This is a genomic window from Amycolatopsis sp. SB7-3 (assembly GCF_041021335.1).
GTDB lineage: Bacteria > Actinomycetota > Actinomycetes > Mycobacteriales > Pseudonocardiaceae > Amycolatopsis > Amycolatopsis japonica.
The window spans coordinates 1-55161 of sequence record NZ_JBFPJQ010000002.1 but is presented as its reverse complement, the minus strand read 5'-3'; the positions used below and the strand labels follow the sequence as shown (position 1 = coordinate 55161).

General features: G+C 69.7%; 59 protein-coding genes and 1 riboswitch (1 of these 60 only partly in view). Of the genes, 19 read left to right on the top strand and 40 right to left on the bottom strand.

What is annotated here, in order from left to right:
* Window positions 1–1418, bottom strand: partial view of an aminomethyl-transferring glycine dehydrogenase gene (gene gcvP, locus AB8M46_RS18445; protein ID WP_394360934.1) — the 5' portion only. It extends 1462 nt beyond the left edge of the window; the window shows 1418 of its 2880 coding nt (coding positions 1–1418); it begins with the start codon at window positions 1416–1418; its stop codon lies beyond the left edge, outside the window.
* Window positions 1419–1589: 171 nt separating this feature from the next.
* Window positions 1590–1691, bottom strand: a riboswitch (glycine riboswitch).
* Between the two features lie 46 nt (window positions 1692–1737).
* Entirely contained in the window at window positions 1738–2319 is a 582-nt protein-coding gene (locus AB8M46_RS18440; protein ID WP_005150040.1) for a MerR family transcriptional regulator, read from the bottom strand.
* Window positions 2320–2586: 267 nt separating this feature from the next.
* Here AB8M46_RS18440 and AB8M46_RS18435 point away from each other — a divergent pair, with 267 nt between their 5' ends.
* Window positions 2587–3231 (top strand): TetR/AcrR family transcriptional regulator, encoded by a 645-nt coding sequence (locus tag AB8M46_RS18435; RefSeq protein ID WP_016334079.1) that lies wholly within the window; start codon window positions 2587–2589, stop codon window positions 3229–3231.
* Window positions 3232–3309: 78 nt separating this feature from the next.
* Here the strand turns inward: AB8M46_RS18435 and AB8M46_RS18430 are convergent, their stop codons facing one another.
* The 7 genes from AB8M46_RS18430 to AB8M46_RS18400 all read right to left on the bottom strand — a co-directional run bounded on the left by AB8M46_RS18430 (window position 3310) and on the right by AB8M46_RS18400 (window position 7237).
* The gene (locus tag AB8M46_RS18430; RefSeq protein WP_005150031.1) at window positions 3310–3783 is read right to left on the bottom strand and encodes a bifunctional nuclease family protein; all 474 of its coding nucleotides are present in this window, start codon (window positions 3781–3783) and stop codon (window positions 3310–3312) included.
* 220 nt (window positions 3784–4003) lie between these two features.
* Complete coding sequence (locus tag AB8M46_RS18425; protein ID WP_038514056.1) at window positions 4004–4765, bottom strand: MerR family transcriptional regulator; 762 nt, start codon at window positions 4763–4765, stop codon at window positions 4004–4006.
* On the bottom strand, window positions 4762–5229 hold the full coding sequence (gene garA / locus AB8M46_RS18420; RefSeq protein ID WP_016334077.1) for a glycogen accumulation regulator GarA: 468 nt from the start codon (window positions 5227–5229) through the stop codon (window positions 4762–4764). Before garA ends, AB8M46_RS18425 begins: the two co-directional genes overlap by 4 nt.
* Before the next feature lie 125 nt (window positions 5230–5354).
* Window positions 5355–5738: a glycine cleavage system protein GcvH gene (gene gcvH / locus AB8M46_RS18415; protein WP_005150021.1), complete on the bottom strand. Its 384-nt coding sequence runs from the start codon at window positions 5736–5738 to the stop codon at window positions 5355–5357.
* A 63-nt stretch (window positions 5739–5801) separates the two neighbouring features.
* Window positions 5802–6437 carry a CDP-alcohol phosphatidyltransferase family protein gene (locus tag AB8M46_RS18410; protein WP_052120514.1) on the bottom strand — a complete coding sequence of 212 codons (636 nt, stop codon included), beginning with the start codon at window positions 6435–6437 and terminating at the stop codon, window positions 5802–5804.
* Between the two features lie 37 nt (window positions 6438–6474).
* Window positions 6475–6708 (bottom strand): hypothetical protein, encoded by a 234-nt coding sequence (locus tag AB8M46_RS18405; RefSeq protein WP_016334075.1) that lies wholly within the window; start codon window positions 6706–6708, stop codon window positions 6475–6477.
* 238 nt (window positions 6709–6946) lie between these two features.
* Window positions 6947–7237 (bottom strand): hypothetical protein, encoded by a 291-nt coding sequence (locus AB8M46_RS18400; RefSeq protein WP_394360933.1) that lies wholly within the window; start codon window positions 7235–7237, stop codon window positions 6947–6949.
* Window positions 7238–7277: 40 nt separating this feature from the next.
* Here AB8M46_RS18400 and AB8M46_RS18395 point away from each other — a divergent pair, with 40 nt between their 5' ends.
* Window positions 7278–7526, top strand: a complete 249-nt coding sequence (locus tag AB8M46_RS18395) for a hypothetical protein (protein WP_037339884.1) — start codon at window positions 7278–7280, stop codon at window positions 7524–7526.
* A 23-nt stretch (window positions 7527–7549) separates the two neighbouring features.
* Entirely contained in the window at window positions 7550–7933 is a 384-nt protein-coding gene (locus AB8M46_RS18390) for a hypothetical protein (RefSeq protein WP_037337309.1), read from the top strand.
* A gap of 15 nt (window positions 7934–7948) precedes the next feature.
* Here AB8M46_RS18390 and AB8M46_RS18385 read toward each other — a convergent pair whose 3' ends face one another.
* Window positions 7949–8344, bottom strand: coding sequence for a hypothetical protein (locus AB8M46_RS18385; RefSeq protein WP_394361721.1), 396 nt, complete (start codon window positions 8342–8344; stop codon window positions 7949–7951).
* A gap of 149 nt (window positions 8345–8493) precedes the next feature.
* Here AB8M46_RS18385 and AB8M46_RS18380 point away from each other — a divergent pair, with 149 nt between their 5' ends.
* From AB8M46_RS18380 to AB8M46_RS18365, 4 genes are read left to right on the top strand one after another with little or no spacing between them, the layout of a single operon-like run.
* Window positions 8494–9462: an adenylate cyclase gene (locus AB8M46_RS18380; RefSeq protein WP_394360932.1), complete on the top strand. Its 969-nt coding sequence runs from the start codon at window positions 8494–8496 to the stop codon at window positions 9460–9462.
* Window positions 9463–9464: 2 nt separating this feature from the next.
* The gene (locus tag AB8M46_RS18375) at window positions 9465–10439 is read left to right on the top strand and encodes a hypothetical protein (RefSeq protein WP_394360931.1); all 975 of its coding nucleotides are present in this window, start codon (window positions 9465–9467) and stop codon (window positions 10437–10439) included.
* Window positions 10436–11629: an adenylosuccinate synthetase gene (locus tag AB8M46_RS18370; protein WP_394360930.1), complete on the top strand. Its 1194-nt coding sequence runs from the start codon at window positions 10436–10438 to the stop codon at window positions 11627–11629. The genes AB8M46_RS18375 and AB8M46_RS18370 overlap by 4 nt, the downstream gene beginning before the upstream one ends.
* Window positions 11626–12258, top strand: a complete 633-nt coding sequence (locus AB8M46_RS18365; RefSeq protein WP_394360929.1) for an NUDIX domain-containing protein — start codon at window positions 11626–11628, stop codon at window positions 12256–12258. Before AB8M46_RS18370 ends, AB8M46_RS18365 begins: the two co-directional genes overlap by 4 nt.
* 1 nt (window position 12259) lies before the next feature.
* Here AB8M46_RS18365 and AB8M46_RS18360 read toward each other — a convergent pair whose 3' ends face one another.
* From AB8M46_RS18360 to AB8M46_RS18350, 3 genes are all read right to left on the bottom strand, one after another.
* Window positions 12260–13018 (bottom strand): D-Ala-D-Ala carboxypeptidase family metallohydrolase, encoded by a 759-nt coding sequence (locus AB8M46_RS18360; protein ID WP_037337290.1) that lies wholly within the window; start codon window positions 13016–13018, stop codon window positions 12260–12262.
* Between the two features lie 260 nt (window positions 13019–13278).
* Complete coding sequence (locus AB8M46_RS18355; RefSeq protein ID WP_394360928.1) at window positions 13279–14982, bottom strand: AMP-binding protein; 1704 nt, start codon at window positions 14980–14982, stop codon at window positions 13279–13281.
* A 40-nt stretch (window positions 14983–15022) separates the two neighbouring features.
* A complete protein-coding gene (locus AB8M46_RS18350; protein WP_037337283.1) occupies window positions 15023–15865 on the bottom strand; it encodes a crotonase/enoyl-CoA hydratase family protein in 843 nt (280 codons plus the stop codon).
* 128 nt (window positions 15866–15993) lie between these two features.
* On the opposite strand from AB8M46_RS18350, the gene AB8M46_RS18345 reads away from it, so the two are divergent.
* Window positions 15994–16881, top strand: coding sequence for an alpha/beta fold hydrolase (locus AB8M46_RS18345; protein WP_037337280.1), 888 nt, complete (start codon window positions 15994–15996; stop codon window positions 16879–16881).
* Entirely contained in the window at window positions 16871–17431 is a 561-nt protein-coding gene (locus tag AB8M46_RS18340; RefSeq protein WP_394360927.1) for a GNAT family N-acetyltransferase, read from the top strand. The genes AB8M46_RS18345 and AB8M46_RS18340 overlap by 11 nt, the downstream gene beginning before the upstream one ends.
* On the opposite strand, the gene cobA is transcribed toward AB8M46_RS18340, so the two are convergent.
* From cobA to rpmB, 6 genes are all read right to left on the bottom strand, one after another.
* Window positions 17419–18636, bottom strand: coding sequence for a uroporphyrinogen-III C-methyltransferase (cobA, locus tag AB8M46_RS18335; protein WP_378423372.1), 1218 nt, complete (start codon window positions 18634–18636; stop codon window positions 17419–17421). The two genes, AB8M46_RS18340 and cobA, sit on opposite strands and share 13 nt — an antisense overlap.
* 54 nt (window positions 18637–18690) lie before the next feature.
* Window positions 18691–19098: an ankyrin repeat domain-containing protein gene (locus AB8M46_RS18330; RefSeq protein WP_125734221.1), complete on the bottom strand. Its 408-nt coding sequence runs from the start codon at window positions 19096–19098 to the stop codon at window positions 18691–18693.
* 64 nt (window positions 19099–19162) lie between these two features.
* Window positions 19163–19411, bottom strand: a complete 249-nt coding sequence (rpsR, locus tag AB8M46_RS18325) for a 30S ribosomal protein S18 (protein WP_125734222.1) — start codon at window positions 19409–19411, stop codon at window positions 19163–19165.
* Window positions 19408–19713: a 30S ribosomal protein S14 gene (gene rpsN / locus AB8M46_RS18320; protein ID WP_016334058.1), complete on the bottom strand. Its 306-nt coding sequence runs from the start codon at window positions 19711–19713 to the stop codon at window positions 19408–19410. The genes rpsR and rpsN overlap by 4 nt, the downstream gene beginning before the upstream one ends.
* Window positions 19713–19880 carry a 50S ribosomal protein L33 gene (gene rpmG / locus AB8M46_RS18315; RefSeq protein ID WP_016334057.1) on the bottom strand — a complete coding sequence of 56 codons (168 nt, stop codon included), beginning with the start codon at window positions 19878–19880 and terminating at the stop codon, window positions 19713–19715. The genes rpsN and rpmG overlap by 1 nt, the downstream gene beginning before the upstream one ends.
* Complete coding sequence (gene rpmB, locus AB8M46_RS18310; RefSeq protein WP_005149951.1) at window positions 19880–20116, bottom strand: 50S ribosomal protein L28; 237 nt, start codon at window positions 20114–20116, stop codon at window positions 19880–19882. Before rpmB ends, rpmG begins: the two co-directional genes overlap by 1 nt.
* 84 nt (window positions 20117–20200) lie before the next feature.
* On the opposite strand from rpmB, the gene mrf reads away from it, so the two are divergent.
* The 4 genes from mrf to AB8M46_RS18290 are packed head-to-tail and all read left to right on the top strand — an operon-like array spanning window position 20201 to window position 22936.
* Window positions 20201–21454 (top strand): ribosome hibernation factor-recruiting GTPase MRF, encoded by a 1254-nt coding sequence (gene mrf / locus AB8M46_RS18305; RefSeq protein WP_394360926.1) that lies wholly within the window; start codon window positions 20201–20203, stop codon window positions 21452–21454.
* On the top strand, window positions 21451–21708 hold the full coding sequence (locus AB8M46_RS18300) for a type B 50S ribosomal protein L31 (protein ID WP_394360925.1): 258 nt from the start codon (window positions 21451–21453) through the stop codon (window positions 21706–21708). The genes mrf and AB8M46_RS18300 overlap by 4 nt, the downstream gene beginning before the upstream one ends.
* Window positions 21708–21866: a 50S ribosomal protein L32 gene (gene rpmF, locus AB8M46_RS18295; RefSeq protein ID WP_038514106.1), complete on the top strand. Its 159-nt coding sequence runs from the start codon at window positions 21708–21710 to the stop codon at window positions 21864–21866. Before AB8M46_RS18300 ends, rpmF begins: the two co-directional genes overlap by 1 nt.
* Window positions 21863–22936, top strand: coding sequence for a GTP-binding protein (locus AB8M46_RS18290; RefSeq protein ID WP_394360924.1), 1074 nt, complete (start codon window positions 21863–21865; stop codon window positions 22934–22936). The genes rpmF and AB8M46_RS18290 overlap by 4 nt, the downstream gene beginning before the upstream one ends.
* A gap of 30 nt (window positions 22937–22966) precedes the next feature.
* Here AB8M46_RS18290 and AB8M46_RS18285 read toward each other — a convergent pair whose 3' ends face one another.
* From AB8M46_RS18285 to AB8M46_RS18235, 11 genes are all read right to left on the bottom strand, one after another.
* On the bottom strand, window positions 22967–24379 hold the full coding sequence (locus AB8M46_RS18285; protein ID WP_394360923.1) for a class I adenylate-forming enzyme family protein: 1413 nt from the start codon (window positions 24377–24379) through the stop codon (window positions 22967–22969).
* A gap of 21 nt (window positions 24380–24400) precedes the next feature.
* A complete protein-coding gene (locus tag AB8M46_RS18280) occupies window positions 24401–25093 on the bottom strand; it encodes a DUF899 domain-containing protein (protein ID WP_394360922.1) in 693 nt (230 codons plus the stop codon).
* Window positions 25090–25539 carry an SRPBCC domain-containing protein gene (locus AB8M46_RS18275; protein ID WP_394360921.1) on the bottom strand — a complete coding sequence of 150 codons (450 nt, stop codon included), beginning with the start codon at window positions 25537–25539 and terminating at the stop codon, window positions 25090–25092. The genes AB8M46_RS18280 and AB8M46_RS18275 overlap by 4 nt, the downstream gene beginning before the upstream one ends.
* Entirely contained in the window at window positions 25536–25871 is a 336-nt protein-coding gene (locus tag AB8M46_RS18270) for an ArsR/SmtB family transcription factor (RefSeq protein ID WP_394360920.1), read from the bottom strand. The genes AB8M46_RS18275 and AB8M46_RS18270 overlap by 4 nt, the downstream gene beginning before the upstream one ends.
* Window positions 25861–26292 carry an SRPBCC domain-containing protein gene (locus tag AB8M46_RS18265; RefSeq protein WP_378423360.1) on the bottom strand — a complete coding sequence of 144 codons (432 nt, stop codon included), beginning with the start codon at window positions 26290–26292 and terminating at the stop codon, window positions 25861–25863. Before AB8M46_RS18265 ends, AB8M46_RS18270 begins: the two co-directional genes overlap by 11 nt.
* Window positions 26293–26366: 74 nt before the next feature.
* Window positions 26367–27767 carry a pyridoxal phosphate-dependent decarboxylase family protein gene (locus AB8M46_RS18260; RefSeq protein WP_394360919.1) on the bottom strand — a complete coding sequence of 467 codons (1401 nt, stop codon included), beginning with the start codon at window positions 27765–27767 and terminating at the stop codon, window positions 26367–26369.
* Complete coding sequence (locus AB8M46_RS18255; protein WP_125734229.1) at window positions 27764–29068, bottom strand: MFS transporter; 1305 nt, start codon at window positions 29066–29068, stop codon at window positions 27764–27766. The genes AB8M46_RS18260 and AB8M46_RS18255 overlap by 4 nt, the downstream gene beginning before the upstream one ends.
* Window positions 29069–29102: 34 nt before the next feature.
* Complete coding sequence (locus tag AB8M46_RS18250; protein WP_378423356.1) at window positions 29103–30062, bottom strand: sphingomyelin phosphodiesterase; 960 nt, start codon at window positions 30060–30062, stop codon at window positions 29103–29105.
* Window positions 30063–30079: 17 nt separating this feature from the next.
* Window positions 30080–32095, bottom strand: a complete 2016-nt coding sequence (locus AB8M46_RS18245) for a neutral/alkaline ceramidase (RefSeq protein WP_394360918.1) — start codon at window positions 32093–32095, stop codon at window positions 30080–30082.
* A 138-nt stretch (window positions 32096–32233) separates the two neighbouring features.
* Complete coding sequence (locus tag AB8M46_RS18240; RefSeq protein ID WP_378423352.1) at window positions 32234–33259, bottom strand: LLM class F420-dependent oxidoreductase; 1026 nt, start codon at window positions 33257–33259, stop codon at window positions 32234–32236.
* Between the two features lie 12 nt (window positions 33260–33271).
* On the bottom strand, window positions 33272–34192 hold the full coding sequence (locus AB8M46_RS18235; protein ID WP_073842763.1) for an oxygenase MpaB family protein: 921 nt from the start codon (window positions 34190–34192) through the stop codon (window positions 33272–33274).
* 90 nt (window positions 34193–34282) lie between these two features.
* Between AB8M46_RS18235 and AB8M46_RS18230 the strand changes: the two genes are divergently transcribed.
* Window positions 34283–34876 carry a TetR/AcrR family transcriptional regulator gene (locus AB8M46_RS18230; protein WP_016334041.1) on the top strand — a complete coding sequence of 198 codons (594 nt, stop codon included), beginning with the start codon at window positions 34283–34285 and terminating at the stop codon, window positions 34874–34876.
* Here AB8M46_RS18230 and dmpG read toward each other — a convergent pair.
* Window positions 34867–35901 carry a 4-hydroxy-2-oxovalerate aldolase gene (gene dmpG / locus AB8M46_RS18225; RefSeq protein WP_037337223.1) on the bottom strand — a complete coding sequence of 345 codons (1035 nt, stop codon included), beginning with the start codon at window positions 35899–35901 and terminating at the stop codon, window positions 34867–34869. The genes AB8M46_RS18230 and dmpG overlap by 10 nt on opposite strands.
* Window positions 35898–36800, bottom strand: a complete 903-nt coding sequence (locus AB8M46_RS18220; protein ID WP_038514145.1) for an acetaldehyde dehydrogenase (acetylating) — start codon at window positions 36798–36800, stop codon at window positions 35898–35900. The genes dmpG and AB8M46_RS18220 overlap by 4 nt, the downstream gene beginning before the upstream one ends.
* Before the next feature lie 41 nt (window positions 36801–36841).
* Here AB8M46_RS18220 and AB8M46_RS18215 point away from each other — a divergent pair, with 41 nt between their 5' ends.
* A complete protein-coding gene (locus AB8M46_RS18215; protein ID WP_394360917.1) occupies window positions 36842–37609 on the top strand; it encodes an IclR family transcriptional regulator in 768 nt (255 codons plus the stop codon).
* A 5-nt stretch (window positions 37610–37614) separates the two neighbouring features.
* Here AB8M46_RS18215 and AB8M46_RS18210 read toward each other — a convergent pair whose 3' ends face one another.
* The 3 genes from AB8M46_RS18210 to AB8M46_RS18200 form a co-directional block, all read right to left on the bottom strand.
* A complete protein-coding gene (locus AB8M46_RS18210; protein ID WP_394360916.1) occupies window positions 37615–38718 on the bottom strand; it encodes an LLM class flavin-dependent oxidoreductase in 1104 nt (367 codons plus the stop codon).
* A gap of 90 nt (window positions 38719–38808) precedes the next feature.
* Window positions 38809–39519 (bottom strand): MBL fold metallo-hydrolase, encoded by a 711-nt coding sequence (locus AB8M46_RS18205; protein WP_394360915.1) that lies wholly within the window; start codon window positions 39517–39519, stop codon window positions 38809–38811.
* Between the two features lie 18 nt (window positions 39520–39537).
* Window positions 39538–40062, bottom strand: a complete 525-nt coding sequence (locus AB8M46_RS18200; RefSeq protein ID WP_394360914.1) for a DinB family protein — start codon at window positions 40060–40062, stop codon at window positions 39538–39540.
* 152 nt (window positions 40063–40214) lie between these two features.
* Here AB8M46_RS18200 and AB8M46_RS18195 point away from each other — a divergent pair, with 152 nt between their 5' ends.
* Complete coding sequence (locus AB8M46_RS18195) at window positions 40215–41066, top strand: DMT family transporter (RefSeq protein WP_037337210.1); 852 nt, start codon at window positions 40215–40217, stop codon at window positions 41064–41066.
* Here AB8M46_RS18195 and AB8M46_RS18190 read toward each other — a convergent pair.
* Complete coding sequence (locus AB8M46_RS18190; RefSeq protein ID WP_350598977.1) at window positions 41047–42084, bottom strand: iron chelate uptake ABC transporter family permease subunit; 1038 nt, start codon at window positions 42082–42084, stop codon at window positions 41047–41049. The two genes, AB8M46_RS18195 and AB8M46_RS18190, sit on opposite strands and share 20 nt — an antisense overlap.
* A 23-nt stretch (window positions 42085–42107) precedes the next feature.
* A complete protein-coding gene (locus tag AB8M46_RS18185; RefSeq protein ID WP_394360913.1) occupies window positions 42108–43151 on the bottom strand; it encodes a FecCD family ABC transporter permease in 1044 nt (347 codons plus the stop codon).
* Between the two features lie 102 nt (window positions 43152–43253).
* On the opposite strand from AB8M46_RS18185, the gene AB8M46_RS18180 reads away from it, so the two are divergent.
* The 3 genes from AB8M46_RS18180 to AB8M46_RS18170 all read left to right on the top strand — a co-directional run bounded on the left by AB8M46_RS18180 (window position 43254) and on the right by AB8M46_RS18170 (window position 47886).
* The gene (locus tag AB8M46_RS18180) at window positions 43254–44939 is read left to right on the top strand and encodes an ABC transporter ATP-binding protein (protein ID WP_394360912.1); all 1686 of its coding nucleotides are present in this window, start codon (window positions 43254–43256) and stop codon (window positions 44937–44939) included.
* Window positions 44936–46687 carry an ABC transporter ATP-binding protein gene (locus AB8M46_RS18175; RefSeq protein WP_394360911.1) on the top strand — a complete coding sequence of 584 codons (1752 nt, stop codon included), beginning with the start codon at window positions 44936–44938 and terminating at the stop codon, window positions 46685–46687. The genes AB8M46_RS18180 and AB8M46_RS18175 overlap by 4 nt, the downstream gene beginning before the upstream one ends.
* A gap of 113 nt (window positions 46688–46800) precedes the next feature.
* Window positions 46801–47886 (top strand): iron-siderophore ABC transporter substrate-binding protein, encoded by a 1086-nt coding sequence (locus AB8M46_RS18170; protein WP_037339881.1) that lies wholly within the window; start codon window positions 46801–46803, stop codon window positions 47884–47886.
* Window positions 47887–48307: 421 nt separating this feature from the next.
* Here AB8M46_RS18170 and AB8M46_RS18165 read toward each other — a convergent pair whose 3' ends face one another.
* The 3 genes from AB8M46_RS18165 to AB8M46_RS18155 form a co-directional block, all read right to left on the bottom strand.
* Window positions 48308–49333 (bottom strand): DUF4073 domain-containing protein, encoded by a 1026-nt coding sequence (locus AB8M46_RS18165; RefSeq protein ID WP_350596530.1) that lies wholly within the window; start codon window positions 49331–49333, stop codon window positions 48308–48310.
* A 122-nt stretch (window positions 49334–49455) separates the two neighbouring features.
* Entirely contained in the window at window positions 49456–49665 is a 210-nt protein-coding gene (locus AB8M46_RS18160) for an MbtH family protein (RefSeq protein WP_394360910.1), read from the bottom strand.
* On the bottom strand, window positions 49662–55161 hold a 5500-nt coding region (locus tag AB8M46_RS18155; RefSeq protein WP_394360908.1), incomplete at its 5' end, for an amino acid adenylation domain-containing protein. The genes AB8M46_RS18155 and AB8M46_RS18160, both read right to left, overlap by 4 nt.

Genomic DNA, 55161 nt, shown 5'->3' with positions numbered 1-55161 from the left:
TCGCTGGTGCGGCGCAGATCCGGCGGGAAGCCGTCCGCGGTGTCCGCGTCGAGCGAGTCCACATCGGACACCGCGACGCCGAACGCCTTCCACACCAGGGAAAGATGCTCACGGGTGGTCGTCTCGTCGCAGGCGACGGCGACGTGGTCGGAGTCCACGAGCCTCAGGTTGACCCCGAGTTCCCGCGCCGTGCCGACGATCCCCGCCGCGCGGCCCGGGACGGAAACCGTGACGGTGTCGAAGAATTCGCAGTGCACGACGTCGACACCGCTTTCGGCGAGGCCCGCCGCGAGCACCGTGGCCATCCGGTGCGCGCGGTTCGCGATGGCGCGCAGCCCTTCGGGACCGTGGTACACCGCGTACATCGACGCGATGACCGCTAAGAGCACCTGGGCGGTACAGATGTTGCTCGTCGCCTTTTCGCGGCGGATGTGCTGCTCACGGGTCTGCAGCGCGAGCCGGTACGCGGAGGCGCCGTCGGCGTCCTTCGACACCCCGACCAGCCGTCCGGGCAGCTGCCGTTCGAGCCCCTGCCGGACGGCGAGGTACGCCGCGTGCGGTCCGCCGAAGCCCATCGGGACCCCGAACCGCTGCGTCGACCCGATGGCGACGTCGGCGCCGAGTTCACCGGGCGACCGCAGCAGGGTCAGCGCGAGCGGATCCGCGGCCATCACCACGGCGGCGCCGAGCGCCTTGACCTCGGCGATCGTGTGGTCCCATTCGCGGACGACCCCCGAGGCGCCCGGATACGACAGCAGGACCCCGAAGAAGTCGCCGCCGAGCCCGAGCCCGGTGATGCCCTGGGACAGGTCCGCGGTCACCAGGTCGATGCCGAGCGGTTCGGCACGGGTGCGCAGCACCTCGATCGTCTGGGGAAGGGTGTCCTCGTCGACCACGAACCGGCTCGATTTCGCCTTGCCCGCCCGGCGGACCAGTGTCATCGCCTCGGCCGCGGCGGTCGCCTCGTCCAGCATGGACGCGTTCGCGATCGGCAGCCCGGTCAGGTCGGCGACCATGGTCTGGAAGTTGAGCAGCGCTTCGAGGCGGCCTTGCGAGATCTCCGGCTGATACGGCGTGTACGCGGTGTACCAGGCCGGGCTCTCCAGCACGTTGCGGCGGATCACCGGCGGGGTCACGGTGTCGTGGTAGCCGAGGCCGATCATCTGGACCATCGGCCGGTTGCGCGCGGCCAGTGCGCGGAGCTCGGCGAGCGCGCCGGTCTCGGTGGCGGGTGGCGGCAGATCCGGCGGCGTCGCGGACTCCCGCAGCGACGCGGGGACGGCCCGCTCGGCGAGCTCTTCGAGGGAGGCGACGCCGACGACGTCCAGGATGCGCGCGAGCTCTTCGGCGCCGGGACCGATGTGCCGGTCCGCGAAGGGGGTTCCGGATTCGAGAGCGGCCAGTGAAACAGGCTCCATCGGGGACCTCCCAAGACGCGGGGGTGGGGCCGGGACGGATTGTCCTGGCCCTCCCCACTCTGTCCGTACCCCCGAGGGGGCGCCTGAGAGTTTCGCCCGAGTGTTGAGCCGGGCTTGCACCGTCGGCGGGGCCGCCAGGCTGTGACCTGGCGAACCACTTTCCAGAGGCGTCTCTTCCGCGCGGTCCAGGGTGCCTGAGAGGTTCCGGGGAGGACTTGCTCCTTCGGCGCCGAGCTCAACGGTTATCGACTCGGTCTCTCCCGCGCGGATTCGTCGACCGCGGAAGTGAGCCTACCCTGCCGCTCGCGCGGCCTCATGATCAGCCGGTGCGACGGGCGTTGCGGCGCTGCGTGAGCTCGTCCGGCGTGACCGTTTCGATCACGCCGCCGTCGGCCCGTTCGGCCGGGAACTCGTGGATGGTGCCGCTGATCTCCTGCATCGCGCCGCTGACCGCGATGCCGAAGACGCCCTGCCCGCCCTGGAGTAAATCGACGATCTCTTCGGGCGAGGTGCACTCGTAGACGGTGGTGCCGTCCGAGAACAGGGTGACCTTGGCGAGGTCACGGACGCCGCGCAGGCGCAGATGGTCGACGGCGACGCGGATGTTCTGCAGGGAGACACCGGTGTCCAGCAGCCGCTTGACCACCTTCAGGACGAGGATGTCCTTGAACGAGTAGAGCCGCTGCGAACCGGAACCGTGCGCCGTGCGGATGCTCGGCGCGACCAGCTTCGTTCGGGCCCAGTAGTCGAGCTGCCGGTAGGTGATCCCGGCGATCTGGCAGGCGGCCGGGCCGCGGTAGCCGACGAGTTCGTCCGGGAGGGAAGAGTCGGGGAACAGCTCGCCCTGCTCGCCGTCAGCGACCGGAACGAGCGGCTCTTGAGGGCTACCAGCCTCGACCACGCCATGCCTCCCCTCGCCCGACCTGGCGGCCGGCGAACAAAGCCGCGCGGACCCACGGGAGTCCGCACCGGAGTTCCTCGTCAAGACGAATGCCCCAGACATCCGAATCACACCTTGGCGATTCACCTTCATTGACGGTAAGCGCGTCCGGCAAACCGGTCAACGCGACGCGCGGTCGGCCTCAAGCTCTTCTTGAGGCTTGTCGAGGACAGTCCCCCGTTCGGCCGCACGCTTGCCGGATTTACTCAGCCGTGTTAATTTTTACTCATGCAAGTAAATCCCTCCACCCAAAGTGCCCTGCAAGAGGTTCAGGCGGAGCTGGGGCTCTCGGTCACCGAGGCGGCCCGGCGGGCCCAGATCGTCGGGGCCGCGATCGCGACGATCGCCGACTTCGGCTACCACAAGACGTCGTTCGCGAAGATCAAGGAGCGGGCCGGGCTGTCCAGCACCCGGATCATCTCCTACCACTTCACCAACAAGGCCGGCCTGATGCAGGCCGTGGTCACCACCGCGACCGGGATGAAGGACAAGTTCCTCGAGGAGCGCATCGAGGGCACGACCGACCGTGCCGGGCTGCTGCGCGGCTACATCGAGGCGGAGATCGCCTTCCTCGGCTCGTACCCGGAACTGGTACGGGTCATGGTCGAGATGGCTTCGAGCGGCTCGGACGCCGAGGGCTGGTTCATGTCGGCGCCGCTCGTCGAGGAGTTCCGGACCGGACGGCTCGAACGTCAGCTGCGCCAGGGCCAGCAGGAAGGCGCTTTCGGCGACTTCGCGGCGGACGTGATGGCGCTGTCGATCGCGCAGGCCATCGACGGCGTCGCGGCGAAGTTCGCGGCGGATCCGAAGCTGGACCTGGAGCGGTATGGCCGCGAGCTGGCCGACCTGTTCCTCAAGGCGACCGCCGCCTGATCCGCATTCAGAGGACTAAACGCCTACGAAGAAGGGGCGGCACCACCAGGCGCCGCCCCTTCGATCGAGTTCTCGGGATCAGGTGTCCGCGCCGCGGAAGTCCTCCGGCGAGACCGAGTCGAGGAACTCGCGGAACTTCTCGACCTCGTCCTCCTGCTCGTCGGGGATGATGAGGCCCGCCTCCTCCAGCACCGCGTCGACGGCGTGGATGGGCACCCCCACCCGCAGCGCCAGCGCCACCGAATCGCTCGGCCGCGCCGAAACCCGGATGTCCCCGTCGAAGACCAGTTCCGCGAAGAACGTGCCTTCCTTCAGGTCGGTGATGACGACCTGTTCCAGCTCACGGCCCAGTGCGCCGATGACCTCCTTGAGCAGGTCATGGGTCAGCGGACGGGCCGGGCGGACTCCCTGCTGCTCCAAGGCGATGGCGGTGGCCTCCACCGAGCCGATCCAGATCGGCAGGTAACGCTCGCCTTCGGTTTCCCGCAGCAACAAGATCGGCTGATTCGCGGGTAGCTCCACCCGCACGCCGACGACGCGCATCTCGCTCATCGGGCTTCGCCTCCCTCTCGTGCGCACGGGCTGCAACGCTTGTCTCGACGACCAAGCGACGGTAGTCCCGACGCTACCCGTCTTCCGAGCGCTGTGCTCGCTGTCTCCGACATTCTCGGTTCGCCCGTGGCAAACCCGACTCTCACGGTACGGCATTGGATGCCGAACATTCAGGCATTGACAAGTGGCCGCACAACGGCTCCCGGTCACCTGGAACCGTTCAACCGCCCGTGACAGCCCGTATTCCGGCCTTCACCAAGAGCGTGTGCAACGCCACGGTCAAGGCGGCGAGCTCCCGGACGACTTCGTCGCCCCTCGCCTGGGCGTCCTCGTCACGATGCCGATACACCGGGGTCACGATCTGCTCCAGCAGGCCGACCTCGCGGTCGGCCGCGGCCCGGAAGGCACGCAGATGTCTCGGCTCTATACCGAATTCGGTCATCGCTTTCACGGTCTTCGCCACGAGGACCGCGTCGGGGTCGAAGAACCCCGCCGCACCTGGGCGCACGAGACCGTATTGCCGCAGCTCAGCCAGGGTGGCGGCGTCGATGCCGGCCTGGCGGAGCAGATCTTCCTCGGTCAGCCTGATCTCGCGATCGGTCTCGAAGTCCCCGGGGGACGGCAGTCCGCCGTTCTCCCCGGGGGCGTCGAGTGAAACGAGTTTCCGCGGCAGCCTCGGCATCGCCGCTTCCGGCGCGGCGCCCCGATCCGCCGCGTCCAGCTGTTCCTTGATGACCTTCAGCGGCAGGTAGTGATCCCGCTGGGCGGACAGGACGAACCGCAACCGCTCCACGTCCGCCGGAGCGAACTGCCGGTACCCCGACGGGGTCCGGCCCGGCTGGACCAGCCCCTCCGCCTCGAGGAACCGGATCTTGGAGATGGTGACATCGGGGAAGTCGCCGCGCAGCTGTGCCAGCACGGCCCCGATGCTCAACCCATCGCGCTGCGAAGCATCCCGATCAGGCCGCCCGGCCGCCGTCACCGTGCCCCCTGGCCCCCGGAACCCGGGCCGGTCAGGAAGACCAGGCGGAACTTGCCGATCTGCACCTCGTCGCCACCGGCGAGGACGGCCTGGTCGACCGGCTCGCGGTTGACGTAGGTGCCGTTGAGGCTGCCGACGTCGATGACGACGAACTCGCCGCCCTCACGCCGGAACTCGGCGTGCCGCCGGGAGACCGTGACGTCGTCGAGGAAGATGTCGCTGTCCGGGTGCCGTCCCGCACTGGTGGTGTCGCGGTCCAGCAGGAAGCGCGACCCCGCGTTCGGGCCCCGCTTGACGACCAGCAGCGCGGAACCCGCGGGCAGCGCGTCCACACCCTGGACGGGGGCCTCGGCAGCCGGAGGAGCCTCAGTGCCTTCGACGTCGGCCAGGAAGTCGGCCCGGAAGACAGAAGTCCGCTCCGGAGACTGCTCCGGGGGAACGCCGGGCCCGTCGTTCGTGCTCACCTGAGCTCTCCTAACGCATGTGTGTTGCCACTACTCAAGAACGTGTGGAGGTCAAACGTACCGTGCCTGATCGAATCTCCGGCCCGCGGCTCCCCCTACTCTTCCCGAAGGGCCACGGCCTGCGGCTATTCCTTGATCAGCGCCTGGTACGCCTCGGCCTCCAGCAGGGATTCCACCGAGCTCGCGTCGTCGAGACGGAGCTCGATCAGCCAGCCTTCGCCGTACGGGTCGCTGTTGATCAGCTCGGGCGATTCGGTCACCGCGTCGTTGACCGCGACCACCTCGCCGTCGAGCGGGGCGAACAGCTCCGAGACGCTCTTGGTCGACTCGACCTCGCCGAACGCGTCGCCCGAGCCGACCTGCTTGCCGACCTCGGGCAGTTCGACGAACACCACGTCACCGAGCTGGTCCTGGGCGTACTCCGTGATGCCCACGCGCACGAGCCCGCCGTCGCGCACGGAGACCCACTCGTGCTCCTCGGTGTACCGCAGTTCTTCTGGAGTGGACAACGCCGCTCCCCTTTCTGATGCCCTCACTCGAAACCGACGCGCGCAGTTTCCCATCCCGCCGGGTCACGCGCCCGGCGCCTCCCGCGACACGCCGGGAGCGGCCGGGCGCAGCGCCCGTACGGTCTGGACGACGTACAGCACGCCTGAATAGACGTACAGGACCGCACCCCATGCCGTGAAGGCGTAGCCGATCGGCCGGGCGATCGCGGCGATGTCGGAGCCGCCCTGGGTGAGCAGCAGGAACGGGAAGGCGTACATCAGCACGAAGGTGGCGCCCTTGCCGATGTAGGTGACCTCCGGCGGGGCGAACCCCCGGCGCCGCAGCAGCAGGACGCAGACGCCGAGGACGGCCTCCCGGACGACCAGCGGGACCACCAGCCACCACGGGATGATGTCGCGGATCAGGAAGGCGATGAGGGTCGCGAGGATGTAGAGCCGGTCGGCCGCGGGGTCGAGCAGCTGGCCGAGCCGCGACATCTGGTTGAGCCAGCGGGCGAGTTTGCCGTCGAGCCAGTCGGTGAGCGCGCTGAACACGAGCAGCGCGAGCGCCCAGCCGTCCTCCTTAGGGCCGAGGAGCAGCCACAGGAAGACCGGCACCCCGGCGAGCCGGAGGATCGAAAGCATGTTGGGGACATTCAGGGCCTGCCGCAGCAGGGAAGGCTCTTCGCTGGTCACGCTCGGTTCGGGGGGCGTACTCACCCGCTCAGCCTAGCCAGCGGCGGCAGGTCCTCCCGCGTCAGCTGGCCCGGGTGTGCGTCCAGCCGCGGCGTTGCAGGTCCGCGCTGGTCAGCGCCACGGGCCTGCCCCGGTGGTCGGTGCCCATCCAGCGATGGTGGCCCGCCGAGTTCTCCAGGACGTACGGGCGGCCGCCACACCAGACGACGGTGCACGGGGCCGTCGGGGGAAGCTCCGTGCTCGCCGGTGCGGTGGCCTGGGGTGACGCGGGGTCGGTCTGTTCGTCGGTCTTCATCGCTCTCACGGTTTCGGTGACGGGGACTGGGACACGCCGGAGCGCTACTTGTCTTTTCGGCAGAACGGGGCCGCGCGTTAACGGCTCGGCGCCGGATTCGTCCGATCGGTTCGCGACGACAGCAGGGTGTTGCCGCGCCGTGAACGGCATATTAATTGTCCACAGTGGACAGTGATTGTCCGGTCCTCGCGTATCGCGGCGACGGGGCCGCGATAGCCTCCCGCGAACCGAACGTGGCTCAATGCCACGACATCGGGCCCGGCCGGGTCAGAATGGGCCGGCCACGACCGGCCGACGAAAGGATCGCCTTGCCCGTCTCGACGACCACGGGAACGTGGCGGCGCCTGTTCGCGGTCTGCGCCGTCGCCGGAACGCTCGCCGCCTGTTCGGGCGAATCCCCGCCACCGCCTGTCACTTCGACGCCGGTCTCATCGCCCGCGATCCCCACGAGCGCGTCCAGCGTTTCGGTGCCGCCGATCCCGTCCCCAACCGCGCCGAGTCCGTCCGCCGCCCCGACTCCCGCCCCCAAACCGAAACCCGCTGAACCGGTACAGGGTTCCTGCGGGACGGTGACCGCGGCGAGCGGGCTGACCTTGCAGGTGCTCAACGGACCCGGCGTCTCCTGTGCGGAGGCGACCGGGATCGTCGACGCGTTCCACAAGAGGATCGCCGGCCGTCAGTCCGCGGGCTCGGACGAGCCGGTCAGCGAGACCGTGGACGGCTGGCTGTGCGTCTCCGGCGCTCCCGCCGCCCAGGGCGGCACGAGTTGCAGCAAGGGCGAGCAGAACGTGTTCGCCGCCGTCGTCCCCGTCGAATGAACCATCCCCGAGAAGAAGGGCCCATGAAGAGCCTCGCCGTGCTTCCCGCCGCGTTCGCCGTCGTCCTGCTGAGCGGTTGCGGCGCCGATCCCGCGCCCGCGGCCGCGCCGCCCCCGTCCTCCCCCGCACCCGCCGCCGACCAGGCCCTCGCCGGATCGCCGTGCGGAGAAGTCGCCGGATACCAAGGCGCGAAGAACAAGGTCGTCGTCCGGGGGAAGACCGACTGTGCCGAAGCGACGCAGGTGCTCAAGGACTACTTCGCCAAGCTGACACCCGCCGAAGCGACGTCACCGCAGGGGCCGGGCCCGGTCGTGGTCGGGGCCTGGACCTGCGGCAGCGGTCCGAACGATCCGGTGACGAGCTGTTCGACCGAGGACGAACGGCAGATCGAGGCCACCCGGAGCTGAGCACGGACGGCGGCGTCACTTCCCGCGACGCCGCCAGGTCCGGGTCTTCCGGTACAGGACACCGAGTCCGATCAGCATGCCCAGCAGGACCAGGCCGCACAACGCGACCATCACCAGGCTCAAGACCCGATTCGACCTTGACGGGTAAGCGAATCCGTCACCGGCGAAGATCCTGTCGCCTTCCGCGACCCTCTCGCCGTTGATCCTCCCCTGTCCGGTGCGCCCGTCGTCGAACCGCCACCCGGCCTCGCAGTAGGGAAACCGGCCGCTCATCGGCGGCCCGTCCTCGACACATCCGGAGACGGCGGTGACCGTGACGTCCTCTCCGGTGTTCAGTTCACGCACGCGGTCACCGAGGGCTCCCCCGGCCACCCACAACAGGAAAACGAGCGGGATCCCGCCCAGCAGCATCTGCAAGAGAAACCTGGAAGTCCCCGGTTCACCTGACAAGGAAGTCCCTTCTTCTCGGCCGTTCCAGGCTATTCACCGAAGCGACGGAGCTGCACGGGATTTGTACCCACCCCTTGCCAGCCGGAGTAAGAGTCGTCTAGACTCAAACTATGCTCACCAGGGAAGACGCCATGAAGGCGGTCGAGGACGCGGCCGGCCCGGCCGCGCTGTTCGCCCGCCATCGCTACCGCGAACTGGCGGCCGTGCTCCACCCCGACCGCAACCCCGGCGACGCGCGGGCCCACCGCGCGGCCGCCACGCTCAACCGCCTCCACGACGAGTGGAAGCGGACCCGGCGGCAGACGGTCACCACGGCGACGTCGGCCTACACCCTCGTCGCGCCGCACGCGGTGGGCAGTGTCGCCACGACCTACCGGACCACCGGCCCGCATCTGGTCAAACTCGTCCGCGATCCGGCGCTCAACCCGTTGATCCACGCCGAATGGGACGCGTTGCGCGCGCTGGACGGCTTCACCGAACGGCATCGATGGCTCCGCCCCTACTACCCGCGGCTGCTCGACACGTCGGGGCCGGTCGCGAGGGGCGATCGCGCGTTCAGCGTTCTCGATCCGCTCGTCGACGGCTTCCTCACCCTCGCCGACATCGGGAAGGCCTTCCCCGGCGGGCTCGACGGCCGCGACTACGCCTGGATGCACCGTCGTCTCCTGCGCGCCGTGGCCGGCGCGCACCGGGCGGGTGTGGTCCACGGCCATCTCACCGCGGACAACGTGCTCGTCCATCCCGGACAGCACGGCATCGTCGTGGCCGGCTGGTCGTTCGCCGTCGAAGACGGTGCGCTCCCGCTGGCGGCGGACAAATCCGTCCGCTATCCACCGGAAGTCCACAAAGGACAGCCGATGACCTCGGCCACCGACGTCCACATGCTCCACCGCATGATGCTGGACCTGCTGGCACCGGGCGAAACCCGCCAGCGCGAATTCGCCAAGTGGTGTCTCCAGGAGATCCCGGCACAACGACCCGAGGCCGCCGATCTGCTCGACGAGTACGACGAACTGCTCGCCGACCTGTACGGCCCTCGCACCTTCCGACCGTTCATCATCCCCGAGACAGGAGCCTGACCATGGGACACGGACACTGGGACGACAACGCCTACGCCGCCGCGAAGACCTTCCGCGCGGCCAAGGGTGAGGACGATTTCGGCTACACCGCCGATCTTCGTTCCAAGCCCGCCAAGGAATGGAAGGTCGCGGCCGCGCTGGACCCGCTGAACGCCGTGCGGGAATGCCGGGATTCGGCCGACCACAGCGATTCGACGCCGATCGCGGTGCTGTTCGACGTCACCGGTTCGATGCGCCGGGTGCCGCGGATCATGCAGGGCAAGCTCGGAAAGCTGCACGGCCTGCTGAAGCGCCGGGGTTATCTGGCCGACCCGCAGGTGCTGTTCGGCGCGATCGGCGACGCCGACAGCGACCGGGTTCCGTTGCAGGTCGGGCAGTTCGAATCGGACAACCGGATGGACGAGCAGCTGCGCACGATGTTCCTCGAAGGCGGTGGCGGCGGGCAGAAGAGCGAGTCCTACGAACTGGCCGCGTACTTCATGGCGCGGCACGTGGTGACCGACGCGTGGCAGAACCGCGGCCGCAAGGGCTATCTGTTCATCATCGGCGACGAGCTGAACAAGCCCGCGCTGGAGGCCCGCCACATCCGCCGGGTGATCGGGGACGACGTGCGGGAGGACATCGACCCGGCTTCGGTGTACCGGGAGCTGGCGCGCAAGTGGCACGTGTACTTCGTGCTGCCGAACCAGTCCTCGTACTACAACGACCCACAGATCGGTGAGCACTGGAGCGATCTGCTCGGCCAGAACTTCCTGAAGCTGGACGACCCGGGCGCGGTGTGCGAGCTGATCGCCGCCACCATCGGGCTGGAAGAGCGGGTGGTCGACGTCGACCGGGCGCTCGCCGACCTCGCGGACGTCGGCTCGGTCGCCGAAAGCAAGGCGGTCGGCAAGGCGCTGGCGAAGCTCGGCACCAAATCGGTCGTCACGTCGGCGGTGCCCGAGACCGGCGGGCCGAGCGACGTGGTGCTGCGATGAGACTCCTTGATGGTCACGTGGTGGTGGTCGGGCTCGGCTTCGGCGACGAAGGCAAGGGCGCGGTGGTCGACGCGCTCTGCGCCGCCCGGCCCACCACCGCGGTGGTCCGCTTCAACGGCGGCGCGCAGGCCGCGCACAACGTCGTCGTGGACGGGCGGCACCACACCTTCAGCCAGTTCGGGGCGGGCACGTTCGCCGGCGTGCCCACCCATCTGTCGCGGTTCGTGCTCGTCGAGCCGTTCGCGCTCGCCGCGGAAGCGCGGCGGCTCGAAGCGGCCGGCGTCCGGAATCCGCTGTCACTGCTGAGTGTGGACGGCCGGGCGCTGCTCACGACGCCGTTCCACATCCACGCCAACCGGGCCAGGGAGGAGGCCCGTGGCGTGAACCGGCACGGTTCGTGTGGCAAGGGCATCGGCGAGACCGTCTGGTACTCGCTGTTGCCCGGGGCCGCGCCGGGGGAGGTGGTGGAGAGCCAGGAGGTGATCGGGACGCCGGGGGAAGCGCCCACGGTCGCCGACTGCGCCCGGCCGTCGGTGCTGCGGCGCAAACTGGACGCGCTCGCGCGGTTCTACGCGCCGCTCGCCACGCCGCCGTACAGCGTCGACGAACTGGTGGCGCTGTACCGCGATTTCGCGGGCGCGGTGCGGATCACCGACGGGGACGAAACGGGGCGGCTGGCGGATTCCGGGCGGCTGGTGTTCGAGGGAGCGCAGGGGGCTCTTCTCGACCAGTACCACGGGTTCCATCCGCATACGACCTGGTCGACGACCACGCCGCACAACGCCCGCACCCTGTTGGGCGGGCGCCCGCACACCGTCGTGGGGGTGACGCGGACGTACCTCACCCGGCACGGCGCGGGACCGCTGCCGACCGAATCCGCCGCCGTCCTCGCCCGGTTCCCGGAGCGGCACAACGAAACCGGCGAATTCCAGGGCGCGTGGCGGGCGGGACATCTCGACGCGGCCTTGCTGGACTACGCGATCGCGGCTTGCGAGGGCGTGGACGCGCTCGCGGTGACCCATCTCGACGCGACCGGGCTGAAGGTCGTGCCCCGTGACGGCTCCCCCGCCGTCGACCTGCCGGATCCGCTGGCGTGGTTCGGCGCGCGGCTGCCGGTGGCCGTCATGGGGTACGGCCCGGACAGGGCCGGTTACCGGGTCGCGGAGGCACGGTCGACAATCAACGCGTGATCGATTCGACGCCGGTGTCCGTTGACGTGCTCGTGGTGCGGTTCGCCCCGGGCACCAGGAACGTCCTGTTGGGAATCGCGCCGCGGGCGGCCGAGCCGTTCGAGGGGGAACTCGCCCTGCCCGGGGTGCTGCTGGGGCTCGGGGAACGGCTGCGGGAGGCGGCGAGCCGGGCGGTGGTCGGCAAACTCGGCCTCCCGCCCGACGCGGTCTCGGCGACGGGACAGCTCGCCACCTTCGACGAGCCGAACCGTGACCCGCGAGGTCCCACGCTCTCCATCGCCTTGTGGGCCACCGTGAATCCCGCGCTCGACGACCCGGGGAACGTCGTCTGGGTGCCGTTGGACGAGGTCCCGCCGCTGGCCTTCGACCACGACCGGATCGTCGCCGACTGCCGTCCGATGCTGGCCGAACGGCTGTGGCGGGACGTCGCCTTCACCGCCGGGCTGCTGGGACCGATCTTCACCACGGCACAGGCGCTGGACGTCACCGAAGCGCTGACCGGGGACCGCCCGTATCCGGCCAATCTCGGCCGGACGATGGAGCGGGTCCCCGGTCTGCGGCGTACCACCGAACACGCGGCCGCCCTCCCCAAGGGAGGACGGCCGCCGTCGCTGTGGCGCTGGGAGTGACTCAGATCCCGCAGGAGGACGCCGACCAGAAGCGCGTCGACCGGTGTGCCACGTGGGTGTGATCGTTGTGGCCGGGGTAGCCCGGCCCGAGGATCTCGGCGAACCCGTGGTTACGGGCCTGCTTCGCCAATCCGCAGAAGCCTTGCGAGCCGGCGCCGAGGTCGACGGCGTCACCGTAGAGATGACGGCTGTTGGTCGCGCCGCCGACCGCGTTGTTGCAGGCGACGCTGCGGAAACCGCCGTTGACGTCGATCGGCCGGTCGCCCATGGCGTGCCGCATCGCCTGCAGCTTCCACATCGAGACCAGCGCGTTGGCCTTCGCCGTCGCCGGTGGGACGTTGCCGCCCGACCAGTCGGAGTTGCACCGGTTCAGTTCCGCGTAGGTGAAGTTGATCGGCGTGCAGTCGTCGTCCTGCAACGCGTAGAGCTTCGAGAACGTGGCCGAACCGGCGATGCCGTCCGCGGCCAGCCCGTATGCCTGCTGGAAGCGGGTGACCGCGGCCTTGGTCCCCGCGCCGAACTGGCCGTCGAGGGCGAGCACGCCGCCGTAGCCGGGGTACCCGGCCACACGGATCTGCAGCTGCCGGACGTCCTCACCGGACGCGCCTTCCGACAACGTGCGTCCCCAGGAGTAGCACGCGTCGGCGACGGACATTTCGCCCGCTGTCACCGGGCCTGGATCGGCGGCGGCCGGGGTGGCCACCGCGGTACCGAGCCCGGCCACCAGGGCGAGCATCGGCAGGAGGAAACGAATGCGCATGACAGGAACACCTTTCAAAGCAGGGAAGGTGAGACCCGTGACCCCCACGGGTTGTCAACGATTCACTGCCGAGGATGCTAACGCGGTTCCGGTTACCGCGCTGTGGGTCGTTCGACCCACACGCCCGAACCCGGAACTCGCGTGATCGGAGCCGCGACTCGCGTGATCGGAGGCGGAACGCGCCGGATCACGCGAGTTCCGCCCTCAAGCACGCGAGTTCCGGCTCCGATCACGCGAGTTCGGAGTTCGGGACCGGGCTGTCAGCCCTTCAGCTGCGGGAAGTCCTCTTCGCGGAACTCCCCCGCCGGCCGGCCGTCGGCTTCGTTCTCTCGGCCGCGCAGTTCGACCCGGCGGATCTTGCCGGAGATCGTCTTCGGCAGGTCGGTGAACTCCAGCCGCCGGATTCGCTTGTACGGGGCCAAATGTTCCCGGCAGAAGGCCAGGATGGACACCGCGGTGTCGGCCGTGGGCTCGTGCCCGTTCGTCAGGACGACGTAGGCCTTCGGGACCGCGAGCCGGATCGGGTCCGGCGCCGGGACGACCGCCGCTTCGGCGACCGCCTCGTGTTCCAGCAGGACACTTTCCAGCTCGAACGGCGAGATCCGATAGTCCGACGCCTTGAACACGTCGTCCGTCCGGCCCACGTAGGTGATGTAGCCGCGTTCGTCGATCGACCCGACGTCGCCGGTGTGGTAGAAGCCGTTCGCGAACGCCGCGGCGGAGCGTTCCTCGTCGTCGGCGTATCCGGCCATCAGCCCGACCGGCCGCTGGGCGAGGTCGAGGCAGATCTCGCCCTCCTGCGCGCGCTCCCCCGTCACCGGGTCCACGAGCGCCACGGTGAAGCCCGGCAGCGGGCGGCCCATCGACCCCGGCACGACGTCCTGTCCGGGGGTGTTCGCGATTTGGACGCTGCTCTCCGTCTGCCCGAAACCGTCGCGAATCGTGACACCCCAAGCCTTTTCGACCTGGTCGATCACTTCGGGGTTGAGCGGTTCGCCCGCGCCGACCACCTTGCGCGGCGGCGTCTTCAGCACGGTCAGATCCGCTTGGATCAGCATCCGCCACACCGTCGGCGGAGCGCAGAAAGTGGTGATACCGCACCGTTCCATCTGCGCCATCAGCGAGACCGCGTCGAATCGCGCGTAGTTGTAGAGGAACACCGTCGCCTCGGCGTTCCACGGCGCGAAGACGTTGCTCCACGCGTGTTTCGCCCATCCGGGCGAGGAGATGTTGAGGTGGACGTCGCCCGGTTCGAGGCCGATCCAGTACATTGTGGACAGATGGCCGATCGGGTACGAGACCTGGGTGTGCTGCACCAGTTTCGGCTTCGCGGTGGTCCCCGAGGTGAAGTACAGCAGGAGCGGGTCTTCCGCCGCCGTCGGGCCGTCGGGCGTGAAGGTGTCCACTTCCTCGTAGGCGTCCACGAAGGACCGCCAGCCTTCGACCGGTTCACCGACGGCGATGCGCGTGTAGTCGCCCTCGACGTTCTCGAACTTGTGCGCGTCGACGGACCGGATCACGACGTGTTTCGCCGCGCCCCGCTCGACCCGGTCGGTGAGGTCCGCCGGGCCGAGCAGGGTCGAGGCCGGGATGATGACGGCGCCCAGTTTGATCGCGGCGAGGATCGTCTGCCACAGCTCACCCTGGTTGCCCAGCATCAGGATCAGCCGGTCGCCCCTGGCCACGCCGAGCGAGCGCAGCCAGTTCGCGACCTGGTTGGACCGCCGCGCCATCTCCGGATAGGTCCAGCGGTTCTCGATGCCGTCCTCTTCGACGATCCACAGCGCGTACCGGTCCTGATTGGCCGGATCGGCCGCGACGACGTCGAACCAGTCGAGCGCCCAGTTGAACTCGGCGGGCTGGGGCCAGGTGAAGTCCCGATAGGCGGTTTCGTAGTCCTCGCGATGGGCCTGCAGATAGTCCCGTGCCTCGCGGAACGTGCGGTATGCCTCCGAAGCGCTCACGATCGTCCTCCTGGTCCGCTGGTTGGGCCGCCGGTTCTTTCTACTCCCCCTTGAACTCGGGCGCGCGGCGCTCGAGGAAGGCCTGCACGGCCTCGCCCAGGTCCTTGCTGGGCAGGAAGGCCGCGTTCCAGGCCGAGACGTAACGCAGGCCGTCCGCGACCTGACGTTCGGTGTTGGCCGAGAGGACGTTCTTGGTGCCCTGCACGACCAGCGGCGGGTTCGTGGCGATCTCCGCCGCCAGTTTGCGGGCCTCGGCCAGCAGGGTGTCCTGATCCGCGTAGACGTCGTTGACGAGGCCGATCTTCTCGGCGCGAGCGGCGTCGATGTCCTTGCCGGTCAGGGCCAGTTCGCGCAGGTGCCCCTCACCGATGATCGGGGCGAGCCGCTGGAGGCTGCCGAGGTCGGCCACGATCGCGACCTTGACCTCGCGGACGCTGAACTTCGCGTCGGCGCTCGCCAGCCGGATGTCCGCGGCCGCGATCACGTCGACCCCGCCACCGATGCACCAGCCGGAAATGGCCGCGATGACCGGTTTGCGGCATTCCGCGACCGAGGACACGCTCGCCTGGAGGCTCCGGACCTCGTCGAGGAACTTGGTGCGCGGGCCCGCCAGCGCGTCGCCGCCGAGCATTTCGCCCCAGCTGGGCATCATCGCGGGCAGATCGAGCCCGTAGGAGAAGTGCTTGCCGCTCCCGGTCAGCACGACCGCCCTGACCTGGGGGTCCGCGTCGAGCGCGCGGAAGACGATCGGCAGCTCACGCCAGAAATCGGGGCCCATCGCGTTGCCCTTGGACGGACCGAGCAGCGTCACTTCGGCGACGTGCCCGTCGATCTCCACCTTGAGCGAAACGAGATCGGGAAGACTGTCAGCTGTAGCGGTCATGAGGTCATCTTGACTCATGTGATTGACAGGCTGCCAACGGCCACTGTGCCCGGCCGCGCCTGAGATGCTTTCCTGGTACCAGCGAGTACTACCGGTGAGTACCGGCAATCGACGAAGGACGGTGGGATATGAGCCCGGCCAGCAGCGCCACCGCGGTCGCCGACCTGCCCGCGCCGACCCCCGGACGGCGACGGGAACGATCCTCCCGGCCGATCGAGTTGTCGGGATCCTTCACCCATGAGGGTCACCGGCTCGCCTACACCGAGTTCGGTTCCGGCGACCGGGTCGTCGTGCTCACCCACGGCATCATGCTGACGAGGCGGATGCACGCCCCGCTCGCCCGCAGGCTGGCCCGTGCCGGTTTCCGGGCGGTGACCCTCGACCTGCTCGGGCACGGCGATTCGGACCGGCCCACCGATTCCTGGCTGTACTCGATGCCCGCGTTCGCGGAGCAGACCGTCGCGCTGCTCGACCACCTGGAGATCGACGCCGCCGTCATCGGCGGGACGTCGCTGGGCGCCAACGTCGCGCTCGAAGTCGGCGTCGCCGCGCCGGAACGCGCGCTCGGCCTGGTCGTCGAGATGCCCGTGCTGGACAACGCGATCGTCGCCGGGCTGATCACGTTCGCCCCGTTGCTCATGGCCGCCCGGTTCCTGCCGGTGACCGTGCAGGGGGTGGCGCTGGCGGCGAAACTGGTACCGCACGGCAACCAGTGGGTCGACGTCGTCACCGACACGCTGTCCCAGCAGCCGGCGCCGATGGCCGCGCTCCTGCACGGCGTGCTCTTCGGCCGGATCGCGCCGCCCAAGTCGATCCGGTGCAAGATCGAGATCCCGGCGCTGGTCATCGGGCACGAGCGCGACCCGATCCACCCCTTCGGCGACGCGGACACGCTGGCCGCGGACATGCCGGCGGCCGAGTTCGTCCAGGCCCGCAGCCCGGTCGAGCTGCGGTTCGATCCGACCCGTCTGACCGACACCATCGCCGACTTCTCCGCGCGCTGTCATGACCGTTGAGCCGGCGCCGACCCGGGACGTGGGCGCGGAAGAGCTGCGGACCGGGCGTTTGCGCCTGAGCCGACCAGGGCCCGACGACCTCGACGCGATCTTCGCCCTCCACACCGATCCTGAGGCCTGCGCGCACAACCCTTCGGATCTGCTGGAGACACGCAAGGACGCGGAGCTGCTGTTGCTCCGCTGGTCGCACCAGTGGGACCGGTACGGCTTCGGGTACTGGACGATCCGGCCCCATGACTCGGCTGAGACGCTGGGGTTCTGCGGGGTGAAGATCGTCGGTTTCCGGCAACGCCCGGTCCTGAACCTCTTCTACCGCCTGTTCCCCGCTTCCTGGGGTTCCGGATACGCCGGCGAGGCCGCCACCGCGGCGGTGGACTGGGCCCGCGCCCACCGGCCGGACGACCTCGTGATCGCCCGCGTCCGGCCGGAGAACGTCGCGTCGCAGCGGGTGGCGCTACGGGCCGGGCTGGTCCGCGCGGAGCACCTCGACACTCCCGGCGACGACGGCACCGACTGGTTCTACGTCTCGAACCCTGGCTACGAAGGCTGAGCCAGCCCCGCCACCGGGCCGAAGACGATCACCGCGGGCGGCCGCACCCCGGCCGCCGCCGCGTCCTCGACCACCTTGTCCAAAGTGGAGCGGAGCACCCGCTGCGTGCGCATGGTGCCGTCCTCGATGATCGCCACCGGCGTGTCACCCGGCCGCCCGGCCTGCAGCGCCTTGGCGAACAACGGAAGCCGCTCGACGCCCATCATCAGCACGATCGTGCCGCGCATCTTCGCCAGCTGATCCCAGTCCACCAGCGACTTCTCGTCGTCCGGCGCGACGTGACCGGACACCACGACGACCTCGTGTGCGACGCCGCGGTGGGTCACCGGGACGTCCGCCGCGGCGGGGACGGAGAACGCGCTCGTGATGCCGGGGACCATCGTCACCGGGATACCCGCTTCGGCGCAGGCGAGGACTTCTTCGAAGCCGCGGCCGAACAGGTACGGGTCGCCGCCTTTGAGCCGCACGACGAACTTCCCGGCCTTGGCCCGCTCGATCAGGGTGGAGTTGATCACGTCCTGGCTCGCGGCGCGGCCGTACGGGATCTTCGCGGCGTCGACGATCTCGACGTGGGGCGCGAGTTCGTCGAGCAGTTCGCGCGGGGCCAGCCGGTCGGCGACGACGACGTCGGCCCTGGCGAGGAGCCGGCGGCCGCGGACGGTGATCAGTTCCGGGTCGCCGGGGCCACCGCCCACGAGGGCGACGCCGGGGAGGTCGTCGTGGGCGTCCGGCACCCGGCCGTCGGCGACGGTACCGGCCCGGAGGCCGTCGAGGACGCTGTCCCGGACGGTCGCCGACCGCAGCGGCTCACCGCCGGAGAGTACGCCGACCAGGAGCCCGCCGTGCCTGCCGGACGCCGGGGTGACCGCGCTGCCGCGATCGCCGTCGTCGGCGCGGACACAGAACACCCGCGCGCGTTCGGCCTCGGCGCAGACGGCGGCGTTGACCTCGGGATCGTTCGTGCACGCCAGCGCGTACCAGGCGTCGGTGAGGTCTCCCTCGGTGTAGCGGCGTTCGTGCCAGACGATCTCGCCGGCGTCGGCCATGGCGCTCACCGACGGCGTGGTGTGCGGCGAGACCAGTTCGACCCGCGCGCCCGCGCTGATCAGCCGTGGCAGGCGGCGCTGGGCGACCGTCCCGCCACCGATCATCACGACACGACGGCCTGCCAGGTCGAGGCCGGAAAGGTAATGCGGGTCATCCATGCGGGGCAGTGTAAGGATTCAGCGCCCCGGACCGCGATCCGAGTGAGAACCGCCTCAGCGCTCGAGCAGTTCCAGCAGTTCGGTGTTGCCGAACATCCGGGCCGCGTCGATCGCCGACGGCTCCCCCGCCGTCGCGTCCGCGCCGCCCTTGAGGAGCGCCTTCACGACCTCGGGCTCGTTCTTGAAGACCGCGCCGGCGAGCGGACTCTGGCCGCGGTCGTTCTCACGATTCGGATCGGCGCCGCGCTCGATCAGCGCCGCGACGGTCTCCGCGTGACCGTGGTAGGCGGCGAGCATGACCAGCGTGTCGCCCCGGTCGTTGGTCAGGTTCGCCGAGATCCCCGCGTCGACGTACGCGGCGAGCTCGGCCGTCGCGCCCGAGCGGGCGAAGCCGAACACCTTGGCCCACAACTCCAGCAGTTCGGGATCGAATTCCTCGGCCTTTCCGGGGTTCTCCGTCATGGGGCCGATTCTTCCACGCCGGACGCGGTCCGGGCGGCACGTCGCACCGCCCGGACCGGCGGTGTCAACGCCCCGCGTGGGGATAGGGCAGCAACGCCATCTCGCGGGCGTTCTTGATCGCCGTGGCGACCTGTTTCTGCTGCTGGGGCGTCAGCCCGGTGACCCGGCGGGCACGGATCTTGCCGCGGTCGGAGATGAACTTCCGCAGCAGGTCGGCGTCCTTCCAGTCGACCTCGGTGATCTTGTTGGCGTGCAACAGGTTCGTCTTGCGCTTGTACGGACGGTCGCGGTTCGGCTTGGCCATCGCGCTCACCAGCTCGACTTCGTGACGCCGGGCAGTTCGCCGTTGTGCGCCATCTGCCGCATCCGGACCCGTGAGAGCCCGAACTTCCGCAGGTAGCCGCGAGGGCGGCCGTCCGCGGCGTCGCGATTGCGGATCCGCGTCGCGCTGGCGTCCCGCGGCATCGCCTGCAGGGCCGACACGGCGGCGGCCTTCTCCTCCGGCGACGCGGAGGGCGAAGCGATGGTGGCCTTCAGCTCACGGCGCCGTTCGACGTAGCGGGCGGCGACGACCTTGCGTTGCTCGTTCTTGGCGATCTTCGACTTCTTGGCCATCAGCGCTCCTCCTTGAACTCGACGTGCTTGCGCGCGATGGGGTCGTACTTGCGCAGCACCATGCGGTCCGGGTCGTTCCGGCGGTTCTTCTTGGTGACGTAGGTGTAGCCGGTGCCGGCGGTCGAGCGGAGCTTGATGATCGGCCGGATGTCGGTGCTCTTGGCCATCAGAGCTTCACCCCTTTCGCGCGGAGCTCGGCCACGACGGCCTCGATCCCCCGCTTGTCGATGGTCTTCATGCCCTTCACCGAGACCCGCAGCCGGACCCAGCGCCCTTCGCTCGGCACGAAGTACCGCTTGGCCTGCAGGTTCGGCTCCCAGCGCCGGGACGTGCGCCGATGCGAATGCGACACCTGCTTCCCGTAGCCCGGTTTGCGGCCGGTGACCTGGCACACGGCGGACATATACCCTCCCAAGTTGATATCGGTTGTCGTTTTCATTTACTCTACACAGCCGAACCAGAACGCCCTCGACGCCCCGGAGCTTCAGTGACCGACAACCCCCGTGTGCCCCTCGTCCTGATCGGTGGCCTCGCACCGGGACCGAACGCCGACCTCGCCGAGCGGCTGCGCCTCGCCGAACCCGGCACCGCCGTCGTGCATCACGACCTGAGGCAGATCCACTCCGGTGTGGTCCGACGGCGCATCCGGCTCGCCGACCGCGACCAGCTGACGGTTCTCGAACTGGCGCACGGCTGCGTCTCGTGCACCCTGCGCGAAGACCTGTTGCCGTTGCTGCGCAAGCTCTCCCGGATGCCGCAGGTGCGGCGGATCGTGGTGCGGCTCGACGAGGCGATGGAGCCCGAGCCGGTCAGCTGGGCGCTGCACAACGTCCTCGTCGGCGAGCGGCCGGTGATCGAGGACGTCGACCTGCGGGCTGTCCTGACGGTCGTCGACTGCGCGGGCTGGCTGGCCGACAGCACCGGAGACGACACGCTGGCCGAGCGGAACCTGCTCGCCAGCCCCGAGGATGAGCGCACCGTCGCACAGGTCGCGCTGTCCCAGGTCGAGTTCGCCGATCTGCTCGTCCTCGCCGGCGCGGCGACCGACGCGTGGTCCGCGGCGAAGGCCTCGGCCGTGCTCGACCGGGTCGCGCCGTCGATCCCCCGCGTCGAACTGTCCTTAGTGGACGGGAAGACCGTACTCGACGCCGTCCCCTCCGACGCCCGGCGCGGCGAGGTCACCGACATGCACGGCCCCCTGCTGCGCGGACAGCCGCCGTTGCACACCGACTGCGGGATCGGGCTGCTCACCTTCACCTCGCAGCGCCCGTTCCATCCGGAGCGCCTCCACGACGCGATCGACGTCCTGCTCGACGGCGTCGTCCGCACCCGGGGACGGCTCTGGGTGGCGAGCCAGCCGGACATGGCGCTGTGGATCGAATCCGCGGGCGGCGGTCTCGGCGTCGGGCACGCCGGGCCGTGGCTCGCCGCCCCGGACGGCCCGGACTGGGCCGCCGTCTCCCCCGAACGCCGCACCCTCGCGTCCCTGCGCTGGGACCCGCTCTTCGGCGACCGCGCGCAGGAACTGGTCGTCGTCACCGATCAGGCCACCCCCGACGAGATCGAAGCCGCCCTGAACGGGGCGCTGCTGACCGAAGAAGAGCTCGCGGCCGGGGAACAGGAATGGCTCCGCTATCCGGATCCGTTCGGCGAGTGGCACGAAGAACCGTGCGAGGACACGGAAACCGACCCCGAGAAGCACGACGTGAACGCGTCGAACCGAAAGGACGAATCGCAGTGAAACCGGGTATCCACCCCGACTACCACCCCGTGGTGTTCAAGGACCTCTCCACCGGGGACGCCTTCCTGACCCGCTCCACCGCCACGTCGGAGCAGACCACCGAGTGGAGCGACGGCAACACCTACCCGCTGGTGAACGTCGAGATCAGCTCGTGGTCGCATCCGTTCTGGACCGGCAACCGGCGGATCATGGACAGCGCCGGCCAGGTCGAGAAGTTCCACCGTCGCTACGGCCGTCGCGGAGGGTCGAAGTAATGGCCGTCCCGAAGCGGAAGATGTCGCGCAGCAACACCCGGTCCCGTCGTTCGCAGTGGAAGGCGGCCGTGCCGGATCTGGTGCCGATCAAGGTGAACGGCGAGACGAAACTCGTACCGCGCAAGCTGATGAAACACTTTCACCAGGGTGGGGCGTGACGACGCCGGTCACGGTGCTGTCCGGTTTCCTCGGTGCGGGCAAGACGACCGTGCTCAACCACGTCCTCGCCAACCGCGACGGGCTGCGGGTGGCGGTGATCGTGAACGACATGAGCGAGGTCAACATCGACGCCGCGCTGGTGCGGGACGGGAACAGCCTGTCCCGCACCGAGGAACGGCTCGTCGAGATGACCAACGGTTGCATCTGCTGCACCCTGCGCGACGACCTTCTGGAGGAGGTTTCGCGGCTGTGCGAAGACGGGCGGTTCGACTACCTGCTCATCGAATCGAGCGGGATCTCCGAGCCGATGCCGGTGGCGGCGACGTTCTCGTTCCTGGACTCCGCGCGGCTCGACACGATGGTGACCGTGGTCGACGCGGTGAACTTCGAGCGGGAACTGGCCGCCGGGGACGGGCTGACCGAACGCGGGCTGGACCAGTACGACGGGGACGAGCGGACGGTCAGCGACCTGCTGATGGACCAGATCGAGTTCGCGGACGTCCTCCTGCTGAACAAGGCGGACCTGGTCCCGGCCGGTTCGCTCGACCGGCTGACGGCGGTGTTGCGGCGGCTCAATCCGGCTGCCGAGGTCGTCGTCGCGACCCACGGCCGCGTCCCGCTCGACCGGGTGCTCGGCACCGGGCGTTACGACATCGAGCGGGCACAGGAAGCGCCGGGGTGGGTGGCGGAACTCAACGGTGATCACGTGCCGGAGACGGAGGAGTACGGGATCTCCAGCGTCGTCTTCCGCGCCTCGGCGGCCTTCGATCCGGAACGGCTGTGGGACTTCGTCGGGCGGCTCGATACCGGGGAGTTCGGGACGGTCCTGCGGTCGAAGGGGTTCTTCTCGCTGGCGTCGCGGCCCGGGGTGACCGGGCTGTGGTCGCAGGCCGGTTCGGTGGCCCGGTTCGAGCCGCAGGGAGTCGAGGAAGCGCCGCGGCAGGAACTGGTGTTCATCGGTGTGGGGCTGGAGAAGGACGCCCTGCTGGACTCGCTTGACGCTTGTCTGACCGTCGGTTCGGGCGGCGTGGATCCGTTTCCGGAATGGGAGGCGGTACACGTCCACTGACTGCCTGCGGCACGATCGGCGGAGGTCGGCTCAGGCGATGCCGCGGCGGTGCCCGGCCCAGAACGGCGCCCGCAACGCCCGCTTGTCGACCTTCCCGATCGCCGTCAGCGGCAGCGCCTCGGCGAAGTCCACATCGGACGGTACGAAATGCTCCCGCCCGAAGAACTCCCTGGCCTGTGCACGGACGTCTTCGGCCGACAGCGCCCCGGAAGCGACCGGCACCACCACTGCGTGGACCCGCTCGCCCTCGCCGTCGTCGCCCGGTACACCGAAAACGGCCACCGAACGGATCAGCGGATGCCGCGCGAGGGCGTTCTCGACCACCGTCGAGTACACCTTGGTGCCGTGCTCGCCGGTGATGATGACGTCGTTCGCCCGGTCCAGCAGGTAGAGATACCCCTCGTCGTCGAACCGCCCGAGATCACCGGTCCGCAGCCAGCCGTCCCCGATCGGCGCCGACCCGTGGTAACCGTCCATCATGGACAGTCCGCGCACCAGGACCTCCCCCTCGTCGATCCGTGCCTCCATACCGGGGACGATCCGGCCGACGGATTCGAGCCGGTCCGGGCGCCCGTCGAGTTCCGCCGCGGAGATGCTCGCGATCATCGGCGCCTCGGTGAGCCCGTATCCCTGTCCGACCACGGGCCCGAACACGTCGAGTGCCTGAGCCAGCCGCCGCGGCGGAAGCGGGGCGGCACCCAGCGACAGCCCGCGCACACTGCTGACATCGGTCGACGCCGTGGCCGGATGGTCGAGTACCGCGGCGAGCCGCGCGGGAGTGAGGGACAACGTGGTGATCCGGTGCTCCGCGATCGCGTCCAGGACCGCGCCCGCGTCGAAGTCCCGCAGCAATACCACGCTTTCCCGGCGCAGGATCGCCCCCAGCACGCTGGCGTTGCCGGTCATATGCGTCATCGGCGCGATCAGCAGGGTGCGCCCCGGCCCCGCCGGATCCGGCGCGAAGATATGGGCCATCCCGTCGTAGATCCCGCTGTGCCGGATCAGTTTCGGCGTTCCGGTGGTGCCGCCGGTGGGAAAGACGACGGTGACCGACCGCGGCAGCTCCGCCGGGTCGGCACCGTCACGGTCCACCAGTTCGTCGAGCGTGGTCACCCCGTCCGGCCAGTCCGCCGGGTGCTCGGCCACCAGGGTCGTGACCCCGGCCGCCTCGACCGCGGCGAGGCGATCCGGCGCACTCGCCGACGCGGCGACAAGCAGAACCGTCGAACCCCGCAGCTGGGCGGCGATCTGCAGAAGGACGGTTTCGGGCCGGTTGCCGGCGTCGATGGCGACCACGCCGCCGTCCGGGAGTGCCGCGTACATCCGGCGCACCAGTTCGAGCGCCTGTCCGTAGCCGGTCTCGACGCCGTCCTGGACGAACAGCACCTCGTCGCCACCCGAACGCAGCGCGTCCAGCACCCTGGTCAGAAACAGACTCTCCACCGGCCGGACCCTAACCCAGGCTCACGACCCCGAGCAGCACCCACCGCCGGACGAAGAGGCATCCTCGTAGGCGTCGTGCCAGTTCCACCACTCGTACGGCGGCGTCTGCGGGTAGCCCTCCGGCGAGTCCTCCCATTCCTCCTGCCGCCCCAACGCGGTGATGTCGAGGTAGCTCCACGTGCCGCCCATCGTCTCGTCGCCGCGATCGTTGACGAAGTACGTCCGGTAGACCTGGTCACCCTCGCGGATGAAGGCGTTGGTGCCGTGCCACTCGCCGACGCCGAAGTCGACGTCGAAGTCGCTGGTGATCGTGTACCACGGCATCGTCCAGCCCATCCGCCTCTTCAGCCGCGCGATGTCCGGCTGCGTGCCGCGCGAGGCGAAGGCGAGCGTGGTGTCGCGGGCGTTCAGATGCGCGACGTGCGCGACCTGGTCGGCGACCAGCGAGCAGCCTTTGCAGGCGTGGTCGGGGAAACCCTCCACCCCGGGATCGAAGAACGCCCGGTAGACGATCAGCTGACGGCGTCCCTCGAACAGGTCGAGCAGGTTCACCGTCCCGGACGGGCCTTCGAACTCGTACGGTTTCCCGATCGCGAGCCACGGCATCCGCCGCCGCTCGGCCGCGAGCGCGTCGCGGGCCCGGGTCAGCTCCTTTTCCTTCACCAGCAACCGAAGGCGCGCTTCTTCCCATTCCGCGGCGGACACCGTGTTCATCGCGCCAGCTCCGCGGGAAGTACGCTCTGCCGGTTCGGCTGCCCCTCGCCGGTGGTGATCAGGTCCCGCAGGCTGGTGCCGACGTAGAAGGTCCACGCCTTGTGGCAGACGTCGAAGCATTCGTACTCCGGGACGAGTCCGTGGTGGGTGAAGCGCGCTTCGGTCTTGCCGTCCTTCTCCGCGATCTCGAAGGTGATCGTGGTGCCGACCCGTTCGGTCTCGTCGCGGGTGAAGTCGAAGTGGTTCTCGAGGACCAGCCAGGACACCTTGCGGCCGGGCACGGACTCGGTGATCCGGATCCGGCAGCGGTGGACCGCTTCGTAGTGGTACTCGAACTCGTCGCCGGTGTGCTCGATCTCTTCCGACCACCACCGGCGAACGTCGGTGAAGGCGTCGTAGACCTGCTGCGGTGTCCGGTCCACGGTGAAACTCGTCGTGAAGCTCATGCTGAACCCTCCAGATGGTCTTTCAGCGCCGCGAGCGGCCCGTCCCAATCGCGGGCGAGCGCGGCGAGGAACTGCTGGGCGACCTGCATCGGCGCCGAGTGCAGGCGGTACCGGACGCGGCGCCGCTCCCCCTGTTCCGGGATCACCAGGCCGGCGTCGGTGAGCAGTGCGAGGTGCTTGGCGATGGCCTGCCGGGTGATCGGCAGCCGCTCCGCCAGGTCGGTCGCCGTGGCCGGGCCGCCCGAGGCGAGGACGGCGAGAATGCTCCGCCTGCTCGGGTCGGCCAGTGCGACGAAGACCTGTTCGGCGATCGTTTCGTTGTCAGGCGGCATCGAGGTATTCGATCAGTTCGCCCAGCTCGGCCGCCCACCCCTTCGTGTTCCCTTCGAACGCGACCTGGTGGACGTCGTCCGGCAGCTGGGAGAAACCGGTCTCGACGACAGTGAGCCGCGTGCCTTCACCGTTCGGGACGAGGGTGAACTCGACGTAGGTACGACGAGGATCGTCGTCGGGCAGGCCGTAGATGTTCCAGGTGAAGCCGAAGACCTCCGGCTCTTCCACGCGCTCGACGCGCATGACCGCCTTGTGCCCCTCGTCCCATTTCATCTCGGCGTCGCCACCGGGCCGCAGGTCGATGCTGGCCTGGTTGCCGAACCAGGTGCCCAGCCCTTCGGCCGTGGTCAGCGCGGCCCAGACCTTCGCGGGCGGATGGGCGATCTCGACGGTGCGTTCGATCCGGTCGGGGAATCCCACGACAGCCTCCACAAGTAGCAATCAGTCGGTTGCTATAACTTGTATAGCAACCGATTGATTGCGTCAAGGGGAACTCAGGAAGCCGTGTACAACGAGCCGAGGAACTCGAGCAGCAGCCGCTCCCGCAGCGGACCGGGTGCCGTGGCCAGCAGGGCGTTGATCTCCGCCATCCGGGTGGGCAGGCCCGCGTCGCCGCCGAGACCCGCCGCGGCGAGCAGTCCGGCGAACTGCTCCGGCGTCAGCGTCGCGGGATCCAGCGCGGCGACGAACCCGGCCACCTGCGGATCGACGACGACCGGCCCGGCCTCTCGGGCGGCCGAGACAGAAGCGGTGAGATCGGCGAGGAAATCCTTCTCGCTCCCCCGGTTCGCGGCCGTCATCGTCAGGTGCAGGTTCGCGGGCGAGGACTCGTGGGCGAACTGCGGCTGGACGTACCAGCCGCGCTCGCGCATCTCGTCCGCGACGGTGAACAGGTCGAAGCCCGCGCCGTCCGCCACGGTGAACGCGAGCAGGGTCGACACCGGATCGCCGAGGACCCGCAACCCGTCCAGCGCCTCGATCCCGGCGCGGATCTCGACAGCCGCCTCACGCGCCGCCGAGGCCAGTTCGCGATAACCGTCTTCGCCGACATGACGCACGACAGCCCACGCCGCGGCGAGCGGGCCGCCGGACCGCGTGCTCTGCAGCGTGGTGTTCAGCATCGTGTAGCCGGGCCAGTCCGCACTGGCGAAGTACTGCGAACGACGCAGCCCGGCGTCGGCGTGCAAGAGGACCGACACGCCTTTCGGGCAGTACGCGTACTTGTGCAGATCCACCGAAACACTGGTGACGCCCGGGACGTCGAACCCGAACGGGCCGAGCCCCAGATACGGCAGCACCCAGCCGCCGATGCACGCGTCGACGTGGAACCGCACGCCGTCCAGCGACGCGGCGATCTCCGGGATCGGGTCGAGGACGCCGTGGGCGTACGACGGCGCGCTCGCGACGACGAGCACCGTGCTGTCGTCGACCGCGGCGGCCATCGCCTCGGGAACGGCGCGGAAGCTCACCGGGTCGACCGGCACCGAAACCACGCGCACACCGAAGAAATGCGCGGCCTTGTGGAACGCGGCGTGCGCGGTGGTGGGCAGCACGATGCTCGGCGAGGACACGTCCGGACGCGCGTCGCGGGCGGCCAGGACGGCGAGCATGCACGACTCCGTGCCACCCGACGTCACCGAGCCCACCGTGTCCGCCGTACCGCCCAGCAGCCGGGCGGCCGTGCCGACGAGGTCGTTCTCCATCCGCAGCAGGCTCGGGAACGCCGTCGGGTCGAGCCCGTTGGCCGACGAGGCCAGCGCGTGCGCCGCCGCGCCGAGTTCGTCCACTTCGGACAGACCGCTGTCGTAGACGTACGCCAGCGTCCGGCCGCCGTGGGTCGGCAGGTCTTCCGCGCGCAGTTCCCGAAGCTCCTTCAGGACGTCCTCGGCGGTCACGGCCGGCGCTCCAGTACCGACTTGCGCAGCAACGGGATGCCGAGCACGATCAGCACGGCCGGAAGGATCGACGCGCCGAGCAGGATCGCCGTGAGCGCGCTGTCCGGCTGCGCGGCCTTGGCGTCGAGGCTGGACTGGTACCCGCCGAACTGCAGCACCAGTCCCCAGAGCCCCGGCCCGAGCGCGAGCCCCAGCGTCTCGGACGCGGTCCAGACCCCGGCCGCGACCCCGGCCCTGGTCTCGCCGGTCCGCTCCTCCTCGTCGCTGATCAGGTCCGGCAGGATCGCCAGCGGGAACACCGAGATCCCCGCGTACCCGACGCCGCAGAAGGCGACGAACACCATCGTGACGGGGAACGGGAACACCTTCGCCCCGAGAAGACCGAGCAGCCCGATCCCGAACGCGGCCGTAGCGATCCGGAACCCGGCCAGTTTCCCGACGCTCGCCCCGAGTTTCGGCCACAGCGGCATGGTCAGCAGCGCCGGACCGACGAAGCCGACGAACAGGACCGTCGAGTAGCCGGAGCTGCCGAGGATCCGCTCGGCGAAGAACGGGATCGCGGCCAGCACCGTGCCGATGCCGAGCGCCTGGATGAAGTACACCCCGAGCAGCCAGCGGAACGGCCGCCACTGCGCCAGCGTCCGGAGCAGCTCGCGCGGGCTCACCGTGTTCGGCCGCAGCGCGCCGACGGGAGCGTCCTTGAGCCCGAAGTACACGCCGAGCGTCGCGAGCAGGATGACCACGGCGATGAACAGGCCCATCACCCGGTAGCCTGCGACACCGCCGATGAGGTCGGTGATCGCGGGCGCGCCGCCACCGGACACCAGGATGGCGACCGCGAGGAAACCGATCCGGACGCTGGTCAGCTTCGTACGCTCTTCGGCCGAGTCCGTCAGCTCGGCGGGCAGCGCGTTGAACGGCACCTGGAAGAAGGCGTACGCCGTGGCGCACAACAGGAACACGACGATCACGTAGATCGCGTCGGGCACCGGGCCGCCGAAGCCGGGATGCGCGAACAGGGCCGCGAAGAGAATCGCGACGCCGATGCCGCCGTAGAGCAGGAAACGGCGGCGGCTCCCGGTGCGGACCATGTCCGCGTCCGAGAGCCGTCCCGCGATCGGGTTGAAGAGCACGTCCCACGCTTTGGGAACGAAGACGATCAGGCCGGCCACGCCCGCCGCGACGCCCATCGTGTCGGTGAGGTACTTCAGGAGGAGCAGGCCGGGAACCGTGCCGAAGGCGCCGGTGACGAACGAGCCGAGCGAGTAGCGGTACCTCGTCCGTGCTGGCAGCGATGCCATGATCCTCCTCGAGGCGATTCTCCCGATGAAGGCCTCAGTATTGGATCTTGGCCACCACCGGGTAGTGGTCGGAGGGAATCGTGCCACCGTCGTAATGCACGAGCTGTACCGGGCCGACAGCGGCGAGTGGACGGCCGCCCGCGCGGACGGCTCCGACGTAGTCCAGCGAGTCGCGGTAGGTCGCCGGAACGGACTTCGCCGCATTGGGGTTCGTCGCCGCGTCGAAGGTGTACGCGCCTTCGCCCGTCGTGCGGAGAACGCCGTCGAGGAAGGCCTCACCTTGCTGAACCTGGGTCCGGCCGAGGGAATCCTTGCGCGCTTGTCCCGCCCAGTACTCGATGTTCAGGTCGCCCGCGATGACGACCGGCTCGCCGGCGGGGGCGTGTTTCGTGACCAGGTCCCGGATCTCGCCGAGCTGGGCCATCCGGACGTCGTGCGCCTTCGGCAGCGTCTCCGGTCCCTCGTCGGCCTGCATGTGGGTGCCCGCGATCCAGACCGGCTTCCCGGCGACGACCAGACGGGCGAGCGCGGCGCCCTTGTTCGACAGATAGTCCGCGGTACCGGAGTAGGAATTGCGGAAGACCAGCTGGTGCTGTTCGGTCACCGGTGCCTTGCTCAGCACGGTGACCCCGCCGTTGACCACGACCGGGGAATTCGAGCAGTTGCCGTTCACCGTGGTCCAGCCCGGTGACGTGGAGCAGTACTGGCCGACGAGCGGGGTCTGATGGGGCCAGACGTCCTTCAGCCGGTTCCGCATTTCCTCCGCCTGGGCGCTGAAAGCCTCGTCCAGGACGACGACGTCGGCGTCGTTCGCGCGGATGACGGCCTCCGCCGCGCGGGCGCGCGCCTGTTTGTCCGAGGTGTTCGGGCTGGCGATCCAGGGCAGCTGCCAGATGTTGAACGCCATGACCTTCACCGTGACCGCCGCCTGGGCGGGGACGGCGGTTCCGGCGAACAGGGCGGCGGCGATGGCGAGTACGGCGAGCTTCCGCACGAAAGACCCTTTCGGTATCAGGAAACGACGAACGTCCGCGAAGTCCCGCTGAACGCGGAGATCGCCCCGTTCCAGCCGTTCTTCCAGTTGCCGAAGTGGACCACGCGATATTTGCCGATCGGGGCGTTCGCGGGGATCTTCCAGTGGACGACGGCTTTCGATTCGGCGACGAACGTCCGCGCCCAGTGGTATTTCGTATCCCAGTCGCCGTCGTCGGCGTGGCGGACCCACTTGCCGTCGACCAGCCGCTGGATCTCCAGGAACGTGCCGCCGCGCCGGAGGTCGTTCTTCGGATGGCCGGTGACGAACTCGACCGCGACCTGTTCGCCGCGCGCGTACGTGCTCTTCGCGTCGACCAGGACGTCACCGAAGCTCTTGAACGCGGGCGGGCTGTCGAAGACGACGCCAGGCTGGAAGTTGATCAGCTTGCCGCGCAGATCCCGCGGCGTCGGCCCGTGCGGAACCGACGTCCCCGCCTTCATCACGGCCGCCAGTTTGGCGAATTCCTGCTGGTACGCGGGAAGTGTGTAGCGGCCGTAGAGAGTCGACGCGCCTTCGTACTGCTGCGAGTCGTACTCCTCGGGCGTGGTGACGTACTGGCTGTAGGCGTTGGAGTAGCCCTGGATGAGCACGTTCTCCAGCGGGACGCCGAGTTCGGCGGCGACGGTGCGGCGCAAGCGCAGCCCGGAGACGATCGTCAGTTCAGCCGGCACGGCCACGAGGTGCAGCTGCCCGATCCGGACGAGCTGCAGCGGCAGGACCTCCGGCGTCCACGGATACGGCTTCATCGCGCCGAACGGCACCGCGATCACCTTCGGCGCGTGCGCGTCGGCGAGCGCCTGCGGGATCGGCGCGTCGATGCCGCCGAGCCAGTCGATGAACGGATTCTTCACCCCTTCCGGCAGCGGCAGACCGGGGCCGTCCTCACGGCTGCCCGCCAGCATCGAGACGCCGATCGCGGCCGTGCAGGTGCGCTGCGGCCGCCCGTTCGGCGTGTACTTCGCGTCGACGGCCACGTCGGACATGTCCACGTAGCACATCCGGTGGTCGACGCCGCCCGTCACGGCCTCGGCCGCGGCGTCGAAGGCGCTCTTCGCCGCGCGGAACTGGAGGTCGCCGATGGTGCGGGTGTTCTCGAACTCGGTTTCGGGTGTGCCGGGTTCGAGGTTCAGGTTCGGGCTCATGTCGCCGGTGTTGGTCTGCGGGAACGCGGCGACGAACCGCGGGTTCCCGTCGAGGTACCGCACGCCGGCGTGGTCGTGCTCCCACTCGTAGGCGGCGTATCCCTTGTTGTCGCCGCTGATCAGATGGTTGCCGTTGCTCATCGACGTCCCGTGGGTGGCGAACCAGCTGATCGCGCCGACGTCGACGCCGTTCTGGCTGAACCGCAGCACCGTGACGGCCGGGTCGATCGCCTGCGGGAAGTGGTCCTTGTCGGCCTGGGGGTTCAGGTCGAAGGCCTTGCGGGAACGGTTGACACTCGCCTTGGTGAGCTCGGCGCGGCCGAGCCGGATCGACCCGGGCGCGAGGTTCGCGTGCGCGCGGCTAATCGCCTCGAAGATCCCGTCCACGACGGCGTCGTAGACCTCCTGCTGGAAGCCGAGGATCGCCAGATCGTAAGCGGCGTAATGGGAATCCCCGCCGCAAGCGGAGTGGGTGTGGGTGGCGTTGAGCAGTACGTTCTGCTCGGTGTACAGGTCGCCGTACGCGGCCTGGAGCTTGCGCAGCACGCCCTGGTGGACCGACTGGAACAGCGCGCCGAGGTCGGCGGTGACGAAGGCGATCCGCTTGGCTCCGTCGTCGACCACGAAGGCCCGCGCCCGGGTGCGCAGGTGGATGCCGGCGGTCTGCTGCTGCGGCATCGAGTAGCCCATCATGCCGTTCTCGGCGGCCGGGCCGGTGACGTCGGAGATGCCGACGCCGACGCGGAACCCCTTCGACGGCGCCGCTTGCGCCTGCTGGGCGCCGAGCATGCTCGCCGCGACGGGCAACGCCGCCGCACCCGCGAGAACCCGCCTCCGGCTCACCGTCATGAGTCGCACCTCCCGGCCACGAACATGAACCGACTTCATGTTCGTGGCCGGGACGCTACGTGATGGGCCTCACTGCCGCAACCCCGCGAAAGGCGCGGACTACCCGCATTCAGAGGACTAAATGCATGTCGGGAGCCGCTACCCGAGGGTCTCGGCGACCTTCGTGAGCGTCGCGGCATCCCCGCGCAGCAGCAGCGTGGTCACCACGGTCTCCTCCCACGCCGCGAGTTCTTCGCGGATCTTCTCCGCCGGCCCGATCAGCGACGTGTCCTCGACCAGCGAAGTCGGGATCGCGGCCGTAGCCTCGTCCTTGCGCCCCGCCAGATACAGCTCCTGGACCTTGTCGGCTACGTCCTCGTACCCCATCCGTGCGAAGACGTCGTGGTGGAAGTTGACCGATTTCGCGCCCATACCGCCGATGTAGAGCGCGAGCGACGGTTTGATCCAGCTCGCGGCCTCCTCGACGTCGTCGTGGACGAGCACCGGAACGGACGCCGCGACCTCGAAGTCGTCGAAACCGCGCCGGGCACCGGGCCGCGAGAAGCCCTCCTCCAACGCCGTCCGGTAGAAGGCGTCACTCTTGGGCGAGAAGAACAACGGGAGCCAGCCGTCGCAGATCTCCGCCGACAGCGCCACGTTCTTCGGCCCCTCCGCGGCGAGGAAGATCGGGATCTCCTTGCGGAACGGGTGCACTGTGGACTTCAGCGGTTTACCGAGCCCGGTGCCGCCCTGCAGCGGAAGCTGGAAGTGCTGCCCGTCATGGGTCACCGGTGCCTCGCGAGCGACCACCTTCCGCACGATGTCGACGTACTCCCGGGTGCGCGCGAGCGGCTTCGGATACGGCTGCCCATACCAGCCTTCCACCACCTGCGGCCCGGACGCGCCGAGCCCGAGCACGAACCGGCCGCCGGACAGATGGTCCAGCGTCAGCGCGTGCATCGCCGTCGCGGTCGGGGTGCGCGCCGACATCTGGACGATGTTGGTGCCGAGCTTGATCCGGCTCGTCGACGCACCCCACCAGGCGAGCGGGGTGAACGCGTCCGAGCCGTAGCCCTCGGCGGTCCACACCGAATCGAAGCCGAGCTCTTCGGCCCGCAGGATCGCGTCCAGCGCGCCTTCCGGCGGCCCGGAGGACCAGTAACCGAGGTGGTAACCAAGCTTCATCGAGGCTCCTCGTCAGACGTTCGGTGAGTAGTGCTCGGGTTTGCCCCGCTCCGAAAGCGGCGGAAGGTTCCTCGCGGGAGTCTCGACCAACGGCGCGTCCGGGGCCAGTTCGCCACGCTCGCGGCGCCAGCCGGCCCTCGCGCGCGGGTGGTAACGGCGATCGCGCGGGACCAGCTTGAACGCCGCGTTGATCAGCTTCCCGACCCGGCGGTGCCGTCGCTCGTCGCGTTCGGTCCAGGTGTAGCCGAGCCGCTCGCGGATCGGCGGGTCGTACAGGCCGATCGTCAGCCAGACGAAGTTCCGCGCCACCTGCCCGCGCACGAGGTTCCACGCGAAGTCCGGTAGCCAGGGCAGGAAATGCGGTTTGGCGATGTCCTGGATCTCGAGGACGTCACGCGTGGCCTTGTTGTCCTCCAGCACGTCCTCGCACATGCGCTTCCAGTACAGCTGGAAGTCCTCCCACGACTCCGGCACCGGGCGCATGCTCATGCCGTACATCTCGTACCACTGCACGTGTTCTTCGAAGAGTTTCCGCTTCTCGGCCTCGCCGATGCCACCACAGAAGTTGTCGGCGATGAGGATCGCGCTCACGAAGAACGTCGAATGCGCCCAATAGAACGTGTCCGGGTTGAGCGCGTGATAGCGCCGCCCGTGTTTGTCGACGCCCTTGATCCGATCGTGGTAACCCCGCACCTCCAGCGCGGTCTGCCGCGCCCGCGGGCCGTCGTAGATCACTCCCCCGATCGGGTAGAGCGAGCGGAACAGCCGTTGCCAGCGCTCCTCGAAGAACCGCGAGTGCTCTTCGACGCCCGCGCCCAGCTCGGGGTGCATGTTCTGCATGGATCCGGCCCAGAGCGCGATGAGCAGCCCGCGCCAGTCGCCGAAGTACTTCCAGGTCAGCGAATCCGGTCCCAGCGGCCGCGGCTGTGTCATCCCCGGTCTCCTCAATGAGCTGGTTAAATTGACCACAACTGTTGTCAGGTTAAAGTTGACAACGGCCGTAGTCAACAAGAGGAGCCGATCATGGCCGGCCGCAGCTGGGCAGGCACGACCCTGGACGACCGCAAGGCCGCGAGGCGGGGACAACTCGTCGACGCGGGCCTCGACCTGCTCGGCACCCAGGGCAGCGCGGGGGTGAGCGTCCGCGCGGTGTGCCGCCACGCCAAGCTGACCGAGCGGTACTTCTACGAGAGCTTCACCGACCGCGAGGAACTGGTCGTCGCGGTCTACGAGCACATCGGAGAGCAGGCCCGGCAAGCGCTGGTCGACGCGGTCAGCGACACGGCCGAACCCGCCGAACGGGCGAAGGCGGCCGTCCGCGCCTTCGTCGAGTTGATGCTCGACGACCCGCGCAAGGGCCGGGTGCTCCTGCTCGCGCCGATCACCGATCCCGCGCTGACGACGCGCGGGATCGCGCTCCTCCCCTCGTTCGCCGAACTGGTCAGCGGGCAGCTGTCCCACGGTGACGCGGCCGAGCGGCAGATGACCTCGATCGGGCTGGTGGGCGCGCTGAGCAACGTGTTCATCGCCTATCTCGACGGCTCGCTCAAGGTGAGCCGCGAGCGCCTGATCGAGCATTGCGTCCGCCTCGTGCTCGGCGCCGACCGTCAACCCTGACCGCGTTCGGCGACCAGCTGCAGGGCGATGTCGATGATCATGTCCTCCTGCCCGCCCACGTACTTCGCGGCGCCGACGCGGTAGAGGATCTCGTGCGCCGGGACGTCGTAGCGTTCCGCGGCACGCTCGGCGTGCAGCAGGAAACTCGAGTACACCCCGGCGAAACCCTGCACGATCGAAGACCGGTCCATCACCGGCAGCCGCGTGATGTAGGGCTTCACGACGTTCTCGGCCGCGTCCATCAGCACGTCCTTGTCGACGCCCGTGCGGATCCCGAGCTTCTCGAAGGTCGCCGCGAGGACCTCGGTCGGCGAGTTGCCCGCGCCCGCGCCGAGCGCCACGAGCGAACCGTCGATCTGCCGCGCGCCCGCCCGGTACGCGAGCACCGAGTTCGCGACGCCGAAGCTCAGGTTCTGGTGCCCGTGATAGCCGACCTGCGCCTCGTCCCCGAATTCCGCGACCAGCGCGGCGACGCGTTCGCCCGCGTCCTCCAGGATCAGCGCCCCGGCGGAGTCGACGACGTACACGCACTGACACCCGGCGTCGACCATGATCCGGCCCTGTTCCGCCAGCGCCTCGGGCGTGGACATATGGGACAGCATCAGGAAACCGACCGTTTCCAGCCCGAGTTCGCGCGCCGCGCCGAAATGCTGGACGGAGACGTCGGCCTCGGTGCAGTGGGTCGCGATCCGGACCGCGCCTGCCCCGAGGTCCGCGGCCACCCGCAGGTCGCCGACCGTGCCGAGTCCCGGCAGCAGCAGCACCGCGATCTTCGCCCGCCGTGCCTCGTCGACCGCCGCCTCGATCAGCTTCCGTTCGTCCACAAGGGAAAAGCCGTAGTTGAACGTCGAGCCGCCGAGCCCGTCGCCGTGGCTGACCTCGATCAGCGAGACCCCCGCGTCGTCCAGCGCCCGGACGGTGTCGCGCACGTTCTTCTCGGTGAACTGATGCGCCATCGCGTGGCTGCCGTCGCGCAGGCTGGTGTCGACCAACCGGACCTCACGGTTCACGTCGTCCCAGCTCATGCCGCCACCTCCTGCGTGGCCAGAAGGTCACCGACACGGGCGGCCGCAGCCGTCATGATGTCGAGATTCCCGGCGTATTTCGGCAGGAAGTCCCCGTTCCCGGCGACCTCCAGGAACACCGCGACCCGCGCCTGCCCGCTCCAGCCCGGCCGGGGCGGGTCGTACTGCGGATCCGCTTTGAGCGTGTAGCCCGGCACGTAACCCTGGACGGTCTCGACCATCCGGTGGATGGATTCGCTCACCGCGTCGAAGTCCGCGTCCGGGTCGATCGCGCAGAACACCGTGTCGCGCATGATCATCGGCGGTTCGACCGGGTTGATGATGATGATCGCCTTGCCGCGGCTCGCTCCCCCGACGAGTTCGATCCCGCGCGCCGTCGTGGCGGTGAACTCGTCGATGTTCGCGCGCGTGCCCGGCCCGGCCGAACGCGACGAGACGGACGCGACGATCTCGGCGTAGGGCACCGGCGTCACCCGCGACACCGCGTGCACGATCGGGATCGTGGCCTGGCCGCCGCAGGTGATGAGGTTGACGTTGGGCACGTCGAGCCGTTCGGGCAGGCCCACCGCGGGGCAGGTGAACGGGCCGACCGCGGCCGGGGTCAGGTCGATCGCGCGGATCCCGGCCGTGGCGTACCGCGGCGCGTTCGCCAGATGCGCCTTCGCCGAAGTCGCCTCGAAGACCAGGTCCGGCAGCTCGTCCCGCGACAGCAGCCAGTCGACACCGCCGGCGGAGGTCTCCAACCCGAGCTCCGCGGCCTTCGCCAGCCCGTCCGAATCCGGGTCCACGCCGACCATGTACCGCACCTCGACGTGCTCACTGCGCCTCAGCTTCGCGAGCAGGTCGGTGCCGATGTTCCCGGGACCGACGATCGCGGCCACCGCTTTCCGTTGCGCCATGCCAGGTGACGCTCCCCGAGCGGATAGGGCACACTCAACCCATGCGTGCCGCTGGGCGGAACGACGACACCGAACGAACCGGAGCGGACGGCCTCGTCGCCGCCCGGATCTCGGCGCTGCTCTCCGCCTTCCGGCCCGGCGACGACGCGCTCGGCGTCTCCGAGCTGGCACGGCGGACCGGGCTGGCGAAGTCCACCGTCCACCGGCTCACCGGACATCTGGTCGCGACCGGGCTGCTCGAACGCGAGGGCGCGGCGTTGCGGCTCGGGCTCAAGCTGTTCGAGATCGGGCAGCTGGCCGTCCGGCGCCGGGGGCTGGTCGAGGCGGCGCGGCCGTATCTCGCGGATCTGCGTGAGGCGACCCGCAACACCGTGCACCTCGCCGTGCTGGAAGGCACCGAGGTGGTCTATCTCGACATCCTGCGGGGACCGGACGCGCCGTCGCTCCCGTCCCGGATCGGTGGCCGGTTCCCCGCGCACGCCACCGGCGTCGGCAAGGCGATCCTCGCCTTCTCTCCGGAATCCGTGGTGACACAAGTGATCGACGCAGGTTTGCCTCGCGTCAGCGTGCGGACGATCACCGCCGCCGGTCTGCTGCGCCGTCAGCTCGCCAAGATCCACAGTGAAGGGATCGCGTTCGAGCGGGAGGAGTCCGGCGTCGGCGTCGTCTGCGCCGCGAGCCCGCTGCTCGACGCGCACGGTGTCGCGGTGGCCGCGTTGTCGATCTCCGGCTGGGCGAATCGCATGCACACCAACCGCGTCGCGCCGGCCGTCCGGACCGCCGCTTTGGCTCTTTCCCGCACCCTGTAAGCGCTTTACGCGACGAGCCCGCGGCGGACCAGCTCCGGCCGCACCCCTTCGCCGAACCAGTACGCCTCTTCCAGATGCGGGTATCCGGACAGGACGAACTCCTCGATGCCGTGCGCGTGGTACTCCTCGATGAGGTCGGCCACCTCGCGGTGGCTGCCGACGAGCGCGGTGCCCGCTCCACCGCGGACCAGGCCGATCCCGGCCCACAGATTCGGGTACACCTCCAGACCGCGGACGCCGCCGTCGGTCTTCCCGCCGTGCAGGGCGGCCATCCGTTGCTGGCCGACGGATTCGCTGGCGGACAACTGTTCCTGGGTGTGGGCGATCCGCTCCGGGTCGATGGCGTCCAGGAGTTTCCCCGCCTCCGCCCAGGCTTCCGCCGACGTGTCACGGGAAAGGGTGTGCAGCCGGATGCCGAAGCGGATCTTGCGGCCCTGGTCCTCGGCGAGTTCGCGGACCTTCGCGATCTTCTCGGCGACCTGCGCGGGCGGTTCACCCCAGGTCAGGTAGACGTCGGCGTGTGCCGCCGCGACCGGCAGCGCCGCCGCGGAGGACCCGCCGAAGTAGATCGGCGGGACCGGATCCGGCGCCGCGCGTGTGGTCGCGCCCTCGACCTTGAGATGCTCGCCGTCGAAATCGAACGGCTTGCCACTCCACACTCCGCGCACGATCTCGAGGAACTCGCCGGTGCGGGCGTAGCGCTCGTCGTGGTCGTGCCAGTCGCCGAACCGGCGCTGCTCGACCGCGTCACCGCCGGTGACGACGTTGAGCAGCACGCGCCCCTGCGAGATCCGCTGGAACGTGCCAGCCATCTGCGCGGCCAACGTCGGCGAGATCGTCCCTGGCCGGAACGCGACGAGGAACTTGAGGCTGCGCGTCTCGCGGATCAGCGCGGCCGTCGTCAGCCAGGCGTCCTCGCACCAGGTGCCGGTCGGCGTCAGCACGCCTTCGAAACCGTTGGCCTCGGCGGCGCGGGCGACCTGGGCGAGATAGTCGAGGCTCGGCTCACGCGCGGAGGACGCTCCGGCGGCGCGGCTGGCGTGGAAGTGCTCGACGATCGTCCGGCCGTCCCCGGTGGTGGGCAGGAACCAATGCAGCTTGAGCGTCACGGTTCCGAGCTTCGGCTTCCGGGGCGGGCCGGGTCAATCGGCGGGCTCCGTGTCCCGCGATCTGGACGCATTTAGTCCTCTGAATGCGCCTCAGCCGCCGAACATCAGCCGCCATTCCTCCAGCGACTTCGGCTGGAACACGAAGTTCGTGTCCTTCACCCGCGACAGGTTCGCCGACGGCTCGGCGGAGTACTGGTGCCCCGGGTAGACGACCGGATCGCCGTCCAGCCCGGCCAGCCACTGCAGGCTCCGGTAGATGGCTTCCGCGTCACCGCCCGGGAAATCGGTCCGGCCGCAGCCTTCGAGGAACAACGTGTCCCCCGAGACGAGCTTCCCGTCGACCAGGAAGCACTGGCTGCCCGGGGTGTGGCCCGGCGTGTGCAGCAGCCGGATCGGCACGGCGCCGACCTCCACGACGTCGTCGTGCTCGTGCGAACGCAGGTCCGTGCCGGAGACGCCGGTGATGCGGCGGACCCACTCGGCTTCCGCGCCGTTGACGTGGATCGGCACCTGGACGCGTTCCAGCAGTTCCGCGATGCCCGGCAGCGAGAACCCCATCATCTCGCCGCCGACGTGGTCGGGATGGTGATGCGTGGCGAGGACGCCGGTCAGCCGCATGCCGTCGGCTTCCAGCCGGTCCAGCAGATCGCCCACGGCGTACGCCGGATCGACGATGACGGCCTCGTTCGTCTCCCGGTCGCCGATCAGATACGCGAAGTTGACCATCTGCGTCGCGACGGGATCCCCCACCGCGAAGTCGCGGCCCGCGAGCAACTGCCGGAAGTACAGCCTGTCAGCCATGGCGCACACCTTACGGTGCTATTCGCCGGTGGTTCCGTCGGCCAGCTCCCGCAAGACGTCCAGATGCCCGACATGGCGCGCGGTCTCCTGAAGGACGTGGGCGAGCACCCAGCGCACGGTGAACTTCCCCGACCTGCGAGCCCGGTCGTCCGGCGAGACCCCCGCCAGCGACGACTCCGACAACGCCCACTCGGCGCGGTACGCGTCGACGACCGAGCGGGGATCGTCGTCCTCGGACAGATCCCAGCTCGGATCCGGTGAGCCTTCCCACAGCGACGGCAGGTCGGCGCCGCCCGCCTCGATCGAAAGCCACCACCGTTCCACCGCGGTCAGATGTTTGAGCACTCCCAGCGCGCTCATCCGCGGGGACGACGGCAGCGGTGCCGCAGCCGCCTGGTCCCTGGTCAGCCCGGCGACCTTGTTGACCGCCGTGGCGCGGAGGAAACGCAGGAAGTCCCACTGGATCCCGGCCTCGTCCTCGGCGATCCGGTCCGGCCAGGCCCGCTCCACCGGCTCGGCGGGTCTCGAACTCGTGTTCGACATACGGGCACTGTACACATACGGCGAACTCGCGTGATCAGACGGCGATCTCGCGTGATTGGGCGGCGATCTCGCGTGATTGAAGGCGGAGCTCGCGTGATTGAAGGCGGAGCTCGCGTGATCACGCGAGGGCATCACAGGGCTAGGCTCGTTTCATGTGGTGGGGATTGATCTGCGCGTTCTTCGCGGCCTGTGCCTACGGCGTCGCTTCGGTGATGCAGGCGATCGCCGCGAAGGCGACGTCGGGCACCGAAGACCGAGTCGATCCCCGGTTGCTCGTGCGGGTGCTGCGGCAGTGGAAGTTCGTCGCGGGCCTGGCGCTGGACGTCATCGGGTTCGTCGCCCAGGTCGCGGCCCTGCGCGTGCTGCCGCTCTTCGTGGTCCAGGCGGCGCTCGCGGGCAGTCTCGCGGTGACCGCGGTCGCCGCGCGCACGCTCGGCGTCCGGCTGGGCCGCCGCGAGTGGACGGCGGTCGCGGTCGTCTGCGCCGGGCTCGCGTTGCTCGGGATGTCGGCGGAGAGCGAGGGTTCGGAGCCGACCGGGCTGGGTTTCCGGCTCGTGCTGATCGGCGCGGTGGTCGTCCTCGGCACGGCCGGGATGTTCGCCGGCCGCGCGGCACGGCGGATCCGGACACCGGCGCTGGGCCTGATCGCCGGGCTGTGCTTCGGCGTCGTCGCGCTTTCCGGCCGCGCGCTCACCAGCCTCGCCCCGCTGGATCTGCTGACCGACCCCGCCACGTACACGCTGGGTGTGGCGGGCGCACTGGCGATGTTGTTCTACGCCACCGCGTTGCAACGCGGCAGTGTCACCACCTCGACCGCGATGATGGTGATCGGCGAGACCGTCTTCCCGTCGCTGATCGGCGTGCTCGTACTGGGCGACACCACGCGACCGGGTTTCGCGGCCGTGGCGGTCGTCGGCTTCGCGCTCGCGGTCTCCGCGGCGCTCGCGCTTGCCCGCTTCGGCGAACCCGCGCCGATCGAGCCGGTCAGCGCGCAGCCCGGCTGACCCCGCGCCGAGAAACGAGCAGCCAGGCCAGGTACAGCCCGCCGATCGCCCCGGTCACCAGGCCGACAGGCAGACCCGCCAAGAACTGCTGGGTGACCAGATCACTCGTCACCAGCAGGAGCATGCCCATCAGCGCGGCGGCGGCGAGCCCCGGGCCCGAAGACCGGGTGAGCCGCTTCGACAGCTGCGGCGCGGCGAGGGCTAGGAACGCGATCGGCCCGGCGGCCGCCGTCGCGATCGAACACAGTCCGACACTCACACCGAGCAGCACGATCCGGCTCCGCTGGACCGGCACGCCGAGCCCCATGGCCGAATCGTCGCCCATCTCCAGCAGGGAAAGCCTTCTGCCGTAGACGAACCCGGGCGGCAGCAGAACGGCGATGGCGATCGCGACCGGGACGACGTGCTCCCAGCCGCGTCCGTTGAGCCCGCCGACCAGCCAGGCCTGCGCCGCGAGCCCGTCCTGCCAGGCGGCCCTGGTGATCAGGTAGGAGTTGAACGCGATGAGCATCGCGTTCACGCCGATGCCGACGAGGATCAGCCGGAACGTGTGCACGCCGCCCTTCAGCGCGAGCAACGCGATCAACGCCGCCGTCGCGACGCCCCCGACCAGCGCGCCCAGCGAAACCTGGAGCATGCCGCCGTGCACCACGATGATCGTCAGCAGCGCCCCGGCCGCCGCCCCTTCGGTGAAGCCGATGAAATCGGGGCTGCCCAAGGGATTCCCGGACAGGCTCTGCAGGATCGCGCCGCTGACCGCGAGCGCGCCGCCGACCAGCAGGGCGGTCAGCAGCCGGGGCAGCCGCAGGGTGGTCACGATGAACTCGGTGGCCCGGTCGCCGAAACCGAACAGCGTCTGGATCACCTCGCCGACGGACAGCGGGTAGTCGCCGGTGGTCATGCTGACCGCGCCGACGAAGAACACGGCGACGGCCAGCAGGGTGACGACGATCGCCGCCCGCGGGGTGACGCGCAGGGAAAGCCCGCCGCCCGGGGTGCGCAGGACGCGGGTGCTCATCCGGGGATGCTCCTTGATCGCGTTCACAGGCGGGCCAGCTTCCGGCGGCGGCACAGCGCGATGAACACCGGCGCCCCGAGGAACGCGACGACGATCCCCGCCTGCAGTTCCTCCGGCGGGTTCAGCACGCGGCCGACGACGTCGGCGCCGATCAGCGCGATCGGCGCGAGCAGCATCGAGTACGGCAGCACCCAGCGCTGATCCGGGCCGACCAGCATCCGCGCGGCGTGCGGAATGGCGAGCCCGAGGAACAGGACCGGTCCGATCGCCGCGGTGCCCGCGCCGCAGAGCAGCATCACCACGACCGCGCCCAGCACCCGGGTACGGCCGACGTGGGCGCCGAGCGCCTTGCCGGTCTGGTCACCGAGCGCGAGGACGTTGAGCGGACGGGCGAGCAGCAGCGCGATGATCACGCCGAGTACGACGAACGGCGAGATCTGCAGGAACACGTCCCATTTGCGGCCGCTGAGCGAGCCGACGTTCCAGAACCGGAACTGGTTGAACGTCTCCGGCATCAGCAGCAGCACACCGACGATGTACGCCTGCAGCACCGCCATCACGGCCGAGCCGGCGAGCACCAGGCGGTCCGGTGTGGCGCTGCGCCCCGCCGAGCCGAGGGCGTACACCACGACCGAGGCGATCGCGGCTCCGGCGAAGGCGAACCAGATGTAGCCGAGCACGCTGGTGACACCGGCGAACGCGATCCCCGACACGACGGCGGCCGAGGCACCGGTGTTGACGCCGAGCAGGCCGGGGTCGGCGAGCGGGTTCCTGGTGAGCGCCTGCATCACCGCGCCCGCGAGGCCGAGCGCCGCCCCGACGACCAGGCCCAGCAGGGTCCGCGGGATGCGGAGGTCGTGGATGATCACCGCGTCGGTCGAGCCGTCGTTGTGCCACAGCACCGACCAGGTGGAGGTGAACGGGATGCTCTTCGACCCCACCCAGATGCTGAGCAGGAAGACGAGCGCCAGCAGCGCGAGCCCGACCACCAGACCGCCGGCGCGGAACGTCCGTGCCGCCGCGCTGGGCGGGGACGCCGCTTCGGGCGGGCGTTCGGTGACGACCACGGGACCTCCTTCGAGTGAGGCGAGGCTAACCGAACGCCGGAGTTCACCTCAACGAGCTACCTACTTAGACTAGCCTTACCTACTCCCCACTAGGAGGCGCCGGTGACCGCAACGGCCACCACCAGCCGAAGCGTCCTGCGCCAGGCGATTTCCGGGCAGCGACGGCAGGTCACGCTCGCGTCCGTGCTCGCCGCCGGGCACCAGGGCGGCGAAGCACTCGTCCCGGTGATCATCGGCGTGGTGATCGACCAGGCGGTCGACGGCGGTTCCGTGGGCACACTCGTGTTCTGGCTCGCCGTGCTCGCCGTGGTCTTCGCGGGACTGTCCTACAGCTACCGGTTCGCCGCGCGCGCGGCCGAAGGCGCGTCGCTGCGGGCCGCGCACGACCTCCGCATCGCGATCAGCCGCCGGGTCCTGCATCCCGGCGGTGGCGCCGAGAACGGCAAGCTCGCCGGGGAACTGGTCAACATCGGCACCAGCGACGCGCAACGCGTCGGCGTGGTGAACGCCGTGCTGCCGTTCGGGATCGCGGCACTGGCCGGAGTGCTGGTCAGCGCGGTCGCCCTCCTGCGCATCTCGCTTCCGCTGGGTCTCCTCGTACTGCTGGGCACGCCACCGCTGCTGTACCTCGCGCATCTCATCGGCAAGCCGCTCGAACGCCGCAGCGAGGCGGAACAGGAACGGTCCGCGCACGCCTCGGGGGTCGCCACGGACCTGGTGTCCGGCTTGCGGGTGCTCAAAGGCATCGGTGCCGAACCCGCGGCCGTCGCCCGCTACCGCGACACGAGCCAGGACTCGCTCAAGGCGACGCTGCGCGCCGCGCGGGCCAAGGCCTGGCACGACGGCGCGGTGCTCGCGCTGACCGGCGTCTTCATCGCGATCGTCGCCCTCGTCGGCGGGCATCTCGCGTCGTCGGGTTCGATCAGCGTCGGCGACCTCGTCGCGGCCGTCGGGCTCGCCCAGTTCCTGCTCACGCCGTTCCTGATCTTCTCGTGGGTCAACGGCGAACTGGCGCAGGGTCGCGCGTCCGCGTCCCGGGTCGCCGACCTGCTGACCACACCCGCCGCGGTGGAATCGGGCGACGGCGAACTCCCGTCGCCCGCCGCCGGAAACGTGCGGCTCTCCGGGGTCTCGTACGGCAGCCTTCGCGGTGTCGACCTCGACATCCCGGCCGGACAGCTGATCGGTGTCGTCGCCGCGGATCCGGCCGCCGCGACCGATCTGCTCGACTGCCTCGGCCGCGCGGGCGACCCCGCCGAGGGCAGGGTCGACGTCGACGGCGTTGATCTGTCCACCGTGGACCCCGAACGGGTGCGGGAGGTCGTCCTGGTCGCGGCGCACGACGCGGACCTGTTCGAAGGGACGCTCGCGGAGAACGTCCACGCCGGCGACCGCCCGCTCGACGAGGCACTGGCCGCGTCGGCGGCGGACGAGGTCGCCGCGGCGCTGCCGGACGGCACCGGGACCGCGGTCACCGAACGCGGCCGTTCCCTTTCCGGCGGCCAGAGGCAACGGGTCGCGCTCGCCCGCGCGCTCGCCGCGGACGCGCCGGTGCTCGTCGTGCACGACCCGACGACGGCGGTCGACACAGTGACCGAGGCGAAGATCGCCACCGGGCTCGCCCGGCTACGACGAGGCCGGACCACGATCCTGGTGACCACGAGCCCCGCCCTGCTCTCCGTGGCGGACCTCGTCGTCGTGCTCGACGGCGGCCGGATCACCGGCGAAGGCGGCCACGCCGAACTCGTCCGCGATCGCGCCGACTACCGCGCGGCGGTGCTGTCATGACCCGCGAACTCCTGCCCACCGCCGACGGCAAGCGGATCCGTGCGGTCCTCGGCGAACTGCTCCGCACGTCGAAGGCCCGTGCGGCGGGCGCGCTCACGATGCTCGTCGGCGCCACCGCGATCGGGCTGCTCACCGCCCGCCTGCTCGGCCACATCGTCGACCTGGTCATCGAAAAACGACCGGCCACCGAACTGGCGACACCGGTGGTGGCGCTGGTCCTGGTCGCCGTCGCACAGGCGATCGCGACGGCGCTGGGTGTCTCGCTCACCGCGAAACTCGGCGAAACACTGCTGGCGGAACTGCGCGAACGGTTCGTCGACCGCGCGCTGGGGCTCCCGCTGGAACAGATCGAACGCGCGGGCTCCGGCGACCTCACCGCCCGCGTCACCAACGACGTCACGGTGGTCGCGAGGGCGGTCCGCGAAGCCCTTCCCGAGCTGGGCCGCTCGGTGCTCACCATCGTGCTGACGCTCGGCGCGCTCGCCGTCCTGGACTGGCGGTTCCTGCTGGCCGCGCTGCTGGCGGCGCCGATCCAGCTGCACACCGTGCGCTGGTACGTCCGCAACGCTGTCCCGTTGTACGCGAAGCAGAGGATCGCGACCGGTTCGCAGCAGCAGCAATTGCTCGACACGATCGGCGGCGCGAAGACCGTCCGCGCGTTCCGGCTCGCCGACGCCCATGTGGAGCGCGTGCGGCAGCGGTCCGAGGGCGCGATGGACCTGATGCTGCGCGGCGTGCGGCTGATGACGAAGTTCTTCGCCCGCCTCAACCTTGCAGAGTTCATCGGTCTCTCGGCCGTGCTCGCGGCCGGTTTCCTGCTGGTGGGCGCGGACGCGGTGACCGTCGGCGCGGCGACGGCGGCGGCGTTGTACTTCCACAGCCTGTTCGGCCCGATCAACACCGCGCTCGCCTTGGTGGACGACGCGCAAGCGGCCGCCGCGAGTCTCGCCAGGCTGATCGGCGTCGCCGACCTGCCCGCGCCGCGCGAACCCGAGCGGCCGGCGAGGCCCGTCGACGCGTCGGTGAAGGCGGCCGGGATCTCTCATTCCTATGTGGACGGACATCCGGTGCTGCGGGACGTCGACCTCGACCTCTCCCCCGGTGAGCGGGTCGCGCTGGTCGGGGCGAGCGGGGCCGGGAAGACGACGCTGGCCAAGCTGATCGCCGGGATCCACGCCCCGGCTTCGGGAACGATCTGCGTCGGCGGGGTCCCGCTCGACGAGCTCGGGCCGTCCGCCACGCGGCGGGCGGTCGCGCTGATCAGTCAAGAAGTGCACGTCTTCGCCGGCTCACTGGCGGACGATCTCCGGCTGGCCCGTCCGGACGCGTCCGACGCGGACCTGGTGACAGCACTGGAAAAGGTCGGCGCACGGGGTTGGGCGGAGGCGCTGGGTCTCGCGACCGTCGTCGGCGAGGGCGGGCATCAGCTGACGGTGACCCAAGCGCAGCAGCTGGCGCTGGCGCGGCTGGTACTCGCGGATCCGCCGATCGCGATCCTCGACGAGGCGACCGCGGAAGCCGGAAGCGCGGGCGCGAAAGTCCTCGAAGCCGCCGCGGCCGCCGCCCTGGAGGGACGGACCGGTCTCGTCGTCGCGCACCGGCTGACGCAGGCGGCGGCGTCGGACCGCGTCGTCGTGCTCGACGCGGGCGTGATCGTCGAAAGCGGGACACACGACGAACTCGTGGCCGCGGGTGGTCAATACGCAACGCTTTGGGCGGCCTGGTCGGACAACCGTTCACAGACGTGATCCGGGACGCAGCGTCACCGGTTGCAATCGGCCGGTCGGCGTCTTAGGTTAGCCAAACCTGATTCTCGATTAATCCGGCATACCGCCGGACCTCCGATCACGAAGGACGGATGATGGCCCGAATCCCCACCCTCTCCGCCGCGCGAGGGCGCCTGAAGACCGCCGGTGTACTGGCGTCCGCCCTGGTGCTGGCCGCCTCGCTCACCGCGTGCGGAGGAGGCGGCGAGTCGGCCACCCCGGCCGCGCAGAACTCCGCCGGCTCCGCGGTCGACGCGAACGCGTTCCCGACCACCATCGAGCACAAGTACGGCAGCACCACCATCACCCAGGAGCCCAAACGCGTCGTCACGGTCGGCCTGACCGAACAGGACGCGCTGCTCGCCCTCGGCGTGGTCCCGGTCGGGGTCACCGAATGGCTCGGCAAGTTCCCCGGCACGATCGGCCCGTGGGCGACCGACAAGCTCGGCGGCGCCGCGCTGCCCGAGGTGCTCAAGGACGTGGACGGGCCGCAGTACGAGAAGATCGCCGCGCTGAAGCCGGATCTGATCATCGCGCTGTACTCCGGGCTCACCAAGGAGCAGTACGACAAGCTGAGCCAGATCGGCGTCCCGGTCGTCGCGCAGCCCAAGGAGTACAACGACTACGGCATCCCGTGGAACGAGGCGACCAAGAAGGTCGGCCAGGCCGTCGGGCGCGCCACCAAGGCGAACGAACTGGTCAAGGCCGTCGAGGACAAGTTCGCCCAGGCTCGCAAGGAGCACCCGGAGTTCGCGGGCAAGTCGGCGCTGATGGCGTCGACCTACGAGGGCTACTTCGTCTACGGCAGCCAGGACGGCCGCTCGCACATCCTCGAATCGCTCGGTTTCAAGCTGCCCGCCGACCTCGACGCCGTCATCGGTGACAAGTTCGGCAAGAGCCTCAGCGCCGAACGGACCGACCTCCTCGACCGCGACGCGCTCGTGTGGCTGATCGACACCCCGGCCAAGGCGCAGGAGATCCTCGGCAAGGACGCGCTCTACACCGGCCTCAAGGTGGCGAAGGAAAAGCGCGAGGTCTTCATCGAGAACGAAGGCAACTACGGCAGCGCGGTCTCCTTCGTGACCGTGCTGAGCCTGCCTTACGTGATCGACCGGATCGTCCCGCAGCTTTCCGCGGCGGTCGACGGTGACCCGAAGACCGAGGTCAAGCCGGCCAGCTGAGCCTTTGGCCGTTGCGCGTGAAGGCCTCCTTCCCTTGGCTGAGCCGAGGGAAGGAGGCCTTCACGCGCTATCGGGCACGTGCTCCGGCCCGAACCGGCGCTTTCGCGTGTCTGACCGGACGACACACGTGATCAGATGGACGACACGCTCGCGGCCGCCGCGAGCCGTCCGTCCAGTCACGCGTGTCGTCCGCCCGAACACGTGTGTCCTCCCGCCAGTCACGCGAGTCCTTTGGTTCTCATGAGAGGTGAGCAAAGGTGGCGCATCCGTGCCGATCAGGCGTCCGATTGATGCCTTGACATCCGTATCCATGCAGGGTCGTGAGTGATAAGGAGGGTTAGAACCACCCAAAACACTCACGACCCCCGCACCAAGCGACCAAATCAGCCGTTTGCCCCCCGGGGGCGTCCTTTGTGGACGGTCAAAGGTCACGAGGGCGGGAGTTGTGCAGCGGAACGGTGATCTGCTTCAGCCAGGTCTTCGTGGTGAAGTCGCGGGCCTTGATCACCACCGAGCCCGACGAGACCTCGACCTGCAGTCCCTGGTTGAAAGCGCCGCCGAGGGACACTTCCCCGCCCTTGCCGTCATCCGTCCACCCGGTCTGGACGGCCGCGGTGTTGACCACGGTGAACCCTTCGAGGTTGCCGGTGCCCGGGACCACCCGGCGGACCACCCAGTCCGACAGGTTGAGATCCCAGTGCGTGTGCCCGGAGAACAGGAACACGTCCCGGTGACGGCCGAGAATCGAAAGCAGCCGGTCGGGCTGGAGGTAGTCGGACCGGTAGAGCTTGTTGTGCGTACCGGAAACCGTGTTGGGCAACGGATGATGGGTCAGCACCATCACCGGGCTGCGCCGGTTCGACCAGTATCGAAGCCGTTGCTCCAGCCAGGTGAACTGGCCGTCGCTCATCCAGACCTCGTCCCACAGCTTGGGGTCGTGGTACTTCGCGTACCGCTCGGTCCCGAGGCAGAGCACCGGAACCCCGCCGAACGACGTCTCGCTGTAGACCGTGTTGCGGCCCGCGAACCGGTAGAAACTGCGGAACAGCGAGTCCTCGGTCGTCCCGTTGGGCCAGGTCTCCTGCGCGAGGGTGTCGGGATCGCGCCATTTCGGGACGTAGAACTCGTGGTTGCCGATGGCCCACGCGACCTCACGCGGATGCGGGTGCTTGTCGAAGGTCGAACGGAGCTGGGCGTACTCGAAGTCGTAGCCGCGCGGGGTGAGGTCACCCGCGATGCCGAGGCCCGCGCTGCCCGGGTTGATCGCGTGCAGGTCGTCGAGCGCCTTGCCGAAATCGGTCAGGTCACCCTGGATGTCGCTGAGGATGTTGAAGCGGACGACAGGCCCGCGTGGCCCCCACTTCCCCTGCGCCTCGGCCTGTCCCGGCAGCATCGTCACTCCCGCGGCCGCACCGCCGGCGGCCACCATGAACGCTCTTCGATCCATAACCCGAACGCTACTCACGTTTTATGGCCGGATTCGGTCATGCTTCTGAACAACGCAAGTCCGTGAAGGCCTCCTTGAGGGACCAGGAGTCCCTCAAGGAGGCCTTCACGGACCGAAGCGGGTCAGGACTCCATAGCCTTGATGAGCGAAGCGGGCCGCAGGTCAGTCCAGTTGGTCTCGACGTATTCGAGGCACGCCGGACGCGAGGCCGGGCCGAACTTCGTGGTCCAGCCCGCCGGGACCTCGACGAACTCGGGCCACAGGCTGTGCTGTCCCTCGTCGTTGACGAGCACCAGGTACGTGCCGTCGGGGTTCTCGAACGGGTTCGTCATTCCTTGTTCTCCTTCTGTACGGCCGGTGAATCAGCCCGGCGAGTGAGCGCGTCCAGCGCGAGGAACCAGCCTTCCGCGAGTTCCCGCACCGAGTCTTCGGTGAGCACGGCCTCCGGCCACGACCAGTGTGCGCTCAGTTCAGGACCGCCGGGGCGGTCCTCGGCCACGACGTTGACCGTCAGCGCGTGCGAGACCGGCATCCCGTCGTCGGCACCGAGTTCGGCCGCCTCGGCCTCCGCCGCGTACGACCAGTCGGTCGCTTCGGGGACGCCGATCCGGCCAAGGTAGTTGAACTCGATCTGCGGCTTCGCGAACTTCGCGAGTTCAGGCCCGGTGTGCGGGTTCAGGTAGCGGAGCACGCCGTGCCCGATACCTCCGTCCTGCAGCCCATCGAGGTGAGCCTGCACCCGCTTCAACGCGTCGTCGGCGGCGGGCCCGCCCGCGAACGCGTCGTCCAGGTCGACGTCGCCCAGGTCGAGGCACACCGGGACGACGCTGGTGAACCAGCCGACCGTCCGCGAAAGGTCCGCCAGTTCCTCTTCGCGGCCGTGTCCCTCGACGTCGACCAGCACCGCCTGTCCCCCGTCCCGGCGCCAGCGGGCGACGGCGAGCGCGAGACCGGTGAGCAGGACGTCGTTGATCGTCGCCCGGGACAGCAGCGGGGCCGTCCGCTCGGTGGGCAGCCTCAACGACACCTTCCGCACGGTCGCCTGCACGTCCCGAGCGGGGTCGAGCGGCCGCTCCAGCGGGATCGGGTCCCCACCGCCCAGCACCGACTTCCACCGCTCCAGCTCACCCGCGCGGTCCTGTGTGGACAGCGCCTGCGCCCATCGGCGGAACGAAGTGTCCACAGGGGACAAATCGGGTGTCTCGCCGCGCGCGACCGATTCCCACGCGGAAGCGAGGTCCGGCAGCAGGATCCGCCACGAGACACCGTCGACGGCCAGGTGATGGATCATCAGCAACAACCGGCCGGAGCCCGACGAGCCCGCGTCGAACCACGTCGCGCTCAGCATCACGCCGGCGTCCGGGTCCAGCCGGGAACGAGTCGGCACCGCGTGCCGCTCGACCAGCGCGAACAGGTCACCGTCCTCGGCGTCGACACGCTCGACGCGCACCTCGGCCGATTCGGCCACCCGCAGCACCCAGCCGTCGACCGACCGGTCGAGCCGCGCACGCAGCATGTCGTGCCTCACCACGAGCGCGTCGAGCACGGTCTTCAGCTGCTCGCCGGTCATCCCGGCGGGCGTCCGAACCAGAGCGGCCTGGTGGTAACCGTCGATCGGACCGCCGAGCTCCCGGAGCGCGTGCATGATCGGCGTGAGCGCGATCGCGCCGTCGTCCTCGATCCGTTCCGCGACCTCGGCCAGCGCCGCGACCGTCCGGCCGGCGAACACGTCGTGCGGCGTGATCTTCAGTCCGGCCGCGCGTGCCCGGCCGACCAGCCGCATCGCGACGATGCTGTCCCCGCCGAGGGCGAAGAAGTCGTCGTCGGCACCCAGTTCCGGCACGTCGAGCACTTCCGCGAAGAGCGCGCACAACGTCCTTTCCAGCGCGGTCTCGGGCGCGCGGCCACCGGCCAGCTCCGAGTAGTCCGGCGCCGGCAGCGCCTTGCGGTCCAGTTTCCCGTTCGACAGCGTGGGAAGCGCGTCGAGCGTGACGAACGCCGCCGGGACCATGTAGTCCGGCAACGTCTCGGCCGCGAACCGCCGCAGCTCGTCCCGCTCCACAGTGGACACCACGTACGCCACGAGTTGCTTGACCCGAGGGCGATCCTCGCGCACCAGGACGACGGCCTGGGCGACGCCGCCGTGCCGTTCGAGCACGGCTTCGATCTCGCCCGGCTCGACCCGGAACCCGCGGATCTTCGCCTGGTCGTCGGCTCGCCCGCCGAAGTCCAGACGCCCGTCCGCGGTCCAGCGCGCGAGGTCTCCGGTGCGGTACATCCGGGCGCCCGCCGGGCCGAACGGGTCCGCCACGAACCGCTCCGACGTCAGCGCCGTCCGCCCGAGGTAGCCGCGGGCGAGCCCGGCACCGGCGAGGTACAGCTCGCCGGTGACCCCGGGCGGCACCGGCCGCAGCGCCGCGTCCAGCACGTAGGCGCGGGTGTTCGCGACCGGACGGCCCACCAGCGGCTTCTCGCTGTCGCCGATCCGCGCCACCAGTGCGTCCACTGTGGACTCGGTCGGCCCGTACAGGTTGAAGGCCTCGGTGCCGTCCAAAGTGGCCAGACGGCGCCACAGGCTCTCGGGCACCGCTTCACCGCCGACACCGATCACCGCGAGGGGACACCGGTCGCCGTCGAGCAGGCCCGTGTCCGCCATCTGCGCGAAGAACGACGGCGTGACCTCGATGAAGTCGAAGCCCTCCCGTTCGATCATCGCGGCCAGCAGCTCGGGGTCGCGCCGCGTCTCCTCGTCCACGATGTGCACGGCGTGCCCGTCGAGCAGCCACAGTTGCGGCTGCCAGGAGGCGTCGAAGGAGAACGACCACGCGTGCCCGACCCGCAGATGCGGTTTGCCGGTGGCCTCGACCGCGGGCCGGTGCAACGTGGCGCGGTGGCTGTGGAACAGGTTCACCACGCCGCGATGCGGGACCACGACCCCCTTCGGCGTCCCGGTCGAGCCCGACGTGTAGATCACGTACGCCGGATGCTCCGGGACGAGTGGCCGGACGCGGTCCCGGTCGGTCAGGTCGTGGGCCTGCCGGTCCTCGGTGACGAGTGCGCAGAGGGCCAGCGTCTCGATCTCGGTCCGGGGCAACGACTCCAGCAGCTCGGGCTCGGTCAGGATCACCTTGGGTCGCGCGTCGGCGAGCATGGCGGCCAGCCGTTCGGCCGGATAGTCCGGGTCGAGCGGCAGGTACGCCGCCCCCGCCTTGTGGACCGCGAGGATCGCCAGCAGCACGTCGGCCGAACGCGGCAACGCCAAGGCGACAAAGTCCTCGGGCCCCACCCCGTGGGCGACCAGCGCCCTGGCCAGCCGGTTGGCGCGCTCGTTGAGTTCGGTGAAGGTCAGGACGACCGCACCGGACACCACCGCCGTCGCGTCGGGCGAACGCCGGACCTGCGCCTCGAACAGACCGGCCACAGTGGACGGTTCGACGGCGAGGGCCGTGTCGTTCCACTCGCGCACGATCAGGTCCAGGTCGGCCTCGCCCAGGATGTCGGCCCGGCCGACGGGAGCGTCCACATCGGACACCATCGCCGCGAGCACCCGCTCCATCGCGGGCAGAAGCCGTTCCGGCAGGCCGGCGTCGAACAGGTCGGCGCGGTACTCCGCGGTGAGCTTCAGCCGTGCTCCCGGCTCCACCGCCCAGGTGAGCGGATAGTGCGTGGAGTCGTCGTGGCGCACGATCTCCCCGCGCAACCCGGCGCCCGTCTCGTCCTCGTCCGCGCCCGGGTAGCTCTCGAACACCATGAGGGTGTCGAACAGTTCCCCCAGCCCGGCACCGCGCTGGATGTCGGCGAGCCCGAAGTGCTGGTGCGCGAGCAATCCGGACTGCTCGTCCTGGACCCGGTCGAGCAGGTCGCCCAGCTTCTCGGCCGGGTCGAGCACGATCCGCACCGGGATGGTGTTGATGAACAGGCCGATCATCCGCTCGACCCCGGCCAGTTCGGGCGGGCGTCCGGCGACCGTCGCGCCGAAGACGACGTCCGCCCGGCTGGTGAGCCTGCCGAGCACGATGCTCCACGCCGTCTGGACCAGTGTGTTCAGGGTCAGGCCGCGTGAGCGGGCCAGCGCGGTGAGCGCCTCGGTCGACTGCTCCGGCAACTCCAGTGACAGCCGTTCCGGCAGGGCCGGGACCCGCTGGGGGTCGTGCGGGACGAGATGTGTCGGCTCGGTCAGGCCGTCGAGCGCCTGCCGCCAGGCGGCCTCCGCCGCGTCCCGGTCCTGGCCTCCGAGCCAGCCGAGATGGTCGCGGTACTGGCGGGCCGGTGCCACGTCGGCTCCGGCGTAGAGCTGGGACAGCTCGGCGAACAGCTGCGGAACCGACCAGCCGTCGAGCAGCACGTGCTGGTGGGTGAACACCAGCCGGTGGCGTCCGTCCGCCAGCGCGAGCAGCAGGAACCGCAGCACCGGCGCGGCAGCCGGATCGAAGCGGCGCCTGTCGTGGGCCATCTCCGCTTCGACGGCGTCCGGCGAATCCACGAAACGCCAGGGAACCGTGACCGAACGCGCCACCAGCGCGACAGGCCGACCGGACGCCAGGTAGCGGTAGCCCGTCCTCAGGACGGCGTTCCGGTCGACGAGTGTCTGAGCGGCGTCGCGCAACCGTGCCGGATCCAGCGGCCCTTCGAGATCGAAAGACACCTGGACGGTGTAGACGTCGGGTCCGTCGCCGTCCATCGTCGCGTGGAAGAGCAACCCGGCCTGCAACGGCGTCAGCGGCCACACCTCGGCCGTGTCCGGTGCGACGTCGAGGATCTCCGCGCGCTCCGCCGCGTCGAGCTCCACCAACGGTTTCCCGCTCTCGGGCGCGGGTGCGTCGAGCCGCACCGCGCTGACCTCGGCCAGGGCGGCGACGGTCCGGTGCCGGAAGACGTCACGCGGGTTCAGCAGCAGCCCGGCACTCCGCACGCGGCCGACCAGCTGCATCGCGACGATGCTGTCGCCGCCGAGGCGGAAGAAGTCGTCGTGGACACCGACCTTCTCCAGCCCGAGCACTCCCGCGACAAGTGACGCGAGCAGTTCCTCGCGAGGTGTGCGCGGGGCGTCGTCGGTGACCTCGCCGGAGAAGTCCGGCGCGGGCAACGCCTTGCGGTCGAGCTTCCCGTTGGGTGTCAACGGGAACGCGTCCAGCACCACGAACGCGGACGGCACCATGTACCCCGGCAGGGTGACCTCGGCGAGCCGCCGGGCCTCCTCGACGTCGGCCTCCCCGGTCAGGTACGCGACGAGCCTGCCCTCCCGCAGGACCACCCGCGCGGAGAGCACGGACTCGATCTCGCCCAGCTCGATCCGGAAGCCGCGCAGTTTGACCTGGTCGTCGGCGCGGCCGAGATAGTCGAGCGCGCCGTCGGCCCGCCACCGCGCGAGGTCACCCGTGCGGTACATCCGCTCCCCCGCGGCGAACGGGTTCGCGACGAACCGTTCCGCGGTGAGCCCGGCCCGGCCGAGATACCCGCGCGCTAGCTGCTTGCCAGCCAGGTAAAGCTCCCCCGCCACACCAGGAGGCACCGGGCGGAGCCGGGAGTCGAGCACGTGGACCTGGGTGTTCCACACAGGACGTCCAATGGGGACGGTGTCGTCAACGACCTCCCATGAGGTCACGTCCACCGAAGCCTCTGTCGGCCCGTAAAGGTTGTGCAGCGGGACATCCACGCGAGCGGCCAGCTCCGGCGGCAACGCCTCACCACTGCACAGGACGCGGCGGACGCCATGCCACGCTGGCCCTTCGGCGAGGAACGCTTCCAGCATCGACGGGACGAAGTGCAGGGTCGTGATCCCCTGGTCGCGGATCAGCTCCGCGAGATACCGCGGATCCCGGTGCCCG

Coding starts and splice junctions, on each gene's coding strand:
- AB8M46_RS18200 (WP_394360914.1), bottom strand. CDS start 40,062: ATGTCGAACACGAGTTCGAGACCCGCCGAGCCGGTGGAGCGGGCCTGG.
- AB8M46_RS18215 (WP_394360917.1), top strand. CDS start 36,842: ATGCGTGCCGCTGGGCGGAACGACGACACCGAACGAACCGGAGCGGAC.
- AB8M46_RS18405 (WP_016334075.1), bottom strand. CDS start 6,708: ATGAAGACCGACGAACAGACCGACCCCGCGTCACCCCAGGCCACCGCA.
- AB8M46_RS18235 (WP_073842763.1), bottom strand. CDS start 34,192: ATGACACAGCCGCGGCCGCTGGGACCGGATTCGCTGACCTGGAAGTAC.
- AB8M46_RS18255 (WP_125734229.1), bottom strand. CDS start 29,068: ATGGCATCGCTGCCAGCACGGACGAGGTACCGCTACTCGCTCGGCTCG.
- AB8M46_RS18275 (WP_394360921.1), bottom strand. CDS start 25,539: ATGAGCTTCACGACGAGTTTCACCGTGGACCGGACACCGCAGCAGGTC.
- AB8M46_RS18340 (WP_394360927.1), top strand. CDS start 16,871: ATGACCGTTGAGCCGGCGCCGACCCGGGACGTGGGCGCGGAAGAGCTG.
- AB8M46_RS18175 (WP_394360911.1), top strand. CDS start 44,936: ATGACCCGCGAACTCCTGCCCACCGCCGACGGCAAGCGGATCCGTGCG.
- AB8M46_RS18430 (WP_005150031.1), bottom strand. CDS start 3,783: ATGAGCGAGATGCGCGTCGTCGGCGTGCGGGTGGAGCTACCCGCGAAT.
- rpmB (WP_005149951.1), bottom strand. CDS start 20,116: ATGTCCGCCGTGTGCCAGGTCACCGGCCGCAAACCGGGCTACGGGAAG.
- rpmF (WP_038514106.1), top strand. CDS start 21,708: ATGGCCGTCCCGAAGCGGAAGATGTCGCGCAGCAACACCCGGTCCCGT.
- dmpG (WP_037337223.1), bottom strand. CDS start 35,901: ATGAGCTGGGACGACGTGAACCGTGAGGTCCGGTTGGTCGACACCAGC.
- AB8M46_RS18330 (WP_125734221.1), bottom strand. CDS start 19,098: ATGACGGAGAACCCCGGAAAGGCCGAGGAATTCGATCCCGAACTGCTG.
- AB8M46_RS18230 (WP_016334041.1), top strand. CDS start 34,283: ATGGCCGGCCGCAGCTGGGCAGGCACGACCCTGGACGACCGCAAGGCC.
- cobA (WP_378423372.1), bottom strand. CDS start 18,636: ATGGATGACCCGCATTACCTTTCCGGCCTCGACCTGGCAGGCCGTCGT.
- AB8M46_RS18205 (WP_394360915.1), bottom strand. CDS start 39,519: ATGGCTGACAGGCTGTACTTCCGGCAGTTGCTCGCGGGCCGCGACTTC.
- AB8M46_RS18170 (WP_037339881.1), top strand. CDS start 46,801: ATGGCCCGAATCCCCACCCTCTCCGCCGCGCGAGGGCGCCTGAAGACC.
- AB8M46_RS18375 (WP_394360931.1), top strand. CDS start 9,465: ATGGGACACGGACACTGGGACGACAACGCCTACGCCGCCGCGAAGACC.
- AB8M46_RS18350 (WP_037337283.1), bottom strand. CDS start 15,865: ATGACCGCTACAGCTGACAGTCTTCCCGATCTCGTTTCGCTCAAGGTG.
- rpsN (WP_016334058.1), bottom strand. CDS start 19,713: ATGGCCAAGAAGTCGAAGATCGCCAAGAACGAGCAACGCAAGGTCGTC.
- AB8M46_RS18190 (WP_350598977.1), bottom strand. CDS start 42,084: ATGAGCACCCGCGTCCTGCGCACCCCGGGCGGCGGGCTTTCCCTGCGC.
- AB8M46_RS18270 (WP_394360920.1), bottom strand. CDS start 25,871: ATGCCGCCTGACAACGAAACGATCGCCGAACAGGTCTTCGTCGCACTG.
- AB8M46_RS18390 (WP_037337309.1), top strand. CDS start 7,550: ATGAAGAGCCTCGCCGTGCTTCCCGCCGCGTTCGCCGTCGTCCTGCTG.
- AB8M46_RS18280 (WP_394360922.1), bottom strand. CDS start 25,093: ATGAACACGGTGTCCGCCGCGGAATGGGAAGAAGCGCGCCTTCGGTTG.
- rpmG (WP_016334057.1), bottom strand. CDS start 19,880: ATGGCCAAGAGCACCGACATCCGGCCGATCATCAAGCTCCGCTCGACC.
- AB8M46_RS18195 (WP_037337210.1), top strand. CDS start 40,215: ATGTGGTGGGGATTGATCTGCGCGTTCTTCGCGGCCTGTGCCTACGGC.
- AB8M46_RS18385 (WP_394361721.1), bottom strand. CDS start 8,344: ATGCTGCTGGGCGGGATCCCGCTCGTTTTCCTGTTGTGGGTGGCCGGG.
- AB8M46_RS18240 (WP_378423352.1), bottom strand. CDS start 33,259: ATGAAGCTTGGTTACCACCTCGGTTACTGGTCCTCCGGGCCGCCGGAA.
- AB8M46_RS18360 (WP_037337290.1), bottom strand. CDS start 13,018: ATGCGCATTCGTTTCCTCCTGCCGATGCTCGCCCTGGTGGCCGGGCTC.
- AB8M46_RS18245 (WP_394360918.1), bottom strand. CDS start 32,095: ATGACGGTGAGCCGGAGGCGGGTTCTCGCGGGTGCGGCGGCGTTGCCC.
- AB8M46_RS18220 (WP_038514145.1), bottom strand. CDS start 36,800: ATGGCGCAACGGAAAGCGGTGGCCGCGATCGTCGGTCCCGGGAACATC.
- AB8M46_RS18160 (WP_394360910.1), bottom strand. CDS start 49,665: ATGACGAACCCGTTCGAGAACCCCGACGGCACGTACCTGGTGCTCGTC.
- AB8M46_RS18345 (WP_037337280.1), top strand. CDS start 15,994: ATGAGCCCGGCCAGCAGCGCCACCGCGGTCGCCGACCTGCCCGCGCCG.
- AB8M46_RS18435 (WP_016334079.1), top strand. CDS start 2,587: ATGCAAGTAAATCCCTCCACCCAAAGTGCCCTGCAAGAGGTTCAGGCG.
- AB8M46_RS18165 (WP_350596530.1), bottom strand. CDS start 49,333: ATGGATCGAAGAGCGTTCATGGTGGCCGCCGGCGGTGCGGCCGCGGGA.
- AB8M46_RS18380 (WP_394360932.1), top strand. CDS start 8,494: ATGCTCACCAGGGAAGACGCCATGAAGGCGGTCGAGGACGCGGCCGGC.
- AB8M46_RS18370 (WP_394360930.1), top strand. CDS start 10,436: ATGAGACTCCTTGATGGTCACGTGGTGGTGGTCGGGCTCGGCTTCGGC.